We start from the raw sequence: 47186 nt of genomic DNA on the forward strand, positions 1-47186 counted from the left end.
CCCCAGCCTCCCCAACCACCACCCGGGGGGGGGGGGGTCCTTCCTAATCCTCGGGGGTGTCCCCGCATTGCGCCCGGCGGCCGCGCAAACACCGGGCCGACGGCTTTCTCGCGTCATCCAGGCGGCAGCACCGATCGATGAACCCACACGACAAGGACGTGACATGCGCATCAGGGTGATCAACCCCAACACCTCGGAATCCATGACGGAGACCATCAGGGCATCCGCCCAGGCCGCCGCCGCACCGGACACCGTGATCGAAGCGGTCACGCCCGCCATGGGGCCGGTCAGCATCGAAGGCCACTACGACGAGGCACTCGCGGTGCCCGGTGTGCTCACCGAGGTGGCACGGGGTGTTGAGGAGGGCGCAGATGGTTTCGTGCTCGCCTGCTTCGGTGACCCCGGCATGGACGCCGCCAGGGAACTGGCCCAAGGACGCCCGGTGATCGGTATCGCCCAGGCGGGGATGCATGTCGCAGCACTCGCCGCTCGAGGATTCGCTGTGGTGACGACCCTTTCGCGCACCGCTGGGCGGGCATGGGATCTGGCCCGCGGCTATGGCTTCGGCGATCGCTGCGTCGAGGTGCTGGCCTGCGAGGTACCGGTGCTGGCGGTCGATTCCGCGGACGAGCAGGTGGCTGCACTCGCCAAGCAGGCCCTCACCCACGAGGGCGTCGAGGCGATCGTGCTCGGCTGCGCGGGCATGGCCGAGATGGCGGCCAGGGTGACCGCCGAGGTGCATGCCCCGGTGATCGACGGCGTGAGTGCCGGGGTGGGCCTGGTGGAAACCATGGTGCGCATCGGGGTGGGCGGCTGCGCGAGGGCGGAGTACGCCCGTCCATTGCCCAAGCGATACACCGGCCTGCTGGAGGGGTTCAGCATTCCGGGTGCCTGAGTGAGGCTTGGTCATCCAGGCAGAGTCACATCTCTTCGGGGTGTGCTCGCGTTTCGAGTGGCCATATGTGTCTGGTGCGCACGGGGGTGGTCTCCGACGATATTCGAGAATTCTGGGATGATGACGGTGAATTACTCGGAAATCCTTGTGGTGAGCGAGAAAATGTACCCACAACTCTTATTGTGACGCGAAATTCCATCGCAGACATATGGTTGGGGGGCCTGCGAAAGGCCTTCCGTCCTGTGGACCTGGGCTGTTGCTCATGCTCAGCCCGGGACAATGCGAGCATGAACCCACGTACCAAAGAAGTTGCAGAATCGACCGCTTGGTTGCATCTGGAGAACGACACCACGATCGGCCGCCTGGCTGTCGTCACCAATGGGGTGCCCGAGATCTTCCCGGTGAACTTTGCGGTGGACGGCCGCACGATCGTCTTCCGTACCACGGTTGGCACGAAGCTCCACGAACTGACCCTCTACAGCTCCGTCGTCTTCGAGGCTGATCGCTGGGAGGAGAAGGCCGGCTGGAGTGTCATCGTCCATGGTGAAGCGCGAGTCTTCGACGATGACGCGGAGATCCAGCGTGCCGGCGAGCTGCTGGAGATCCCCTGGCAGACCGACGTCGAGGCGGAATTCGTGCGTATCATCCCGAGCGAGATCACCTGCCGTTCCACGAACTTCGGCACGGAGCACTGGGAAGGCGAAACACCCACCTGGTGGCGCTGATCTGCAGCACGTCGATGAGCAAGGGGCGGGGAATCAGTGGATTCCCCGCCCCTTGCTCCATTCGATCAGCTGGCGCGGCCACGAGGTGTCGGGATCAGTGCTGCCTGACGGGACGCGCCGGTTCTTGTACACATGTCGTGCGAAGTCCGGGGTGGTCGATAGGCTTCCGAAGTCGCCGACCGCCATGTCAGTGTCTTTGCCCAGGCATTGGTGGTCGGTGGCGCCTCAATGATGAGGCGCCTGACCAGCCCATCAGCTCAGCGGGACTCCTTGAACTCAACATGAGCCCTGGCCATCGGGTCGTACTTGCGCAGTACCAAGCGCTCGGGAGAATGACGGCGGTTCTTGCGCGTGTAGTAGGCGTAGCCGGTGCCGGCCGCCGAGCGCATCTTCACCAACGGGCGGAGCTGCTTCGAATTGCCGGCCATCAGAGACGCTCCCCTGTGCGCAGCATGTCCTGCACCACTGCGTCGATCCCCTTGCGGTCGATGGAGCGCATCGCACGAGGTGTCAGCCGGAGGACGACCTGGCGTCCGAGGCTGGGAATCCAGTAGCGCTTAACCTGCACGTTCACATCGAACCGGCGGTGCGTCCGACGGTGCGAGTGCGAGACGTTGTTCCCGAATTGTGGGCGCCTCCCGGTCACTTGGCAGGTTCGGGACATATTGCTCCTTATATATAATGAGAACCATTAGCGATTAGGATAGCAGGGGACCATGAAACCAGACATCCATCCCGACTACCACCAGGTCGTCTTCCGCGATCGCGGCGCGGGACTGACCTTCCGCACCGGCTCGACCATCGCGTCCGAGGCCACCATCGAGTACGAAGGCCAGACTTGTCCGCTCGTCGATGTGCAGATCTCCTCTGCGAGCCATCCCTTCTGGACCGGCCGCGACAAGGTCGTCGACTCCGAGGGCCGGATCGAACGCTTCAACCGGCGCTATGGGCGCGAGGGCGCCCGAAACGCAGCCGACAATGACATGAGCAAGGATGGTCAACGATGAAGGTGCGTAACTCGCTGCGCTCGCTGAGGATGCGGCCTGGCTCGCAGATCGTCCGCAGGCGCGGTCATGTCTACGTGATCAACAAGAAGAACCCGCGTTTCACGGCACGGCAGGGCTGATGCAATTGCCTTCCGGTTCCGAGCCGTCCTCCCCGGGGCAGGGGCCCGCTGAGGACCCCACTCCAGTGGTACTGATCAGCGGTCTGTGAGAGCAGGCGATGTCGCCCGTCACCACCGTCATGCAGTGGCACGCGCCCGGTGCTGCGGTCGTGAGGCATCACTTCAATCCCACGACCGAACCTCACCAGGACGGTCTGCGACGAGAGCGGCGTGCGCGAGCGTGTCGACATCGACGTGGAGGACGCCTGCCTGGACTGCACGACCCGTGCCGATGTCCTGCAGACCCTGGAGCGGCTTGCCGCCGAGCATCGCTATGAGGCGATCATCTCCCAGCTGCCGGCCACCATCGAGGCGATGCAGATGTGCCGGGCGCTCCAGGGGGGTCGAGGATCGCCCCGCATGCCAAGCTCTCCGCGTCGGTCGTTGCGCTGGAGGGCACGACCGCCTGCGGCGACCTGGTGGGCTCTGACTACCTGTGCGAACGAAACCTGCCGGTGCGCGATGACGACGAGCGCGGCGTGGGGGAGACCGCCTCGGCCATGGTCGAATGCGCCGACACAGTGATCTGCCCGGACCGCGGCCCTCGCGAGGATGCCCTCGGCCGGGCGGATGTGGTCTGCTGGAAGAGTTGTCGCCAATCCCTCTTGCACGCGCGGAGATAGAATTGCCCGGCAGCGTCGCACAGGGGAGTGGGTCATGGCAGAACAGAGCCGTCGTCGGGCCGAGACCCGAGAGCGCCTGATCGCTGCCGCGCTTGAGCTCATCCGCGAGCGATCATTGAGCTCTGCCACGGTCGAAGCGGTCAGCGAGCGAGCGGGTTTCACCCGTGGCGCCTTCTACTCCAACTTCGCCTCGATGGACGACCTGCTCGTCGCGGTCTTCGAGAAGTATGCCGAGGAACTCATCCCGGTGGGCGAACCGGTCGTCGTGCACAGCGAGGGAGTACCCACCGAGCACCGGTTGGTGCTCGGTGTCGCCGAGCGTCTGCTGACCATTCCGGTGGATCGCGAGTGGTTTTTCATCACCCGCGAGATGGCAGCCCTGGCGGCCAGACGCCCGGATGCTCGTCGTCCGGTTCTCGCCTTCTCGGTGCAGGTCAGGGCACGGATCGTGTCGATCCTCACCGAAGAACTCGATGCCCTGGGGCTCCGTCCCACGCTCGATCTCGACTCCCTGGCCACTGCGGTGGTGGCGATCTTCGAGGCCTGGCAGGAGCGGGAGTACCTCGACAATGTTCCCCACGAGACCGCGTCGCAGGCCTGTGCGACCTCCGTCGCAGCGCTGCTCGTCGGTGCCACCCAGCCACTCGAGGCTTCCACCGTAGCGGGCTGAAAGTCCGGTTGACCTCGGATGATGTCCCCGAGGTGGGCTTGAACGGGCCGTCCGGACGACGTTCCTGTGCCCAGGATGTGTCAGTGGAGCGGCAGTTTTCGACGGTTGCATACACTTTGTATCGAATACGAGATGTATCGGATGAGCCGTGCACCATGACCTGCTGAGGTTGCCCAATGTCTGTTTCCGTGATCACGAGCACTGACGCACAACAGCACGAAGCGCCCGGCGAAGTCGCGGAGAGGCTCGAGGAGGGCGAAGATTCGCAGACTCCGCAGCCACCTCGCCGCGGTGTGCTCCCCGCATCCGGCGCTCGGAAGAGTTCTGCCCGCAGTGGCCAGCCCGAAGAGGGCGAGTCGGCCGAACCCGAAGGGTTCAAGACGACACGCCATGCACCGGGCAATGGCGCCATCGAACTCGTCGATGTGAGCCTCAGTCAGCACAAGAAGGCGATTTTCGGGCCCGTCAGCATCAAGACGGCGCCGGGAAGCCTGCTGGTGATCGACGGCCCGGTCGGCAGTGGACGCACCTGCCTGCTGCTGACCATCGGCGGCCGTATGAAACCGACCACCGGATCGGGGGCGGTGTCCGGCTTCGACCTACGGGCTCAGATGAAGCAGATCCGTCGGCACGTGGCGCTCGGCTCGTTTCCCGGTCTGAACGACCTCGACCCGGCGTTGAGCGTCAATCAGCATGTCGCCGAGCAGATTCTGCTGCACAAGTTCGGGCTGAGTGTGGGTCGGGCGCGGGTGCGTGAGACCCTCGACACCCTCAACCAGTACGTCAAGGCCGCCGAGCCACTGGCCCGGGACGCGCATGCGGTGATCACCGGTGAATCGGCGAACTGCGACAAGGAATTCCTGCCGCGACTGCGCGGCAACCAGCTCGTCGCTGATCTCACCCCGCTGGAGAAGTTCACGCTGAGCACACTGCTTTCCCTGCTCGACGAGCCCGATGTGCTGCTCGTCGACGATGTCGACGAATTGCGTGCCGTGGATGATCGCGCGCGGGCGTGGGCCCTGCTCATCGGGCTTCGCACCGCTGGGCGCGAGCGCCCACTCACCATCGTCGCCAGCTGCGAGCACGACGGGCTCGACCCCACCGCGCTGGCTGACCTCTCCCAGGTCGCCGGCGGCGACCACCTCATCTACGACCTGCCCGGATGCCGCCTCGAAGTGGGCGTCACCTCCCCGGCCGCTCCCACAGCACTCTGATCGGAGCAGCACCAGTGCGTTACTTCCTCACCTCATTCGAGCTTGCCCGATTCCGGCACTCCCACCTCACCCGGCTCGCCGTGGTCATCATCCTGGTGCTGCCGACGATCTATGCGCTCACCTATCTGGCGGCGAACTGGAACCCTCAGGGCAACCTGCACAAGGTGCCGGCCGCCGTGGTCAACGAGGACGTCCCGGCGAGCACCACCATGAACGGTCAGACCACCAGTATCGATGCGGGGCAGCAGCTGGGCGCCGAGCTCACCGGTGACCAGAAGGACAACTTCAACTGGACCCTCACCAATCGCTCCGCAGCTGACCAGGGCCTCGAGTCCGGCAAGTACACCGCTGAGCTCGTGATTCCCTCGAACTTCTCCTCGACCCTGGCCACCGTGAGCAGCACCTCACCGCAGCCGGCCCAGCTCACCGTGCGCACCAATGACGCCACGAACTTCATCTCCGGCAACGTGGCCACCGAAATCGCGACCACGATCCAGCAGAATCTCTCGCGCTCGCTCACCACGAGCTATCTCAACCAGGTGTACCTGAGCTTCGACGGTGTGCACACCCAACTCGGTCAGGCGGCCTCGGGCGCTGGCAGTCTCAGCGATGGGACGGGACAGGCGCTGTCCGGGGCCCAGGATCTCACCAACGGATCCGCCTCACTGGCCGCAGGCGCCGACCAGGCGCAGTCGGGCGCCAAGGATCTGTCAGGCGGCGTGAGTTCCCTCGCCAACGGCGCACGCAGCGCTGCCTCCGGGGTGGACACCTACACCACAGGGGTGGACCAGGCTTCCGCCGGGGCGGTCAAGCTCAACTCCGGCATCACCAGCTACACCAACGGCGTGGACGCCATCTGGGCCAAGGCGCCGCAACTGCAGGAGGCAACGCAGTCGCTGAACCAGGGTGCGCAGGCGGTCTCCTCGGGAGCCAGCCAGCTCTCCCAGGGGCTCGGCGCTCCCGATGCCGCCGCTGACGGCTCGTCTGGCCAGCTGGTGCCCGGCGCTGGTGCGGTGTCGCAGGGTCTCACCTCGCTGGACTCGGCCATGAACTCCGAGGACTCCAAGGCGCAGGTCAACCAACTGGTCACCGGTTCCCAGCAGCTGTCCCAGGGTGTCTCGACCTACACCCAGGGCGTCGACCAGGTCGCCGCGAAGTGCCAGGCTGTGCACGGCGCGTCCGATCCGATCTGCCAGGCTCTCGCCGGAATCACGTCCCAGGACAGTGGAAAGCTCGCGTCGTCGTCCGCCCAGGTGTCCACGGGCACCGAACAGGTCGCGACTTCGATGAGTCAGGCCGGGCAGAGCGTGACCCAGCTCGACGCGGGCGCCAAGAAGGTGCTCTCCGGGGCCCAGCAGGCGGCCACCGGAGCCCAGAAGCTGGCCGATCCCAGCAGCGGTGCGGGTGCCCTTGCTGCCGGAGCCGCCAAGCTCCAGGCGAGCGTGGGAACCACCTCTGACCAGGCCTCCCAGCAGAACGGCTCGCCGTCGCTGCTCGGCGGACTGCACGATCTGGCTTCATCCTCGGACAGTCTGAAGCAGGGCTCCGGATCGCTGGCCCAAGGCCTCTCGCAGTTGTCGTCGAACTCGGCCGCCCTTCGTTCCGGGGCGTCCCAGCTGGCCACCGGGTCCAGCCAATTGGCCAACGGCGCATCGGCCCTCGATGACGGCTTGGGCGCACTCAGCCAGGGCGCCCATGAACTCACCAATGGCTCGGGCAGCCTGGCCAGCGGCCTCACCACCGTGCAGAACGGTATGAAGGAACTCGCCTCCAAGCTCACCGGAGGTGCTCAGGCCGTTCCGGCCAGCAGTGCTCAGCAGAGCCAGGACAGGGCCACCGCGACTGCTGATCAGGTGACCGCCGACGCCCAGCGGGACAATGCGGTCGGTGGCTACGGCGCTGGACTGGCGCCCTACTTCCTGTGCATCGGGCTGTGGGTGGGCGGCATGGTCTGCTATCTGCTGGTGCGGCCGGTCTCACTGCGAGGCATGGTGTCCACCGCGCCGTCATGGCGCTCGGCCGTCACCGGCTGGTTCCCCGGCATGCTCGTCGGCACCCTCGGTGCGCTGTTCATGTGGGGAGTGCTGCACTTCGCTCTGGGCCTGGACGCCGCCCATCCCCTCGCCGCGATCCTGTTCACCGCACTGGTCGGAGTGGTCTTCGCCGGCGTGCACCAGGCCCTGGTCGCGGCCTTCCACACCCCTGGTCGGCTGTTCGGCCTGATCCTGTTGGTGCTCCAGCTCGGCGCCGCCGGTGCGATCTATCCGGTGCAGACAGCCGGGCCGTTCTTCCAGGTGATCCACCATGTGCTGCCGATGAGCTATGGCGTCGACGGCCTGCGGCGCCTCATCGCCGGTGGGCCGACCGGTCAGGTCTGGATGGATGCCCTGATCCTGGTCGGATTCGGCGCGCTCACCATGCTGCTCACTCTGCGCGCCTGCCACCGCCAGAGGGTGTGGACGCTGTCGCGGCTGCATGCCTCGCTGGACCTGTGAGCGACTGAAACTCCTTGTCCAGGCATCGTCGGTGGTGTCCGGACTGTGGCCGTACGGCAGCGGAGCGGAGCCGCAGCAGGGGCTCGTCCCACCCGCTCACGCATCGTGCGGGGCGTGCTCGGCCGCGCGCTGGTCCCCGACGTCTGACATCCGACACGCCTGGCAAATCCAGCTTGACTCCTAGATACGGTAGCGTAACCTACGGTCCGGTAACTATCGCAGACTTGTGCGCATCCACCTGCTGGCACCCCTTCTGAATTGACGGTCACCGGTGGACGCGAGGAAGTGAGTTGGGCATTCATGCGGCTCAAAATCGAGGGCACAACTGATCGGCTCGTCGGGCAACTCGACGTGCCGGTCTCGAAATATCACGCACACCGGGCCCTCATGCTGGCCGCCCTGGCGCCGGGCGTGAGCCGCATCTCCGGTCGCTCCCGAACCCGCCAGGTGGACTGGACCGTCCAGGCGCTGCGCCATCTCGGGGTGCAGGTCGACGTGCACGAGGACGGATATGTCGTGCACGGTGTGGGCGGGCACTTCGCCGTCAGCGGCTCCGCGCGCACCGGCGCGCACCCGGGTGTCATCGACATCGGGTCGTCCGGCACCACCTTGTACTTCCTCGCCGGGCTGGTCTGCCTGGCCGAGACCCCGACCACGGTCACCGGCATGAAATATGTGCAGAACCGGCCGATCAGGGCGCTGCTGCAGGCCCTGCTCGACATGGGCGTCGACCTGCACTCCGAACGCGGTGACTGGTGCATCCCCGTGCAGGTGCAGCCCGGCCGCCCGGCAGGCGGAGATGTTTCCATCAAGGGGACGCTCTCGCAGTGGGTGAGCGGGCTGCTCATCCTGGCCCCCTTCGCGCAGCACGACACCACGGTTCACATCGTCGATGGCCCGCTCAACGAGCGCACCTATGTCGACCTGACCATCCGGATGATGCGGCACTGGGGTTTCACCGTGGAGGCCGACGAGGACTACCGCACCTTCCATGTCCCCGCTGGCCAGCAGGGACATGCCGCCGACTACACGATTCCCGCGGACATCGGGGCATCGGCCTTCGGCATCGCAGTGGCCGCCATCCACCCCTCCGATGTGCTCTTCCGCGGCCAAACCGCCATCACCGCAGCCGAGGCCGATCATCCCGAGGCCGACTTCCTCGACATCGCGGCATCCATGGGCATCGACATGCGCCGCGACGAGAAGACCGGTTTCCTGCGCGTGCGCAGCGAGGGCTCGCCGCTGGCACCCTTCGAGGCCAACTGCCGCGACACTCCCGACCTGCTGCCGGTGCTCGCCACCATGGCGTCCTTCGCCGAGGGCACCTCCAAGCTCACCGATGTGGGACATGTGCGGCTCAAGGAATGCGACCGGGTGGCTGCCATGCTCCAGCTCAACCGGCTCGGCGGCAATCTCGAGCAGGACGCCGACGAGCTGCGCATCACCGGGACCAGCAGGGCCCCGCTGCACGGCGCCGAGCTCTCATCTTTCAACGACCACCGGGTGCTCATGTCGCTGGCCGTCGCTGCCACCTGTGCCGATTCCCCGAGCACGCTCACCTATCCGCGCGCCTACCGCATCTCCTATCCGGCCTTCCTGGAGCAGATGAATGGCATCGGGCTGAACATGTCGGTCATCCCGTCCAGTTCGGTGCACGGCACCGAGGACGAGCCCACCCCCATTCCGGCAGCGGCGCCCGCCGCTCACCGGGTGGCACGGCACATCTCGGCGGAAGAGATGCTGGTGCTGCCCAACCGAGTGCGTTCGCTGGCACGCGCCCACGCGAACGAGTCCGCGGTCATCGAGGTGGGCGGGGGCACACCTGTCAGCACCTCCTGGTCGCAGCTGCAGGCGCAGGCCGACAAGGTCTCCTCACTGCTGCTCGAACTGGGCGTGCGCCCCGGGGAGTCGGTGGCGCTGCAGCTGCCGAACTGGGTGGAGTTCGTGGCGGTCACCCTCGGCATCATCCAGATCGGGGCGGTCGTCACCCCGATCATGCCGGTCTTCGGCGCGCACGAGATCGCCAAGATCCTCACCCGTTCCCGCGCCCGGATCGTGTTCATCCCCAGCGCCTTCCGGCACCAGGACAATCCCGGCGATCTGCTGGCCGCAGCAAAGGAGCCCGAGGCGGACCTGCACGTGAAGCACGTCATCGTGGTGCGCGCCGACACCCGCACCGGACGGGGCGCCGCGACGAAGACCTCGCCCGTCCCCGCGGAGGCGATGGCCGATACCCGCACCCGGCACTGGACCTGGCGCTACTACCGCGAGGCGCTGGCCACCCAGGAACCTCCGATGGACGACATCCTCGACCGCGTGCCCGATCCTGATGATCCCTGCCAGCTGCTGTTCACCTCCGGTACCACCGGTGAGCCCAAGGGCGTGCTGATGGCGCATCGTCCTTTGTCAACTGCGGTCTCGATGGAGATCGAGCACCTCGGTCTGGACTCCGACGACCGCATCTACGTGCCCACCCCGATGGCTCACCAGACAGGTTTCCTGTACGGCTTGCTGCTGAGTTGGCGGCTCGGTGTGGCCTCGGTGATCCAGCCCGTCTGGGACGCCACGATCGCCTTGGACCAGGCATTCGCGCTGGCCGACGCCACCTTCGTGCAGGCGGCCACGCCGTTCCTCGCCGACACGGTCGCCGCGGTCAAGGGCGGCAAGGTCGGCCCGGACTCGCTGCGCATCTTCGTCGCCACCGGAGCAGCAGTACCCCGGGTGTTGGCCAAGGAGGCCACCGACGTGCTGCGGGCCTCGGTGCTCGGAGCCTTCGGCACCACCGAATCCTGCCTCGGTGCGCTGGCCACCCCCACCGACCCGCCCGAGGACGCCTGGGGCTCCGACGGCAGGGCACTGCCCGGTATCGAGCTGCGCATTCGTGACGACGAGGGCCATGAGCTCCCGGCCGGCCAGGAGGGAAACTTCGAGATCCACACCCCGACGCTGTTCGAGGGCTATCTGGACCGTCCCGAGTTGACCACGCAGGTCTACACCGAGGACGGCTGGTTCCGCACCGGAGATCTTGCCATCCTCGACGAGCACGGCTTCCTGCACATCACCGGACGGGTCAAGGACGTCATCAACCGTGGTGGCGAGAAGATCCCGGTGGTCGAGATCGAGAATCTGCTGTTCCAGCACCCCATGGTGGCCGACGCGGCCATCGTCGCGATGCCGGACCCGCGGCTCGGCGAACGCGCCTGCGCCTTCGTCGTCGCCTCGGGGCAGGACAAGCTCGGATTCGAGCAGATGAAGGACTACCTCGGCGAGCGAGGACTGTCGAAGTACTACTGGCCGGAAAGGCTGGAGTACATCGACGCGCTGCCGCGCAATGCCGTCGGAAAAGTACAGAAGAACGTGCTCAGAGAGCAAGCAAAGCACCTGACCGTGGAACGGAGTAAATGAGCATGATGGACGACGCGTCGTTCGCGACCCTCAAGAACGAGGTGGCAGCCTGGGTGGCCGGCCCCGGCGAGGAGTGGTCGGAGCGCATCGAGCAGGAGGGCGCCGTTCCCGAGGCGCTGGTCGACGAGCTGCGCGAGCGCGGCTATCTGTCGCTGGCTGCGCCGGAGGAACTGGGCGGGCGGGGCGTCGGTTTCCCGCGCTTCCTGCAGCTCATGGAGCATTTCAGCCGGCTGCATGCCTCGATTCGCATGCTCGTGCACGTGAACAACGGCATCTGGCGCGCTGTCGAGCGCTACGCCACCCCCGAACAGCTGCAGGAGATCGTCATTCCGACGATCAAGGGGGAGAAGCGCATCGCGTTCACCCTCACCGAGGCCGATGCGGGCACCGGTGCCGACATCCGCACCACGGTGCGCCGCGAGGGCGACACCTACGTCATGAACGGCGAGAAGCACCTCATCACCTTCGGCGTGAGCTGCGACTGGTGGCTGCTCACCGCCCGGCTGGAGGGCACCACCGGCCACGAGGGCACCGTGGCGCTGCTGGTTCCCAACACCGACCTGCCCGGCGCCGAGGTGATCGACGATTCCCTGACCATGGGCATCACCGGCACCGACCACGCGATCCTGCACTTCCACGACACCCCCGTCCCGGTGTCCGCCCTCATCGGCGAAGAGGGCCAGGGCCTCGAAGTGGCGCTCGGCGGGTTCCTGCTGCCCAGCCGCATCTCCGTGGCGATGAGCTGCGTCGGCCTGGCCGAGCGGGCCCAGCAGCTGGCGGTCGACTTCTCCAAGGAGCGCGTCACCTTCGGCAAGCCCCTGGCAAAGCGTCAGGCCATCCAGTTCATGCTGGCCCGTAATCACGCCAAGATCCTCGCTGCCCGCGAGCTCGTCTACGCGGCAGCACGCGCCTTCGGCGAGGGCCGTCCGGACGCCGGTGCGATGTCCAGCGCCTGCAAGATGGTGGCGGTCGACATGCTCGCCGAGGTCACCGACAATGCGCTGCAGGTCTTCGGCGGCCGCGGCTACTTCAAGCGCGAGCCCATCGAGCGCGTCTACCGCGACGCCCGTGCCCAGCGCTTCGAGGAGGGCTCCAACGAGATCCAGTCCCTCATCGTCGCCCGCGCCGTCCTCGACGGCACCGCCAACTACGCGTGATCCACCGCATGACAGGAGAAGGTAATCAGATGAGCACACCCAAGGTCGCCGTCATCACAGGCAGCTCGCGCGGAATCGGCAAGGTGCTGGCCCTGCGGCTGGCCCGTCAGGGCGTGAACGTGGTGGTCAACTACAAGAAGAGCGCCGACCTCGCGGCGCAGACCCTGCAGGAGATCAGGGACGCTGGCGCCGACGGCATCACCGTGCAGGCCGACATCGAGACGGCCGAGGGTGTCAACGCGCTCTTCGACGCCGTCATCGAGCACTACCCGCGGATCGACGCCTTCGTCTCCAATGCCGCCGCATCGGCCTTCAAGGCGATCGACGACATCAAGCCGCATCACCTGGAACGCTGCATCAACATGAATGTGCGTCCCTTCGTGCTGGGTGCCCAGCGGGCCGCGCACCTGATGTCCGAGGGCGGCCGGATCGTCGTGGTGACCAGCTACGGTTCGCAGCGGGCCTTCCCCACCTATGCCCTGCTCGGTGCGGCCAAGGCTGCCGATGAGGCGCTGGTGCGCTACATGGCTGCCGAGTACGGCCCCCGCAACATCACGGTGAATGCCGTGAACGGCGGTCTCATCGACACCGACTCGCTGGACTTCTTCTACCACAAGGTGCCCGGCATGGCTCCGATGCAGACCGTGCTCGAGAAGATCCCACTGCGCCGTCCCGGCACCGCCGATGACATGGCCGCTGCAGTGGACTTCCTGCTGTCCGAGAACGCCGGATACATCTCCGGCCAGGTGCTCTCGGTGGACGGCGGGCTCACCATTGTTGCGCCGCCCTACTGGGCCGACACCACGGCGCCGCTGCGCGATGCCGTGGAGCGTCCGCACCATGACACTGAGAAATAGGGGTGCTGGGAAGTAGCGGCCCGGCACGTGGCGGACACGCGAAACAGCAATCACGGAAATTGACGGGGGAATGATGGCAGCACGCTCCACTGCCGGTGTGCCTGGATCCGGGCGACCGAGCAGCGCCGGACCTGGCGCCAGGGCAACGGCCGGGGGACTGGTCTGCACGCCATGGCAGTTCGGCACACTCGAGGTGCCCGGCCGGATCCTGATGGGCTCCATGCACACCGGCTTCGAGCGGGACGGGCGCCGGCTCGGCGCCTTCTACCGCGAGCGGGTGGTCGGCGGCGCAGCGATGATCATCACCGGCGGCTATGCGGTGGAGCTGCGCGGCCGGTCGGTGGCCGACGACATCGTGATCGGCCTGCCGGAGTTCGATGGGCCGCTCTCCGAGTCGGTGCGCTGCGTCCACGAGGCCGGCGGTCTCATCTCGGCGCAGCTGTTCCACGCGGGCCGCTATTCGCGCGGCCCGGGTGGGCCGTCCGAGCGGCCGCTGGCGCCCACTGCCATTCCCTGGCGCCCGGCGCGCGGGGTGGAGCCGGTGGAGATGACCGAGCAGGACATCGCCGACACCATCGCCGCGTTCGCGGGCGCCGCCAAGCACTCCGCGGAACTCGGATACGACGCCGTGGAGATCTCGGCATCCGAGGGATATCTCATCAATGAGTTCTGCTCGCCCCGCACGAACAAGCGCACCGATGCCTGGGGAGGCGACTCCTTCAGGCGTCGGCATTTCGCCCGTGAGGTGGTCGCAGCGGTGCGCACGGCGATCGATCTGCCGATCTCGGTGCGGCTGTCCGGCGATGATCTGATGCCCGGGTCGTCCACCCCAGAGGAGGTCGACGAACTGGCGAGAGTGCTCGTCGAAGCGGGTGCGGATGCGCTGAGCGTCGGTGTGGGCTGGCACGAGTCCACCACGCCCACAGTGCAGTTCTCGGTGCCGCACGGCGCCTGGCTCCCCGTGGACGACCGGGTGGCCCGGGCAGTTCCCGGCACGCCGGTGATCGGCTCCAACCGGGTGGTCAGCCACGACGAAGCCGAACAGGCATTGGCCGGCACATCTCTTGCAGCGGTGGCCATCGCGCGGCCCTTCCTGGCCGATCCCGATGTTGCGCTGGGCGGCGGCCACGTGGCCATCGCCTGCATCGGCTGCGATGAGGCGTGCATCGACCATTCGCTGTGGGGCAAGCCGATCTCCTGCCTGGTCAATCCGCGGGCGGGCTTCGAGACGGAGTTCCCGCTGGACGCCGTTGACCACGCGAAGAGCCTTGCCGTGGTCGGTTCTGGCCCGGCCGGTCTGGCGGCGGCCCTCGACGCGGCCACGCGTGGACACCGGGTGACCGTCTTCGAGCGGGACGCGCACTTCGGTGGCCAGCTGCGACTGGCATCTCTGGTCACGGACAAGCAGGACTATGCCCTCGCGATCGACGCCTGGGTGACGCGGCTGCGCGCGCTCGGAGCCAATCTGGTTGCCGGGGCGCAGCCGTCAGTGGAGGAGCTCTCGGGCTTCGATGCGGTGCTGGTCACCACCGGAGTGGAGGCCCGCACTGCTGACATCGACACCGATGGTTCGGTGCGCATCATGAGCTACGAGCAGGCGCTGGAGGATGCTGCCGCGACCCCGGCCGGGGAAGCCGATCTCGGCCGGCTCCTCGTGCTCGGCGGTGGGGGAGTGGCCGTCGACGTCGGCGCAACCCTGCTCTCGAGGTGCACAGCCGTGACACTCGTCCGCCGTGGCTCCAAGCGTTTCGCGGCAGGCACCAGCCCGACCACCCGGTGGATTCCGCTGGGCGAGCTGTACGCGGCCGGGGCCCAGTTCCTGCAACCGGCGAACCTCGTCAGGGTGCGCACCAACGTGGCCGAGCTGATGGTGGACGGCGAGCCGAAGAGCGTTCCGGTGGACACCCTCGTGGTGGCGACGGGGTCGGTTCCTGCGGATACCGTCGACCTGAAGGCCCTGGACCGTGCCGGTACGCCCTACCGCGTGGCAGGAGGCGCCCGGAATGCCGATCAGCTGAATGGCGTGCGCTCCACCAGCGAAAGCCTGCGGGCCGTGCGCGAGTTGCTGGCAGAGGTCGTGTCGGAGCCGCAGCCGGTTCGCTGAGCCCAGTCGGCGGGGCGGCTCCGGCAAGCCTTCGGGCCACAGCTGGCGGCACCATCAGCCGATGGCCGCCACCACGAGGGCGAGGGCTTCGTCCAGCAGTTCTGGCGGGATGACCAGCGAGGGCAGGAAGCGGATGCAGTTGCCGTTGATGCCGCAGCTCAGCGCGAAGACGCCGTGGTGCAGCAGATCCTCGACAACCTGGGCGGTCTTCGACGCGTCGGGGGTGCGGGTGCCCGGACGCACGAATTCCACAGCCATCATCGCTCCTCGTCCGCGCACATCCCCGACGCACGATGACGACCCGATCAGGGGTTCGAGCCTGGCGCGGATCTGCTTCTCGATGGCCAACGCCCGGGCGCAGAGGTCCAAGTCGCGCATTGTTTCCAGGGCGCCCAGGGCTGCGGCGCACGAGACCGGATTACCCGCATAGGTGCCACCGAGCCCGCCGGGCTGTGCAGTGTCCATGATCTCGGCGCGCCCGGTGACCGCAGAGATCGGCAGACCACCACCCAATGCCTTGGCGGTGGTCACGATGTCGGGCACGACGTCCTCGTACTGGCAGGCGAACCACTTGCCCGAACGACACATACCGGACTGGATCTCATCCACGATGAACACGATGCCGTGCTCGTGACACCAGGACTGCAGGACCGCAAGATAGCCGGGCGCCGGCACGATGAATCCACCCTCACCCTGGATCGGCTCCACCAGCAGACAGGCCAGCCGTTCGGCAGTGACCCGGGTCTCCAGGTAACCGATGGCACGTTGGGCGGCCTGTTCACCGGTGATCTCCACCGGCTCCTGGAAGGGGTAGGAGCTCGGGAAGTGGTGGATCTCGGGGGCGAAGGGCCCGAACCCGGCCTTGTAGGGCATCGCCTTGGACGTGAGCCCCATGGTCAGATTCGTGCGTCCGTGGAAGGCGTTCTCGGCCACCGCAACAGCGCTGCGGCCGGTGGCGTGGCGCGCGATCTTGACGGCATTCTCGACCGCCTCGGCGCCGGAGTTCAGCAGCACGCTCTTCTTGTCGAAGTCTCCAGGAGCCAGCTCGGCGAGCTGCTCGCACACCTCGACATAGCTCTCATAGGGGGAAGCACCGAAGGCCGTGTGGGTGAAACGGGTGACCGCCTCCTGTACGTTGTGCACCACCTTCGGGGCGGAGGCGCCCACGCTGGTCACCGCGATGCCGGCGCCGAGGTCGATCAGCGAGTTGCCGTCCGCATCCACGAGCACCCCGCCATCGCCGGCGGTGATGTACACAGGTGAGGACGACGACGCGCCGCGTGCGACCACCTTGTTCCTGCGTTCCGCGAGCTCGAGGGATGCCGGCCCGGGCAACGCGGTGACCAGCTTTCGTTGCTGGGGCAGGTGGTAGGTGGGTTCGGACATCGGCAATCCTCTTTCAGCTGTGCGGGCGGTGCGCAGGCAGCTCATCGCAGGTGCCTGCGCTGGGTTCAGCCTGCCACGAGATGGACCGTGCATCACGGGAAGAAAGCGTTCATCCCTGCGGACATTCCTGGCACCGGGGGGGGCATGACGCGCAGTCAGGTCAGCGGCTCTGCCTCTCGCGACCCGGCCGAGTCCTTCGGGGCGTCGACGCGGCCCGGCCGGGTTCGCTGGGCATCGACCAGCATGCAGGTGACACGTGCGGTGCTGATGAGGCGGTCGTCCTCACCTGTGACGGTGACGGTGTAGGTGGCAACGGAGCGTCCCAGATGGATGGCGTCCGCCACGGCGGTGACATGCCCATGGGTGGCACCGGAATGGTGGGTGGTGTTCACTTCGAGCCCGAGGGCGATCTTGCCCAGCGTCTTGGCGTGCGAGGCTGCGGCCCGGGAGGCGATGCCTTCGCACAACAGAATCGTCGCGCCGCCGGCCAACCGCCCGTAGGGCTGGGTGTTGGGGGCCACCGGCATGGTTGCCACCGCATGGGCAGGGCTGACCTCCACCGTCTCGATGCCCATGTAGCGGCTCAGCGGCGTGGGATCGGTCAAGGTGTCGAAGGGTGGCAGGTTCACCGGGCTCCGTTCGTCGTGCGATGTCACGTGTACCCACGGTAGTGGGCTCCTGAGCCCGGGCAGGCCCTTGGGACCGGGCGGCAACCCGCCCGGGATCCCTCGCTCGTGGGGTCGGGTGGGCGAAACCGTTCCGAATCGGCCAGCGGAGCTGGATTCCGCACGGTTCCGCGAGGAGAGGTCTGCATCCGACCCCGCCCATGGCCCTCCTGAACAGTGTTCAGTATCGAGGCCTACACTTTCACGGTCGACAGAGGAGGCGTGCCGTGACAGCTGTCGCGTCGGACCGTGAGAAGCACGAGCAGGCAGCGGTACCGTCGAAACGGCCCGCGGTCCGCAATGCGGCTGCGGCATTCGTCGACCTCGGCACACTTGAGGTGCTCACCACCAGGCCCGATGCTGTCGCCCAGTTCTGGCAGGCGCACCGCGACCACCGGCTGGTCGGGCTCCGTACCTCGGGTACGACCACCGGGACGAGCAAGACCATCGTGAGGACCACGGATTCCTGGGTCGACAGCTTCGATGCGATTGCGCGCCGATGCGATCTCGGGCCCGAGGATCGCATCTGGATTCCCGGGCCGATGTCCGCCACGATGAATCTCTTCGCCGCCTGCATTGCCGACCACATATCGGCGTCCTGGACGGTGAGTGATCCCGGTTCGGCCACGGTGGCCCAGCTCACCCCAGCACGTCTGGTTCGTCTGCTCGACCAGGGCTTGGCGCGGTACCCGCGGTTGCAGTCCGCGATCATCGCCGGCGACGGGCTGTCCCCGGTGGTCGCTGAACGGGCCCATGACCAGGGGCTTCACCTTTCGCACTATTACGGCACCGCGGAATTCTCGATGATCGCGATGGGCACCAGTGCAGCCGACCTCGCACTCTTCGACCAGGTCGATGTCCAGATCCGGCAGGGACACATCTGGGTGCGCTCGCCCTGGATGTGCGAGGGCGTGGTCAAGGACGGCGCCTACACGCCCCTGCCCCGCCAGCAGAGCGGATTCTCGACGGTCAACGACTTCGGCCGGCTCGAGGGAACGCACCTGCTCGTCGACGGCCGGGAGGGTGCCATCACCACCGCCGGAGCCACGGTTCCGCTGGCGCCGCTGCTGGCCCGCATGCGCCCCGTGGTCACGCACGGCGAGCTGTACCTGTTGGGCTGCCCCGATGCGCATGTCGGGCAGGTGCTCACCGCGGTGGTGACCGATCAGGACGATCTCGACCCGCTGCGTGCCTGGGCCAAGCAGGAGTTGTCCGGAGCACTGCGCCCGCGCCACTGGGCGTGGGTGCCCAAGCCTCCGCTCACCCCGGCCGGGAAGGTCGACACCCGGGCATTGACAGAACAACTCTCAGAACCCCGAGCCGAATCGGGTAGCTGCCGATGAGTCCCGAGTCCGGAGAATCGACGAGCTCCGCACCTGGTGCAGCCCGGGGAGCAGGACTGGGCACTGCTCCGGCCGATGGTGCTCGGGTGACTGGTGCGGAACCACCAGCGAATGGCCCCACCACCAGTGCGACGCCCCGATTCGCGCTGCGATCAGCTGCCCTCGAGCAGCCGGGGCACAACGGTGGCAGCGCAGATCGACACGGCAACGCACCGGTGATCATCGGCGCCCTGCGCACCGCCATCGGCAACCGGGGCGGCTGCTTCCGCGACCTCGACACCACACAGCTGGCGGCGCCGGTGCTGTCCGCACTGGACGACCGGCTGCCCGAGGGTCTCGACGTCTCGCAGGTGATCCTCGGCAATGTCCGGGGGCCCGGTGGCAACCCTGCCCGCCTGGCCGCGTTGGCCGCGGGCATCAACACGAGAGTGCCGGCCGTGACGGTCGACCAGCAGTGCGGCTCGGGGATGGCGGCCCTCGAATGCGCGTGGCACCGCTGCCGCAGCGTGCGGGGAGTGGTGCTCGCCGGGGGCGTGCAGGCCGTCTCGACCCAGCCTCTCACCTTGTGGCCGCCCACGGGAAAGGAGCCGGCTCGGCCCTTCGAGCGGGCGCCCTTCGCTCCCGCGCCCTGGCAGGACCCGGACATGGGCATCGCCGCCGATCTGCTGGCCGAAGAACATGGCATCACCCGCGAGCGTCAGGACCGTTATGCGCTGCGCTCGCACATGCTCGCCGTGACCACTCGCGATGCCGGTGGATACGACGAGGAGATCGTCACGGTGGCAGGGCAGTTGCGCGATGAGCGGCCCCGCCCGGGGTTCACCGCGGCACGACTGGCGCATTTCCGGCCGCAGTTCCGCCCCGAGGGCACGGTGACGGCGGCGAGCTCCTGCGGAATCAGCGATGGCGCGGCGGCAGTCACCATGGTCGACGCCGAGACTCACCGCGCCCTGGGTGTGCCTGGCTTGAGGATTGTCGGCTGCGCATCGGCCGGATGCGATCCGGACCGGCCAGGATGGGGGATCGTGCCGGCCGTCGAGGCTGCGCGGGACCAGGCGCACGTCGGTCTGGACCAGATGGCGGCCATCGAGTTCAATGAGGCCTTCGCCGCCCAGGTGCTGGCCTGCGCCGATGGGCTGGGCATCGACGAGACGCGGATCTGCCCGCAGGGCGGCGCGATCGGGCTGGGGCATCCCTGGGCGGCCTCCGGTGCGATCCTCCTCGTGCGCCTGTTCAGCGAGCTGGTCCGCAGCGGACATGGCGGGTACGGGCTGGCTGCCATCGCGATCGGCGGCGGCCAGGGTGCCGCGATGATTGTCCAATCCTGTTGATGGTGGGCATGCTGATGGCCGGAGAATGGCGCAGCGTCGATCTCCTCGGACACACCTGCTCCGGGCCGATTCCGGAATTCAGCGTCCTCTCGACTGCGGTCGCGCGCTCATGGACATCGGGATTTCTCTGGTGAGGAAGGCTCCATCTCGCCTCGCGTACCCGTCCAGTGACCCCATCCCGGCTCGTGTAGCGTGACTTCGGGCTTGGTGACCGCGGGCGTGGCGTGGAGTCTGATCTGTTGGCTCGTGATCCAAGCGAGGTGCTCACGTTGAGTGCCTCAGCTCGGTCGGAGCCCTTGCGGCCAATGCGCCGCACAGTCGGCATCGAATGACCGAGAGACAACAGTCCATGACCTATGGAGATGAAAGAATGAGTGAATCGACATCCGCACCGGCGCCTGTCCTTCCGCTGCGTCCCGCCAGTGAATGCCGTTTTGATGCGGTGTCCCTGGGCGAGGTGATGCTGCGGCTGGATCCCGGCCCGAAGCGCGTCCGCGCCACACGAGCATTTGACGTCTGGGAGGGCGGCGGCGAGTACAACGTCATCCGTGGCCTGTCCCGCGTGTTCAACCAGCGCACCGCTGTGGCAACAGCCTTCGCCGACAACGAGGTGGGTCACCTGCTGGAGGGCCTGATCCTCACCGGTGGCGTGAACACCAGCCTGATCAAGTGGGTACCCTACGACGGCATCGGCGCCACCGTGCGCAACGGCCTCAACTTCACCGAGCGCGGCTTCGGCGTGCGCGGCGCCCTCGGCGTGTCCGATCGCGGCAACAGCGCGGCCAGCCAGCTCGGCAAGGACGACATCGACTTCGACGAGCTCTTCGGCACGCTGGGTGTGCGCTGGCTGCACACCGGCGGCATCTTCGCCGGTCTGTCCGCCAAGACCACTGAGACGACCATCGCGGCTGTCGAGGCGGCTCACCGCAACGGCACCATCGTGTCCTACGACGTCAACTACCGCCCGAGCATCTGGATGAACAACGGTGGCCAGGAGCATGCCATCAAGACCAACCGCGCCATCGCGCCGCTGGTCGACGTGATGATCGGCAGCGAGGAAGACTTCAGCTCCGGCCTCGGCTTCCCGGTCGAGGGCATGGACGCAGGCCTGACCGATCAGACCGTGGCCAGCTTCGAGTCGATGATCAACCGAGTGGCTGATGCCTACCCGAACCTGAAGGTCATCGCCACCACCATCAGCACCGTGGCGAGCGCCACCACCAACAACTGGGGTGCGCTGGCCTGGTCTCCCGAGACCGGTCTGCTCAAGTCCACCTTCCGCAACGGCCTGGAGGTCTTCGACCGGGTCGGCGGCGGCGACGCCTTCGGTGCCGGCTTCGTCTTCGGCCTGCTGGCCGGCCAGAATTTGGCCACCTGCGTGGAGTACGGCGCAGCCAACGGCGCGCTCGAAATGACCACTCCTGGCGACTCCTCGCTCGCCACCAAGGACGAGGTTGTCAGCCTGGCCACCGGCGGCACCGCCCGACTGGTTCGCTGAACCACCGGCCTGTTGATTCGGACGGCACGGCTGTCCGCTCCTCCTGGGGTGGGCGCCGTGCCGTTCTGCGTCCCTGCAGCATTGGCTTGTGCGTCCCCGTGATGAGCCGGGTTGGTCTTCGGCACTGTTGATTTTCAGGATTTCGGGTCACACTCGGTAGATATCCATGTGGTTGAGGGGGCGACGATGGCTGAGAAGAAACCCGTCAAGAAGAGTGCGAGGGCTGGCCGGGAAGCGGACAATCCGTCCATCAAGGATCCGGAGATGTACGAGGCCCTTCGCGATCAAGGTGCCAGTCAGGAGAAGGCCGCCCGTATTTCCAATGCCGCAGCGGCGACCTCTCGCAAGGCGGTCGGGCGCAAGGGCGGCGAGGCCGAGGACTATCCCGACCGCACCAAGGACGAACTGCTGCAGCGCGCCAGGGAACTGGATGTCGAAGGCCGGTCGAAGATGACCAAGGACGAACTCATCAAGGCCCTGCGGGATCACTGAGAGGCGAGACCACTGACACGAGGGACGTCGAACTGCGGGATCAGCGAGGTTCCCGTCGGTACGGGGTCGTTGGGGAGCTGCGCACGAGCAGCGTGGGCAGCACGCCCCACAGCAGCACGAATCCGAGCAGACAGCAGATGCCCGTGATGATTCCTACCCTGAGATCGATCGTGAACCCGAAGACCACTGTGACAACCAGGGCCACGGTCAGACCGAGGCAGCCGAGGCCGGCTTTTGCGAGGAAGTTCCCGAATCGCACCAGATCGTCCTTCGCATGGTGGCGGAATCGCAGCCGGTGCGCCATCACCGGGGCCATGATCAGAGCGGTGGACAGCGTCGCCATCAGGGCGGCGGCGAGGTAAATCCCCAGCAGAGCCCCGTGAAGATCGATGAAACGCGCCTGGAAGGGCAGCGTGAGCAGGAAACCCGAGAGGATCTGGATTCCCGTCTGGCTCACCCGCAACTCCTGCAGCAGCTCGCTCCAGTTCCGGTCCAGGCTTTCGGCCACCGTCTCGTTGCGTTCGGCTGGCGGCTTGTGGGCCACCGGATCGTCCGGGTCCTGACTCATCTCGATCTCCTCGTCGGTTCGCGGACGACGTCCGGTGGTCGCCGGCAATGGCACGTACCGTGTGAAGGCCCCGTTGGCGACACCGGATGCTGCATCAAGTCCAGCGCTTCTCCATTCCCAGCGCGTTGGTGGTTGAGGCTATTCCGTCGGCGGTGCATGCGGAATAGGGACGATCAATTGAATGTTGAACGATCCATGCGGCGTTTCGGAACTTTGTCCTTCGGGCACTACGGACCTCTTGGCGGGGGTGAGCAGCTCACAGCTGCCGATTCGATGTTCCAGGCCATCGACCTGGCCCAGGGAATGGATGAGCTCGGGGTCAACGGCGCGTACTTCCGGGTGCATCACTTCGCCCGGCAGCAGTCCTCCCCGATGACCTTGCTGGCGGCCATTGCGGTGCGCACCGAGCACATCGAGGTGGGGACCGGCGTCATCGACATGCGCTATGAGAACCCGCTGCACCTTGCGGAGGATGCCGCGGCAGTGGATCTGCTCAGTGGCGGACGACTTGCACTCGGCGTGAGCCGGGGATCGCCAGAGACCGTGGTGAGGGGGTACGAGGCCTTCGGCTACACAGGATCCAAGGACCCGCGTGGCGCCGACATCGCGCACAGTCACTTCGACCTGTTCATGCGGGCGATTCGCGGCGAGGGCCTTGCCGAGCGCGACCCCGAGAGCCCGATGGGCGGTGGCCGCGGGATGCAGCGCATCGAGCCCCACTCTGACAGCCTGGCCTCCCACGTCTGGTGGGGTGCAGGGTCGGTCGAGAGCGCCCAATGGGCGGCGAGGACGGGCGTGAATCTGATGTCCTCCACGCTGCTCACCGAGGACCGCGGCATACCCTTCGACGAGTTGCAGGCCCAGCAGATCGAGGCCTACCGGGAGGCCTGGCGCAAGGCCGGGCATGAGGGCACGCCACGCACTTCGGTGTCCCGCACGGTGTTCCCGATCCTGGACGACAAGGACCGGGCGCTCTTCGGGGCCAGCGCGGAGGGGGAGGGCGTCGGCTACATCGACGGCTACCGGGCCACCTTCGGCAAGACCTATGTGGGCGAGCCCGACGCGCTCATCATGGAGCTTGCCGATGATGCGGCCGTGGCCACTGCGGACACCCTGATGCTCACCATCCCGAGCCATCTCGGTGTGGCCTTCAACCTGCGTCTGGTGGAGGCCTTCGCCGAGCATGTCGCGCCCTCACTGGGCTGGAAGCCGGCTGCGTGAGATCGGTGGAAATGCGGCAGGGCACGGCTCACAGCATGTCGGTCAGTGCGTGAACCGTGACCTCAGTGCCGTGGTCCTTGAATCGCAGTGCGTGGCGGGCTGACTTTGCATAGCCCAAGAAGGAGATCCCACGGGCGGCCGCGGCTTCGTCATCGGTCAGGGAGTCCCCGATGAAGCAGCACGTGCACGGAGAGGGTGAGCCGGCCAGCGCGAGGGCGCGGTCGAGGAGATCCGGATCAGGTTTCATCAACTCCGGGTGCTGAGGATCCCGGCCGACGATGCCGTCGACGAATTCGGCGAGCCCCTGTGCCGCCAGGAATGCGGAAATGCATGCAGGGCAGTTGTTGCTGACGATGACCACGGTCTTCCCGTGCTGGCGCGCGGCATCCAGGAGATCCGAGACGCCTGGTGTGGGAGTGGAGACCAGGGCCGCGTCAGTCTCCGCCCGGGTGCATGTCCGTTCCACCGCAGCAAGTGCGGCCGAGCTTCCCGAGCGGCCGGCAGCTTTGATGATTGCGATGTGATCAGTGGTGTCAGTGAATTCGGGCGGCAGGAACCCCAGCGACTGCCGGAACGCCGCCTTCGCGGTCTCGGCCAGCTGGCTGTTGAGCGGTGGAGGCAGAAGGCCCACAACCGGGCCGTCGAAGTCCAGCAGGATGGTGGAGGCAGCGTGGAACAGCTCACGGGCCGTCGTCATGGCCGAATTTCCCTTGCGATGATGGTTTGGCAAGGGATTCCGCACATGGAGCGGGCGACGGGAATCGAACCCGCATGTCCAGCTTGGGAAGCTGGCGCTCTACCACTGAGCTACGCCCGCACGGCCTGGAGCCTCGCTGAGTCTAGCGCATCGGCTCGAGCTCCCAGAACCGTCGGGGAGCGAACCCGAACCGTGCAGAACCTGTCGCGCACTGGTCCCGACGGCACAAAACCGCCTCCTGCGCGATCGAGGGATGGATTCCGCACGGTTTGCCGGTGTTGCTCGCGCGAGCACTTTCGGCGGGGGCACATGAGCCCGGCTCGTCACTGGAAACGCGGCAGCCGCCCGTAGAAGACATCGCCTGGCTCCGGTGCAGGTGCAGGCTCGGGCGGTGTGCGCAGCCGCTGCCACTGGGCGAAATAACGGCCGGCGGCACGTTGCCACAGGATCCCGACCCCTGTTGCCGTGAGAGGGATCGACAGGCAGGCAATGGGGTTGAACAGTATTCCCAGCAGCGAGACGCCGATGGCCGTCCAGCCGAAGACGCGCGTCGCGCGCAGCCCCGTCCAGGCCTGGTAGGCCACCACGAAAGGCGCGCTGAGCATGGCTGCGACGCATGCCGCCAGCCCGATCACCAGCAGCACCGACGCGGCGCCACCGGGGCGAGGCTGCAACCAGCCCACCACCCAGGCCGAGTCGAAGAACCGCGAGACATGCATGGCCACCCACCAGTAATGGGCGTAGCCAGCGCCTGCTGCAGCGGCGGCGGCGTAGAGCAGGCACTGCGACACCACGATCACGCCAGTTCGTCGCGGTTCACCCGTCCGCGGTGACAGCCTGACACCCCTGTGGGTGGGCTCGATCGGAGGAAGAGTCGCAATGGGCATCGCCGGCGGCACACCGATGCCCTCGGACGCAGTGCTGACAGCTGCAGTGTCCTCAGCTGCAGGGCCGACAGTCATGGGATCGACTTCTGCTTTCACTGAGGGAGTCGTTCCGGCGGTGCCCCTGTCCGACGCCGACCGGGCGACGCCGTCGGGCATCTCGTCCATGCTTCCCGGATCCATCGACGCCTCCCACCGATCGCGCTGTGACCTGCACCAGACTAGCTGGCGCACCCTGTGAGGCCTCGGGCGTCATCCTCTGCTGGGCGACGATGCCATAGTCTTGGGTTCCGTGAGCCCTACTCGACTGCGTTGGAAGCTGGCCCTCTTCGACCTCGACGGGACGCTCGTCAATTCCCTCGACCTCATCGTCGACGGCTTCACGCACGCCTTCCACGAGGTGCTCGGCGTCGACCTGCCGCGGGAAAAGGTGCTCACCTTCATCGGCCTGCCGTCCCCGGACGTGATGACCGCCGAAGCTCCTGACAGGGCCGCAGAACTGCAGGACAGCTACCGCAGCTGGGTCGACGCCCACCACGACGACATGGTGCGCGCCTATGACGGGATGCCAGAGCTGGCCAGGGAGCTGGCGGCGCACGGCATGAAGACCGCGGTCGCCACCGCGAAGCGCACTCCGCTCGCTGCGCAGGGTCTGCACGTCACCGGCTTCCCGGACACGATCTCGGTGGTGTGCGGCATGGAGGACACCGTGAAGCACAAGCCCGAGCCGGAGCCGCTGCTTCTGGGTCTGAAGAATGTGGGCATCGCCCCGCAGGACGCCGTCTACATCGGCGATGCGATCTACGATCTTCAGGCCGCCGCCGCAGTGCCCATGGACGGTATCGGCGTCACCTGGGGAGCCGGCGACAATGCCGAACTCGCGGAGCAGAAGTCCATTGCCCTGGTGGACACCAGCTCGGAGCTGCGCGACATCCTGCTCGGCTGAAGGAAGCGCTTCCGGGCCGGCCTCCAGCATCATCGGATGCATCGGCCACCGTCGGTCGTGTGTCCATGAAGGGCAAGGTCAACCAGTCGTTGTGGGGATGCCATCCTCGACCGGAGAGGCCAGCCATTGACGGCGGGCGGTGCAGGCGAGGCACGCTTCACCGTGATCCGGAGCCGGCGAAGACCTCTCGTCCGGCACACGAACGACACGAACGACACGAACGACACGAACGACACGAACAAAAAGGCTGAGGACGGGCCCGCATCTGCGGACCCGCCCTCAGCCACTCACCAGCTCCTCACGGAACCGGCGTGATGCCGGAGTCAGCCTTCACTCACGCTGAGGCCAGCGATGACTCCTTGCGCATCGAACCGGTCTCGTTGAACCTCTGGTGCCAGCTGAGCGCCTCCTCGAGGATGTGCGGGGTCTGCTGGAACTTGCTCGTGGCGCAGGCGCGCTCGTAGTAGTCCTTGAGTTGTTCCCTGTAGTCGGGGTGTACGCACTTCTCGATGATCACCTTGGCGCGCTGACGCGGGGCCAGGCCGCGCAGATCGGCGAGGCCCTGCTCGGTGATGATCACGTGCACATCGTGCTCTGTGTGGTCCACGTGGGAGACCATCGGCACGATCGCAGAGATCTTGCCGCCCTTGGCGGTGGACGGGCTCACGAAGCAGCTGATGAAGGCATTGCGGGTGAAGTCGCCGGAACCGCCGATGCCGTTCATCATGCGGGTGCCCATGACATGCGTGGAGTTCACATTGCCGTACATGTCGGCCTCGATCATGCCGTTCGAGCTGATCACACCGAGGCGGCGGATCACCTCTCCGTTGTTCGAGATGTCCTGGGGACGCAGGATGATGTGCTTGCGATAGAAGGACGCGTTCTCATTCATCTTGTGCGCGACCTCCGGGCTCAACGAGAAAGCCGTCGCGGAGGCGACCTCCAGCTTGCCGGCGTCGATCAGGTCGATCATGCCGTCCTGGATCACCTCGGTGTAGGAGGTGAGGCCCTCCAGATCGGAGTGCAGCAGGCCGTCGAGCACAGCATTGGGGATATTGCCCACGCCGGACTGCAGGGGCAGCAGATTCTTCGGGATGAGCCCGGTCTTCACCTGGTAGTCGAGGAAGTCGAGCAGGTAGTTGGCGATGGCGCGGGAGGCCTCATCGATCGGCTTGAAGGCCGAGTTGCGATCCGGGTCGTTGGTCTTGACGACGGCGACGACCTTGGAAGGATCGACGGTCATGGTCTCCTGGCCGACGCGGTCACCGACATGGGTGATCGGGATCGGGATGCGGTTCGGGGGCAGCGCACCGGCGGGGTAGTAGATGTCGTGCATGCCGCGCAGATCTTCGGACTGCCACTCGTTGACCTCGAGGATCACCTTGTCGGCGAGCTCAAGCCAGGTGCGGTTGTTGCCGACCGAGGACGACGGCACGAGCTCACCCTCGGGCGTGACCGCGGAAACCTCGACGACGGCGAAGTCGGGCTTGGGAAAGAAACCGGCCGCAACCTGTCCGGCCATGAAGGACAGGTGCACGTCGGAGTAGTAGGTGGTGCCGTCGTTGATCGCCTTGCGCATCTTCGGGTCGGACTGGTACGGCGAACGCAGCTGCACGCCACCGGTCTCGGCCAGCGCGCCATCCAGCTCCGGTGCGGTCGATGCACCGGTGTAGAGGCTCACCTTGAAATCTTCGCCCTTGCTCCGGGCGTCCTTGATGCGCTCGGCCAGGGCCGGCGGGAATTCCTTGGGGTAACCGGAACCGGTGAACCCGCTGAATCCGATCACTGCACCGTTGTGAACGAGTGCCGCGGCGTCTGAGGCGCTCATCACCTTGCTTGCGAACTGAGCGTTCGCAATCCGCTCTGCCATCAATCCTCCTGGTCCGTGGACGCAGCCTGGCCAGCGCGGTCGGCTGTCGTCATGACGGGCCAAGAATATCGTGCGAGCCCGTGGCGGCTGGCAGCAGGTCGGGCCAACCGTGGGTACAGTGGACAGCTCGCCCGCAGGGCCTGGAGATTCACCTGTGAGCGGCGGCGAGGCCTGTGAGGCGCAGGTTCAGGCGGCACCGGGGCACTCGCCCGGGTGCGGCGTCACAGCTTCGCGGTACGGCGCATCACGAATCCGGTGCGCAGTTTCGGGGTGAAGAATGTCGACTTCGGCGGCATCAACAGGCCCTCGCGCGCGGTGCGCATGATCTCGTCCAGGCTGGTCGGGCGGATGAGGATGCCGGCGCTGTGCGAGCCGACCGCCTGGTTCATCCCGGTGAGCCCGTGCTGATAGGTGAGAACCGCATCGGTGTCGTCGAAGACCTTCTCCAGCCAGGCGCCGTCCAGCGCGCGCACATCGTCGAAGAGGCCTGGACGGGGGATGAGCCAACTCGCCTGGCTGTCGGGATACAGCAGCACCAGGCGTGCCTGGTCGACCATCTGCGTCAGGGTGCCGGGCTCCACCGGGGCATCCATCGGCTGGATCTCGAAGTAGGGCTCGAGGGCTGCCACCAGATCCTCGGTCGGCAGGCCGTCCACCAGGCGATGGATCGCCTCGATCGAGAGCTGATGCTCGACCAGTTCGTTGACGAAGCCCAGCGTGTACTCGGCGTCGGTGTCATGGCGGCCCGTCGCGGCGCGCACCTCGTCGCGGTAGAGCACCGAGATGTGGTAGCGGTGGTGCCCATCTGCCAGCAGCACATCATCGGCGCCGATGATCTGCTGGATCGCGGCGATCCTGGCCGGATCGGTGACGCGTTCCACCGAGTGATGCACACCGTCCACGGTCACAGCGCCGATCGGTTCGCCCGGCGGGGTGAGGATGCCGGTGAGCCCGCTCGCCAGTGACAGCCCCCAGACCGGCGACACATTGGTGCCGGTGGCGCGGGTGAGGTCCAGGCGATCGTTCACCGCCTTCCTGGTGGTGTGTTCGTGGGGGAGCACCCCGCCGGAGCCCTCGTCGACCACCTCCAGACCGCCCAGCACGCCCGAGATGATCCGATCCTTGCCTGCGGCATCGGTGAAGGCCATCCGGTAGATGGTGAAGCTCGGCCGGTCGTCCTGCACGAGCACGCCCTCGGCCAACCAGTCATCAAGCCTTCGCGCCGCTGTGCGGTAGCGATCCTCGCCGCCCTTCGGATCGTCGATCCAGGAGATGTTGTGCTCGTCGAGGGACTCCAGCGCCGCGATGTCGGAATCGCTGATCACGTCATAGGGCGGTGCGATCACCTTGTCCAGGTCGACCGTCGGGGCATAGCGCAACGCTGCGAAGGGCTCGAATCGAGGCATGGGACCCAGGCTAGCGAGTCGGGACGAAAGCGACAGCTGCCACGATGGTGCGAGGACGCATGGGAAATCCGCGAAGTCTTCACTGCAGAGCGAGGACATTCGATCCACGATGCATTCAACGCGGCGTGAGGGCTCTCACGCCGTGGCAGAGTGGGGCCGCAGAGTTCTCCCAATCACCGAGGTGCATTCATGGCGTCGAGCACTGAACTGAAGCTGATCCACCGCAGGCAGTTCTGGATTCCCCGCCTGCGTGCTGGCGGGTTCCTTGACGATGTGCTGTTCATCGTCGCCACCGTGCTGTCGCTGCTGCTCGCCGTGGTGGTGCTGCGGAAGGGCATCGGTCACTGGGTCGATCCGCTCTACATGCTCGCCTTCTACCTCGTACTGGCCTATCTGGCGCTGCCGCGAATCCACCACATGCTCACCATGCTCTATGTGCCCGGCTACTTCATCGGGCGTTCCCGCACCGGTGATGGGCTGCTCGGCGATCCGGTGAACCTGGCACTGGTGGGCGAAGCCGACCAGATTCACGAAGTGATGGAGCAGGCGGGGTGGACCGAGGCGGACCCGGTGAGCCTGGCTTCCGCCTTGCGGATCGTCTCCTCCTCGTTGCTGCACCGCAGCTATGCACATGCCCCGGTCAGCCCGCTGTTCCTCTTCGGGCGCCAGCAGGATTTCGCATACCAGCAGGAGGTGGCCGGCAACCCTTCCCAGCGTCACCACGTGCGTTTCTGGCACTGCCCGCCCGACTGGCCGCTACCAGGGGGCCGACGGGTGGAATGGCTTGCCGCGGGCACATACGACAAGTCGGTAGGCCTTTCGCTCTTCACTCTGCAGGTCACCCACAAGGTCGCTGCCGACATTGACATGGAGCGCGATCACATCATCTCCACGATGAAGGACAGCTCCGCCGACATCTCAGTGGACGTGATTGAGAATTTCTCCACCGGTTACCACGCACGCAACGGCGGCGGCGACGCGGTGCACACCGATGGCAACCTCCCGGTGATCGACGTGAGCGGAGTGGACGTTCCGTGGTCGGGCCAGCGCCCCGCGCCGATGCCTGTCCTGGAGGACGTCGGGCGTCGTCCGCTGCCGGTTGCACTGGCATGCCTCATCGTCGCGGTCTCGACGGCGGCTCAGATCTGCGCGGCGCTGATCACCATGTCACAAGACTTCTCCGAAATGGTGGTCACTTCGGGAAACTCGCGGACCACTGTCATCGTCCTCATCACGGTCGTGCTGACCCTGTGGGCACTGGCGACGGCGGGGCTGACCTGGCTGGTTTTCCAGGGGAAGAACACGGCGCGGTTGATATTGCTCGTCATGATGACCGTCAGCCTGGTCATCGGTCTGTGGAATGCTCTGTTCAGCAACATGCCTGGCGTCTTGTTGCTGCTGCGGTTGATCGGCGATGTCCTGGTGGTCTATGCCCTCACCAGCGTCTCGGCCCGTGACTGGACGATGCACAGAGTGAGCAATCGGAAGGCTGCCCGACACCGCAACCGAGGTCAACTCAGCAACAGCTGAGGACCAGGCCAAGGCATGGGCGGGGCCCCAGGTCCAGGCCCGTTCGGACCAGGACTCAGACCCAGGACATCTCGTCCCAGGATTCCAGCGCGCGCACCAGCGGCTGGTAGTGACTCAGCACAGCATCCCGGTAGGCGTCGAGGTCGCCTGCCTCAGCAGCGCACAGCATGGCTTCATGGGCCGCGAGGGTCTCGTGGAACTCCTCGTCAGCGGGCACGTCCAGCTCGTGGAGCAGCGTGGTGTGGACATCGAAGAAGGCCTGCATCAGATCGTTGATGAGGTGCCCCGCGGTGCGCGGCACGATGCGGCCGTGGAAATCCCTGTCTTGGATTTCGAAGTTTTCACCCCGGTTGCCGAGCTCTTCGATTTCGTTGGCGAGCCGGTGGAGCGTCTTGTCGTGGGTGCCGGTGAGGGATGCGACGACGTTCTCGGCCTGCCCGAGGTCGAGGGTCAGCCTCACGTCCACCACCTCACGCAAGCTGCTCACCGCATCCCCGGGACGCACCTCGCTGCGGAACAGCAGATTCTGCACCATGGGGGTGAGATCCAGATTGCCCACTCGGGTGCCGGTGCCGTGGTGGACCTCGACGATGTCGAGGGCAGCGAGGGAACGGATGGCCTCCCGCACCGAGGATCGGCTGACGCCCAGATGGGCACCGAGTTCTGTCTCCGGGGGGATCATGTCTCCGGGGGCCAGGCCCTCCTCCAGGATGAACTGCTTGATGCGATCCGCTAGGGTCGTCGTGATTTCCCCGTCGTCCAGCTTGCCCAGATCGACGCTTTCAGTGCTTGTCATGAGCACCACCTGTCGTGTGCGCGCAGCCTCCGTCCATGGCTTCGGTGCCGTGATGTCTGCGCGGGACGGTCGTTGTCCACAGAGAATCCTATCGGCGGCCTGTGCCCGGCTGTTGGCGGTCTGACGGAGAGGCCCGGATGAATCCGTGCGGGCCGGCGAGGGGGCACGGGCAACCCGTGCCGGAACCAATGTTCGATGGCGTTCTTGGCGGATTTTGCCCGGTGGGAGGATCGTCGGGTCAGATGTCGCGCACCGGGGTGCTGAGCCCTGATTCCTCAGCGGTCTTCGTCGGGGATGGCGGCCATCCTGCGCCAGGCGATGAACAGCCAGACGACACCGGCGACGAGACCCCCGAGCATCACGGCGAAGTTCATCCAGTGCGGCAGATTCCAGGTGGGACCCAGCGCATAGATGCTCAGCGCGATGGCGAGATAGAGCGAGAAGAAACCGGCCAGCCATCCTGCCAGCACCCAGAGCCGCTGCCGCATGAGCGGCCAATGATCCGGATGGCTCCAGTAGGCCAGATTCTCCTGATTGCGGAGGTGGAAGGTCTTCGGAGCGATGCTCATCACTATGCCGCCGACCAGGATCAGCAGCGCGAAGAAGATCGTCATGCCCAGGGTGAAGGCCAGCCATGAAGCGCGCGGCCACCAGACGTCCGGCACGCCGCCGGCGCCGAGATGACGAGGCACCATGTTCGGCAGCTGCCCAAAGGCAAGCAGCTCTGCGACCAGAGCCAGGGCCACCATGACGAAAGCCGGCATGCTGCACGCCACCCACGCCTGACGGAGGTTGGACGTGCCGATCGAGTTGGAGTCGTCGTGCCGGTCCACGGGCGTGCGTGCCGCATCCGCGTTTCCCTTGCTGCCCGGATTGGTGCCGGCTGGGTTGTTGCGGTTGGCGTCGATGCGCCCAGCCGGGCGAGGAGACGCGTCGGAACGGTTGCGGTTGTGCTGTGCGGGACGTTTGCGCTTGCCCGCGCTTCCGCCGTACCTGCGGCCCGAATGCTGTGCCATGGTTCCCCATTCTCCCAGCTCGGACGAACTCGGCTGATTGCCGACCTGATGGGCGAAGGGTCAGGTGACCAACTGGACCTTGTAGGTGCCGAAACCGAATTGCGGAATCCCGACCGGCTCGGCACTGATATCCCGACTGAGCTGAAGGACCGGTGTCGGCAGGGCATTCATGAGGCCACTGTGCCACGGGTGCAGAGCGATCAGGGGCCGGCGGGGCCATGGCCTGCTGGGTATTCAGTTTCGGCCGGGACCGGATGCGACGCAGCGGATGGACGCGCTGTCCGAGGCTGTCAGCGGGCCACCGAGCGGGTCAGCGTGTAGAAGGGGTTCTGCGTCTCCACAGAGGTGGGTCCCACCGCATCGTTGAGCCGCGCCTTCCACGGCAGGTGCGAGTTGTACACGCACCACAACTCGCCGCCCGGACGAAGCACGCGACCGGTCTCGGCGAACATCTCCAGGGCCGGCTCGGAATCCTTCGCGATGCCGCGGTGGAAAGGCGGGTTCATCACCACCACATCCACCGAATCGTCGCCCAGACCGGTGAGGGCCTCGGCCCAGTGCACATCGACCCGCTGCCCGTTGGCCTCGGCGGTGATGCGCGTGGAGTCCACTGCCGCCCAGCTGGTGTCCACGGCGTGCACCTCGGCCTCGCGATTCGCGCGGGCCAGAAGCGTTGCCAGGATGCCCGAGCCACAGCCGAAGTCGACCAGCACCTCACCGTGCAGGTCGGGGCACCGGGCGGCCAGCAGGACAGTGCCGTCGTCCACCTTGTTCGTGGCGAAGACCATGCCGTGCGCGATCACGCCGATTCCGAGGTCAGGGTGCAGACGCTCGCGCGGCCAGCTCAGCTCCTTCGGCTTGGCATCGGCGGCGCGCAGCGCCCGGCACTTGTTCTTGCCCAGCGACGCCGAGACTCCCTCGAAATGTTTCGCCAGCACGTCATTCATGGAGCGGGTCAGATTCTTGGTGCGGGCCGCGGCGATCACCTGCACCTGGGGATCGGCGAATGCCGCGATCAGCTCCGCATACTCGTCCAGCGCGCTCAGCGCCTTCGGCAGGCGCATCCACACCATGTCGACGCCCGCCAGCGACTCCTCGTCGAGGCTGTCCACCAGCAATTCCGGCGCCACCAGATCCGCATCGCGGCAGTCATCGCACCACAGACTCACCCGCCCGGCAACCTCTTGGGCGGCCTCGGCGAGGCCTGGATCGTCGATCACGAGCAGATGACGCGCGGAGTCAGGGGACTGCTCGGCGATGATGCGTTCGATGGGATCCATGCCCACGATTGTTGCGGTGGCGGGCCCTGCTGTCACATGGCGGGTCGAGGCTTGGCGGCTTCTGGTGCGGACTCCCCGGACACATGCAGTGCATGGAACAGTGCAGAACCGGTGATCGCCGAGCGGCCGTCGAGATCCGGCCGGTAGGTCCGTCGGGCACCTCGGGGAGTGCGGGCGCCCAGGCGTGCTGGGCCGCCTGCTCCCAGTCCACCTGGCAGGGGCCAGGCTGGCTCCGGCCCGCGCGATGTTAGCGTCGCCTCCCGTGCAACTGTGGACGAATACCGACCGGGAACTACTGGCGCTGGCCGTCCCCACGTTCGCCACACTCATCTCCGAACCACTGCTGGTACTCGCTGACACCGCGTTCATCGGGCACGTCGGCTCAACCTCGCTGGCCGGCCTTGGCCTCGGTGGCAATGTGCTGGGCGTCATCACCGGCCTGTGCGTCTTCCTGGCCTATTCCACGACATCGGTCGTGGCGCGAAAGATCGGCGCCGGCGACGGAGCGGGGGCTTTCAGGGCCGGCCGGGATGGCATGGCTCTCGGCCTGGTGGTCGGTCTGGTGCTGGCGGGGCTGGTGGTCTGGCTGGCTCCCACCATCATCGGCTGGTATCACCCGACGCCCGAGGTCTCGGTCCAAGCGGTGACCTATCTGCGCATCGTCGTGCTCGGGTTGCCTTTTCAGCTGGTCGTGCTCGCATCCACCGGACTGCTCCGGGGCATGCAGGACGCCCGCACACCGCTGTATGTGGCCATCGGCGTCAATCTGGCGAACATCGCCCTGGATGCTGTGCTCATCTACGGTCTCGGCCTTGGCATCAGAGGTTCCGCCACCGCCACCGCCACGGCACAGGTGTGTTCCTGTCTGGTGCTCGTCGCCGTGATTGCCCGCCGCGCATCGGGCGACGCGATACCCCTGCTGCCACAGCTGCACGGCATGGTTGAGGCGATGGCCCACGGTGGATGGCTCGTGGTGCGCAGCGCGGGCCTGTGGATCTCGCTCACCGCGATGACCGTTGTTGCGACGCATCTCGGCCCCCAGGTGCTCGCTGCGAATCAGGTGGTCAACTCGGTGTGGGCCTTCATCGTGTTCACCTTGGACGCCCTCGCCATCGCCTGCCAGGCACTCATCGGCCGTCAGCTGGGGGCCGGCGATGTCCAGGGTGCCAAGACCGTGATGTACCGGGCGCTCGGCTGGGGATGCGTTCAGGCAGTGATCGTCGGTGCCGCACTCATCGTGGCCCGGTCGCTGATCATCGGGTTGTTCACCACCGATCCGGAACTGATGGCGCTCCTGACAGATGCCCTGGTCGTGCTGGCCTTCCTGCAACCTCTCGGTTCGGCCGTCTTCGTGCTCGATGGCGTGCTCATCGGTGCTGGCGACACCCGTTACCTTGCTCTGGCCGGGCTGATCGTGGTGTGCGCCCACCTTCCGATGCTCGGCCTCGTGGACCACTACAACGCTGGACTGGTCTGGTTGTGGATCGCCTATGGCGGATTCCTGCTGGCCCGAGGTGTCACACTGGCGCTGCGCACCCGCTCGGGAGGCTGGCTGAAGGTCGGGGCGTGATCGTTTCGGACTGGTCCTGCGCCGTCCTGTCCGCCGGCCCGAGTAGTTTTCGGCGCCTGGTGGTTTCAGGAGCAGGGTTCGCGTCTGTGGGGCCAGCCTGCGTCGAGGAGCATTCGCTGTTGTCCTGCCGTTCCCCGGCTGCGCCACCCCGGCCCCGGAATCATCCCAGGTCACGTTCGGCGCCGCGTTCCCAACCCAACGCTCACGTCCGCCGGTGAAGCTGGATACATTCGGGGAATGGCAGTCCATTCATTGGAAATTCACGTCATTGCCGACTCCTCCGGCGAGACCGCCGCGCGTCTGGCCCGGGCTGCACGGGTGCAGTTCCCGGGCAAGAGATTCGCCATCGTGCGGCACGCCCGGGTGAGGAACTCCGAGCAGTTGCTGCGCGTCTTCGACGCGCTCAACGAATCGGCTGATCCCATGGTCGGGCAGGCCGGCCGGGTAATCTTCTTCACCCTGGTCAACGCCCAGATGCGGGGGATGATGCACCGCTACTGCAAGGACAAGGACATTCCCTGCGCCGACCTCATGGGCGATGCGCTGACCGCACTCGGAGAAGTGGCCGGTATCAGCGCCGACGAGGTCCCGATGCGGCCTGTCGGAGTCGAGGCGGACTACTTCGACAGGATCTCCGCAATGGAATTCGCGGTGCGCAACGACGACGGCGTGATGCCCGACTCGCTGCGCGAGTGCGACATCTGCCTGGTCGGCGCCTCACGTTCCGGGAAGACACCCCTGTCGATCTACCTGGGCTATGCCGGCTACAAGACGGTCAACGTGCCCATCGTGCCGGGCATCGAGCCGCCGCAACAGCTCCGGCAGATCGATCGCTGGCGCATCGTCGGTCTCACCATCGATGCGGAACGCCTCCTCAAGATCCGTACCAGGCGCCTCAAGAGCCTCGGGGGTTTCGGTAACAGGGACGGCTATTCCGATCTCGCGAAGATCTATGACGAATTGGACGAGGTCTCTGCGGTCCAGCGCAGCCTCGGGTGCCCGATCATCGACACCACCGGCCTGGCTCTGGAGGAGGCGGCTGCCAGGGTCATCGAGATCGTCGAGGAGCGGGCTCACCGGGTGGGAGCCCATCTGCGGCGCCCGGCTGGAAGCATGAAGATCACGCCGTAGTGCCTCGGCTGTCCGGCAATCCCATGGGGTGGTCAGGGGCCACGGACGCCTGCCTGGCCTCGTGCGCTTCTAGGGGGAGGCGCCCGCGAGTTGATGGGGAAAAGTCCGGCTGCTTGTACATGTCCGTTCTCACCGAGCGCCAGCTCGTGGACGAACGGATTTCGCGGAGGATCGATGCCGCGATCAACGCCTGGGCCGGGGTAAATCAACTGATCCGGGGCGCCATCGGTGACGTCCCCGAGCTGGACGTGGACGCGCTCGCGGACCACTTGTTCGTCACCCTCGAGGGTCCCTTCCTGCTGGCACGGGCGACCGGAGACCCGAGCTGCATGCGCCGCCAGCCGGGGGCTTTCCGGCAACTGCTCGCCGCACTGCTCGTCAGCTGATCGGCCCGGTGCTGGAAATCGCCGGTGTACAACCCCAAAATTGTCCGGAATGCCCGCCGGACTTGAGGAGATGCAACGATAGGGCCATCATCAGTGGTGCGTGACACAGTGGTTGCGTGCTGGTGGCCCCACAGCCCGAAACGGCTGGATGGCGGTCCCGGCAATGTCGGCCTTGTCACCATCGCTAAACCGGGTGGGTTCACCCCCCGCCCGCCCGATCTGCCCGTCAAAGGAGAGTGCAGAAGTGAGCGAAAAGTACACATACGATCTGTCGGAGGGCGACGCCACCATGAAGCCGCTGCTCGGCGGCAAGGGGGCCGGTGTCGCCGAGATGATGCGCCTCGGAGTTCCCGTCCCCGACGGCTTCACCGTCACCACCGAGGCCTGCATCGAGACGATGCGCAACAACGGCGAATGGCCGGACGGCTTGCGTGCCCAGATCGACGAAGCGCTCACCCACTTCGAGGAGCGCACCGGCCGCAAGCTGGGTGCCGCCAAAGATCCGCTGCTCGTCTCGGTGCGATCCGGCGCCGTGGTCTCGATGCCCGGAATGATGGACACCATCCTCAACCTCGGCATCTCGGACGAGTCGGTGCCAGCCATTGCCGAGGAAGCCGGCAACGAGCGTTTCGCCTGGGACTGCTACCGGCGCTTCATCCAGATGTACGGCGAGGTCGTCGAGGGCCTGTCCTCACATGCCTACGAGGACGCCCTGACCGCCATGAAGAACCGCAAGGGTGTCGCCCAGGACACCGAACTGAGCGCCGAGGACCTCAAGGATCTCACCGCCGAGTTCAAGAAGATCAGCGACGAGGCGCTGGGTGGCGAGTGGCCGTCTGATCCGCGCGAACAGTTGATCCGCGCCGTCGAGGCCGTCTTCCGCAGCTGGCAGAACCCGCGCGCCAAGGTTTACCGCAAGGCCAATCACATCCCCGATGACCTCGGCACCGCCGTGAACGTCATGCAGATGGTCTTCGGCAACCGCGGCGACACCTCAGCCACCGGCGTCTGCTTCACCCGCAACCCCTCCACAGGTGAGAAGGCCCTTTACGGCGAATTCCTCACCAATGCCCAGGGCGAGGACGTGGTGGCCGGCATTCGTACCCCGCGTCCGCTCGAAGAGATGGAGCAGGTGCTTCCGGATGCCTACCACCAGCTGGTGGACACCATGCACAAGATGGAGAACCACTATCGCGACATGCAGGACATGGAGTTCACCATCGAGAATGGTCAGCTCTACATGCTGCAGACCCGCAACGGCAAGCGCACCGCCGCAGCCGCCCTCAAGGTGGTCGCAGATCTCGTGGACGAGGGCCTGATCGACAAGGAGGAGGCAGTCCGCCGCATCGAGCCCGAGCAGCTCGACCAGCTGCTGCACCCCGCCATCGATCCGAGCAACACCGCCATCCCGATCGCCAAGGGCCTGCCTGCCTCACCCGGTGCAGGTGTGGGCGCAGCGGTCTTCGACGCCGATGTGGCAGCCGAGAGGGGCGCTGCCGGCGAGGCCGTCGTGCTGATCCGCTTCGAAACCACCCCTGACGACATCCATGGTGTGCTGCAGTCCCAGGGCGTCATCACCGCCCATGGCGGCATGACCTCCCACGCCGCCGTCGTCGCCCGTGGCTTCGGCAAGCCCTGTGTCGCCGGTGCCACCGCCATCAAGATCGACCCCGAGGCGAAGACCCTCACGGTCGGCGGCAAGGTGGTTCACGAGGGCGACATCGTCACCCTCAACGGCTCCACCGGCGAGTTCTTCGACCAGGCCCTCACCCTCATCCCGGCACGGATGAACGAGGACTTCCTCAAGGTGGTCGGCTGGGCCGACGAGATCCGCGACCTGGGTGTCGAGGCCAACGCCGACAACGGCCCGGATGCTGCGAAGGCCCGCGAGCTGGGCGCCGAGGGCATCGGGCTCTGCCGCACCGAGCACATGTTCTTCGGCGACGAGCGGCTGCCAGCCATGCACGAGATGATCCTGGCCGCAAATGATGAGGAGCGGCAGACGGCCCTGGACAAGATCCTGGTCATGCAGCAGTCCGATTTCGAGGCCATCTTCACCGCCATGAAGGGCCTGCCGGTCACCGTCCGGTTGCTCGACCCGCCGCTGCACGAGTTCATGCCCGACCTGGTCACCCAGGCGCTGAAGGTGCAGGAGATGGAGATCAGGGGCGCCGACGAGAAGGACCTGGCCGAGGAACGTCAGCTGCTGGCCCAGGTCAAGAAGCTGCACGAGCAGAACCCGATGCTCGGCACCCGCGGTTGCCGTCTCGGCATGCTCTACCCGCAGATCCCCGACATGCAGGCCCGCGCCATCGTGCGTGCCGCACTCGCCGTGCTGGAGCGCGAGGGCGAGACGGTCGAATTGCAGATCATGATCCCGCTGGTGCACCTGCAGCAGGAGCTGGCAACCCAGCGCGAAATCGTGGTCAACGCCGTCGATGACGAGCTGGACAAGGCCGGTAAGGCGCTGGAGTACAAGGTGGGCACCATGATCGAGCTGCCGCGTGCGGCGTTGGTGGCCGACCAGATCGCCGAGTACGCCGACTTCTTCAGTTTCGGCACCAATGACCTCACCCAGACCACCCTCGGCATCTCCCGCGATGACGCCGAGAACGGCTTCCTGGGCTGGTACGAGGCCGAGGGCATCGTCAAGCGCGATCCCTTCCAGAGCATCGACGTGGACGGTGTCGGCCAGCTGGTGAGGATGGGCGTCGAGAAGGGGCGGGCCACCAATCCGGACATCAGTATGGGCGTCTGCGGTGAGCACGGCGGTGATCCGGATTCGATCAGCTTCTTCCAGACGGTCGGCCTGGACTACGTGTCCTGCTCGCCGTACCGGGTGCCGATCGCCCGGTTCGCGGCAGCCAAGGCCAAGCTCGCGCAGGCCGAGTGACGCCGGCGCCCTGACTCGTAGTGGGAGTCGGGGGGCTCTGGCCCGTTCTGCCGACCCGGTATCGTCAGGCAGCCACCGGAAAACAGGTGATGGCCCGCCGCAAGGATTCTGCGGCGGGCCATCACCATGCCCGCAGGATTGGGTGGCCGGACCATGTGCCGTGAGCCGTTGCTGCGAGGCAGCCGGGTGACCACGGACGGTCGGAGCCGCCCGGTTGCACCAGATCTGGATGGCTCGATGGCGTGGCGTGCTGTCTCTCATCGACACGGGAGACAATGGTGCGTGTTGCCGCCCAGCGGCACAGGGGAGAATGCTGGGCGTGCTGCCAACCCACAGGAGGACAAGGCATGACCGATCATCTGAGCGTGCAGAGCCGCGAATCATCGCGGAGCTCCGTGCCCAGAGGATGGGTTCTGGACTACGCCCCGGGGGAGTGGCTGGTGTTCGCGGCGGCGCAGACGCTTGTGGCAATGCGTCCTAGCGCCGAGTTCACATCCCAGCTCGTCGCCACGCTGTGGTCCGAACTCGAACAGGGTGCGAACCAGGACGAGGTGCGGAACGCGCTGAGCCGGCACGGCGTGGACGGGCACGTCGGCCTGGTGGTCCTCACCGCCGACGGACAGGGAGCCCATTGCCTGGTCAGGGGCGAGGTGCAGGTTCGCCAGCAGGGCCGGACCGGGCTGCTGGCCGACGGAGCCAGGCACATCGGCGTGGGGGAAGCCCACGCCTCGGGTGGCACGCTTCTTCTGCACTTCGGGCCTGATCCGCTGTCGGACTATGACACTGCCCCTCCCACTGATTCCGGCTGGGGCGGTGGAGCGGTTCCCCACCTGCCCCTGGAAGCAGGTGTGGCGCTGTGCTCGTCCCTCATGGTGCAGCTGAGCGAGCTGACCGCCTCAGCGCTTGCCCCCGGCGCATTGCCAGGCCAAGGCCCAGAGGCTGCCGGCCACGGCCTCGAATCTGGGCGCGCTGCTGCTCCGCCGGTGACCGACCATTCCTTCTACGACGCACCTCCGGTCGTTTCGGCAGGCGTGATGGATGCCGTGATTCCGGCGGAGGCTGCTGAAACAGTTGCGGCCATCGGCGAGACAGCAGAGAGTTTGAGCGACTCAGCCGGGGCCGGGACAGTCCTTGACACCGACTCTGTGGGAGAGCTCCCCGTCGATTCTGCCGGTGCGACGGTTCCGTCCCCGGACAGCGCTGCCGGCAGTGTTGCCGGCGAGGCCGCAGCCGAGGGCCCGGCGGGCGTGCCCCCGGCCCATCACCGCGACTGGAGTTCCGCATCCCCTGATGTGCTGCGCAGAATCGCCACGCCGGTGGTGCCTCCCTTGACTCCGGCGGTGGTTCCGGCCACCGAGGCGCCGAGCCGGACCTTGGCTGACGGCGAACTACCCGCGCTGGGGGGTTCACCATCGGACCCCGCATCTGGCGGCCACCCCGAGGACGAAGCGTCGTATACGGTCCAGTTGCCAGTCGATGACACTGGAGCGGCCACGACTGCCGGGGAACCGGAAGCAGCCCAGCTGAAACTCGGCGAGCCGGTACCCGACGAGCCGGCACAGGCCTGGTCGTCGGGTGCCGCGGCCGATCCCGGCAACCGGCCCCCCGAGCCCGGCAGCTCGCTGGAGCATTTGCTGAGTTTCTTCTCGCCGGACTCCGAGCAACAGGATGAACCCGAGACGTCCGGAGACGAGCAGCCTCAGAGCTCCGATGACGGGGTTTCAGATGAAAGGGCTCCCGGGAGCAGGGCCTTCGATGACAGGATCGCAGCCGGCAAGGAGCCGGAAGGGCTTCCTGGCGGTGCGCCTGGTCGCGGCGACGACGCACCCCGGTCCGAGGCGCGGGAATCGGCACCGACTCCACTCGATCAGGTGGTCGAATGGTCGCCGCGCGGATGGACTGACGAATCCTCCCGGGTCATTTTCGACCAGCCGGTGGCGCGCGACGCGTTCATGTACGAGAAAACCGAGGTGCTCGCCCCACGGCAGGAGGCCCCAACTTCCACCGACGAACAGCAGCCGGTCGATGAACAGTCCCTGGTCGGCCAGCAGCCGGCCGTTCCGGAGGCATCCCAAGGACCGGAGGCACCCCAGCCACCGGAGACATCCGCAGCCCCGGATGTGCGGGAGGGAATGCCGATGGGACAGCCGGTTGAACCGGCCGCCGGCTCGGCGCCCAGCCAGCCCGAGCAGCCCGTATCGGCGCCTGAACCGCAGAATTCCGTAGCGGAATCGTCGCTGTGGTCCGAGCCTGCGCCACAGGACACGCCCAGCCTTGAGAATCTTGCCCAGGGTCTCGCGCAGCCCACGGCTTCCCCCGTCCAGGCGGACTCTGCCGTCCAGGCGGACTCTGCCGTCCAGGCGGACTCTGCCGATGTCGAGCCCATCGTGCCACCGGCTGCCGATCAGCCTGATCTCTCGAGTGAGGACAACCCTGGCGGCGGTCTTCCGGTGGTCAGCGGTGAACCGGTGTCTGGTGGTGAATCGGAGACGCCTGCGCAGGAAGCACCGCTGGCAATCCTGGTGACCACGAATGGAGAGGTCTACCGGCTGGATGGCGCGATTCTCATCGGCCGTGCGCCCCGCCCCGAGCCCGGTGACGACGCCACGATCCTGCGGGTGCCCTCCCCCCACCATGACATCAGCCGTACCCATGTGAGGGTTGCACCCCACGAGTGGGACATCGCGGTCACCGACATGAATTCCACGAACGGCACCATCGTCTTCGAGGTGGGCAATGATCCGATCCGGCTGGGCGCGGGCGAGACCTTGCTCGTCGGGCCGGGCACGGTCATCGACCTCGGTGATGGCCAGCAGATCAGCATCGAGCGTGCGCGCTGACACACCAGCCACCCAGGCCGGCACAGGTCGCCGTTGGTCGCTCCGCAGCAGATGCCCGGGGCATGGTGCATGTGAGGCACCACGAGCGGGGTTGTCCAGCAGTTCGGCCATTTCGGTGCACGCCCAGATATCGGTGCAGACATTGGGCCAAGATGTGCTCATGCCCAGCACTCGTCTCGAAGCGTTCAGCGACGGCGTCCTTGCCATCATCATCACGATCATGGTCTTGGAGTTGCACCCTCCTGAGGGAGCCTCGTGGCAGGACCTGGTGCACACCTCGGGGCTTTCGCTGCTCACCTATGTCGTGAGCTTCGCCTATGTGGGGATCTACTGGGTCAATCACCATCACCTCTTCCAGCTCGTCGAGAAGATCGACGGCAAGGTGTTGTGGGCGAACCTCTTCCTGCTGTTCTGGCTTTCGCTGTTCCCCTTCACCACGGCATGGATGGACGACACCCGGCTGGCCCGGATCCCGGTCCTGGTCTACGGCGTGGACCTGCTGCTGGCAGCAGCTGCCTACGCCCTGCTCGAGCATGTCCTGATGACCCGCCACGGAAGCGACTCGGTGTTCCACCAGACCCTGAATCGTGATGTCAAGACGATCATCTCGCCTGTCCTCTACGGGGTGGGCATTCTTGCCGCGCTGTGCGCGTCCTCCCTGCCGCCCCGGGCCGGCGTCATCATCGCGCTCGGCTGCTATGTCCTCGTCGCCCTCATGTGGATCGTTCCCAATCCGAGAGTGGAGCGCTCCCTGAGGTGAGCCTCCCGGCGCGGCGGCAAGCGGCCTTGGTCTCGCGGACGATGACCGTCGCGGACTAGGCTCGATCGGGTCGGCGCCAGTCCCGGTGCCGCAGAACCGGTGCGAGAACGGAGCAGACATGAGTGAAGTCATCGTGACGAAGAATCCCGCCAAGCTGCGCTATGAGGCTCACATCGACGGGGCACTGGCCGGCTTCGCGGAATATTCCCTGGCGGAACCGGGAATCATCGACTTCCACCACACCGAGGTCGACCCCGAATTCGGCGGCCAGGGAGTCGGCGGTGAGATCGCCCGGTTCGCTCTCGATGATGTAAGGGCCGGTGGAGGTCGGGAAGTCGTGCCAAGCTGTCCATTCATCAAGGGTTGGATCGGGAAGCACAGGGAGTACCAAGACCTTCTCCACCAGGGCGATGCACCGCAAGCCGACCGCTGAATGCCGCGCAAGATCCTGCTCGACTGCGACCCGGGCCACGACGACGCGGTGGCGATGGTGCTGGCGCACGGCGACCCGCGCGTCGAGGTTGTCGGTGTCACAACAGTCGGGGGCAACCAGACCCTGGAAAAGGTGACACGCAATGCCCTGGCTGTCGCCACGGCCATCGGAATGACAGAAGCGCCGATCGCTGCTGGCTGCGGCCGTCCTCTGGTGCGCACGCCGGAGCTCGCCGCGCAGGTGCACGGCGAATCCGGGCTCGGCGGCGTGGTGCTGCCCGAACCTGTGGTGGCGCTCGATCCACGCCACGGTGTGCAGCTGATCATCGACACGATCATGGCCGCCGATCCCGGCGAGATCACCCTGGTGCCCACCGGCCCGCTCACCAACATCGCGCTGGCCGCGCGGCTGGAGCCGCGCATCGTGGAGCGGGTCCGCGAGGTGGTGCTGATGGGTGGCGGCCAGCACATCGGCAATGTCACACCGGTCGCCGAGTTCAACGTGCACACCGACCCCGAAGCAGCGCATGTCGTCTTCAACGAGCCATGGCCGATCACGATGGTCGGGCTCGACCTGACCCACCAGGCACTTGCCACCCCCGAGGTCGTCGCCGACCTGGGTGCCGTGCCCGGTCCTGTCACCGACCTGCTGTTGAGCATCATCGGTTTCTACGCCAGTGCCTATCGTGACGTGCGCGGGTTCGCGGCGCCCCCGCTGCACGATCCCTGCGCCGTTGCCTACTGCATCGACCCATCCATCGTGGCCGCCGAGCCGGTGCCGCTGGATGTCGAACTCGGTGGGCACCTCACCACCGGCATGACCGTCGCCGACTTCCGCCGTCCGGCTCCGGAGGGCTGCCACACCAAGGTGGCGACAGTACTCGATGCGGGCGCCTTCTGGGCCGCAGTCAAGGGTGCGCTCGTGCGCCTGCAGAACCCCAGCACGACTCGAGCCGGAGAACCACGATGAGTGTGATCGCCCCGCGACCGGGTTTCGGGTGCAGCACCGGAGCGATCGCTGGATCGGGGCAGGCGTGATTTCGAGGAGCCAACCGAATGATTCCGGCGCTGACGAGCTGAAACAGGAAGCGTTGGATGTTCTCGATCGTCTGCAGAAGACCACTCCGCAGGGCTCTCCGTCCGCCGCGAGTCGGAGCAGAGTGGTCGTGGTGGGTTCGCTCAATGCTGATCTCACCGTCACCACTGCGCGGCTTCCCGGCCCGGGTGAGACCGTTCCCGGCGGCCCGCTGAGGACACTGCCCGGTGGCAAGTCCGCGAACCAGGCGGTCATGTCGGGCCTGCTGGGGGTGCCCACCGCGATGATCGGTGCGGTCGGCGCCGACGAGCACGGAACGATGCTCATGAATTCGCTGAACCGTGCCGGTGTGGACACCCGTCACGTGCAACGCTGTGGCGCGGCCACCGGCACTGCGGTCATCACGGTGGACGCGCAGGGCGAGAACACCATCGTGGTGTCACCCAGCGCGAATGGCAACCTCGGGGCGGCCGAGGTCCAGGCCGGTGAAGCCCTGTTCCGGGACGCGGGAAGCCTGGGTTTGTGCTTGGAAGTGGGCGACGAGGCCCTGCTGGCAGCAGCCAGCATCGCGCACGAGGAGGGCGTCATCACGGTGCTCAACCCTTCACCATTGCGTGACCTGCCCGATGACCTGGTGGACCTGACCGACGTGCTGGTGGTCAACGAGCACGAGCTGGCGGTGTTCACCAGAGTGGAATCCGGTACTTCAGTGCAGGGCGGGGTGAACCCGGAACAGGCCACCAGGTGGGCCCGGGCCCTTGCTGACAGAGGCATCGATCGTGCGGTGCTGACCCTGGGATCCCAGGGATCGGTGGTGATGGACCACGGCGAGGTACGCGTGCTGCCGGCCTTCACGGTTCATACCGTGGACACCACAGGCTGCGGGGACGCCTGTACCGGTTCCGTCCTGGCGGCGCTCGCCGCCCGGATACCACTGGCGGAGGGTGCGGTCCTGGCAGGCGCCGTGTCCGCACTTGCGGCTACCCGCGAGGGGGCTCAGCTCTCATATCCGGGTGCCGCAGAGGTCCGTGACTTCCTGGTCGGTCGTTGAGAAAGAATTCAGGAGCGGATTGACACTCCGAAATCTCGTGAACATTATCGCAGGATTGCATGGACCTGCCGCCGAGGATAAATACTCACGCCCGCATATGCGGTTCCACGGGTCGTGTAATGCCTAGCCAGTGACTATTGATTGGCCGAATCGTCTGGTAGTCTAGTTCTTGTTGAGTTCATCAAGAACAGTCATGTGTGAACTAATATCAACAAGGAGTTATAAATGAAGCTTTCCACCCGGAATCAGTTCGCCGGAACCGTTACCGCCATCACCGAGGGTGAGGCCATGGCGATTGTGAAGATCGCTCTTGACGGCACTGACGTCACGGTCACCTCCGCCATCACCATTGATGGTGTGAAGTCTCTCGGTCTCAAGGTCGGGGATAAGGCATATGCCCTCGTCAAGTCCACCGAAGTTCAGGTCGCCGTCGACTGACCTGCGGGAATGAATTCCGCGTAATTCACTTCATCGGGTTTGAAGAACGCTCTTCACGCAATTCACAGGAGAAACAGATGAGACTTTCCACACGTAATCAGCTGCACGGCGAAATCACCTCGATCAAGAAGGGCGAGGCGATGACCATCGTCGAAATCGCCCTCGACGGCAGCAGCGTATCGGTCACCGCCGCGATCACCACGGATGCCGTAAAGTCGCTCGGCCTGAACATCGGCGACCCCGCCTATGCGCTGATCAAGGCCACTGAAGTTCAGATTGCTGTCGACTGATCTTCGTCAACAGCTGATTGGGGCCCCCGGCCCCCTGCGGGTGGGGGGGGGCCCGCGTTGTTGGGTTGCGGGGGGCCCCCCCGGGACCCGGGGGCGGGCGGGGCCCGCCCCCCGTGGGGG

Annotated in this window: 43 protein-coding genes and 1 tRNA gene; 30 read left to right on the forward strand and 14 right to left on the reverse strand. The window is 66.4% G+C overall.

All coding sequences use genetic code 11. The features are described 5' to 3' along the window. The first annotated feature begins 163 nt into the window (after positions 1-163). Both ABF648_RS04055 and ABF648_RS04060 read left to right on the forward strand, forming a co-directional pair. Positions 164-895 carry an aspartate/glutamate racemase family protein gene (locus ABF648_RS04055; protein ID WP_415631011.1) on the forward strand — a complete coding sequence of 244 codons (732 nt, stop codon included), beginning with the start codon at positions 164-166 and terminating at the stop codon, positions 893-895. A 287-nt stretch (positions 896-1182) separates the two neighbouring features. Further along, positions 1183-1620 (forward strand): pyridoxamine 5'-phosphate oxidase family protein, encoded by a 438-nt coding sequence (locus ABF648_RS04060; protein WP_415631012.1) that lies wholly within the window; start codon positions 1183-1185, stop codon positions 1618-1620. 257 nt (positions 1621-1877) lie between these two features. On the opposite strand, the gene rpmG is transcribed toward ABF648_RS04060, so the two are convergent. Then, entirely contained in the window at positions 1878-2048 is a 171-nt protein-coding gene (gene rpmG / locus ABF648_RS04065) for a 50S ribosomal protein L33 (RefSeq protein WP_415631013.1), read from the reverse strand. Then, the gene (gene rpmB, locus ABF648_RS04070; protein ID WP_415631014.1) at positions 2048-2284 is read right to left on the reverse strand and encodes a 50S ribosomal protein L28; all 237 of its coding nucleotides are present in this window, start codon (positions 2282-2284) and stop codon (positions 2048-2050) included. Before rpmB ends, rpmG begins: the two co-directional genes overlap by 1 nt. A 52-nt stretch (positions 2285-2336) precedes the next feature. On the opposite strand from rpmB, the gene ABF648_RS04075 reads away from it, so the two are divergent. Both ABF648_RS04075 and ykgO read left to right on the forward strand, forming a co-directional pair. Beyond that, the gene (locus tag ABF648_RS04075) at positions 2337-2627 is read left to right on the forward strand and encodes a type B 50S ribosomal protein L31 (protein WP_415631015.1); all 291 of its coding nucleotides are present in this window, start codon (positions 2337-2339) and stop codon (positions 2625-2627) included. After that, entirely contained in the window at positions 2624-2746 is a 123-nt protein-coding gene (gene ykgO, locus ABF648_RS04080; protein ID WP_415631016.1) for a type B 50S ribosomal protein L36, read from the forward strand. The genes ABF648_RS04075 and ykgO overlap by 4 nt, the downstream gene beginning before the upstream one ends. 162 nt (positions 2747-2908) lie before the next feature. Here ykgO and ABF648_RS04085 read toward each other — a convergent pair whose 3' ends face one another. Next, entirely contained in the window at positions 2909-3055 is a 147-nt protein-coding gene (locus ABF648_RS04085; RefSeq protein ID WP_415631017.1) for a hypothetical protein, read from the reverse strand. A gap of 53 nt (positions 3056-3108) precedes the next feature. Here ABF648_RS04085 and ABF648_RS04090 point away from each other — a divergent pair, with 53 nt between their 5' ends. From ABF648_RS04090 to ABF648_RS04125, 8 genes are all read left to right on the forward strand, one after another. Continuing rightward, complete coding sequence (locus tag ABF648_RS04090) at positions 3109-3408, forward strand: hypothetical protein (RefSeq protein WP_415631018.1); 300 nt, start codon at positions 3109-3111, stop codon at positions 3406-3408. Between the two features lie 34 nt (positions 3409-3442). Further along, positions 3443-4078: a TetR/AcrR family transcriptional regulator gene (locus ABF648_RS04095; RefSeq protein WP_415631019.1), complete on the forward strand. Its 636-nt coding sequence runs from the start codon at positions 3443-3445 to the stop codon at positions 4076-4078. A gap of 176 nt (positions 4079-4254) precedes the next feature. Further along, positions 4255-5292 (forward strand): ATP-binding cassette domain-containing protein, encoded by a 1038-nt coding sequence (locus ABF648_RS04100; protein WP_415631020.1) that lies wholly within the window; start codon positions 4255-4257, stop codon positions 5290-5292. A gap of 14 nt (positions 5293-5306) precedes the next feature. Continuing rightward, positions 5307-7787: a YhgE/Pip family protein gene (locus ABF648_RS04105; protein ID WP_415631021.1), complete on the forward strand. Its 2481-nt coding sequence runs from the start codon at positions 5307-5309 to the stop codon at positions 7785-7787. 300 nt (positions 7788-8087) lie between these two features. After that, a complete protein-coding gene (aroA, locus tag ABF648_RS04110) occupies positions 8088-11192 on the forward strand; it encodes a 3-phosphoshikimate 1-carboxyvinyltransferase (protein ID WP_415631022.1) in 3105 nt (1034 codons plus the stop codon). Continuing rightward, the gene (locus tag ABF648_RS04115; protein ID WP_415631023.1) at positions 11189-12349 is read left to right on the forward strand and encodes an acyl-CoA dehydrogenase family protein; all 1161 of its coding nucleotides are present in this window, start codon (positions 11189-11191) and stop codon (positions 12347-12349) included. Before aroA ends, ABF648_RS04115 begins: the two co-directional genes overlap by 4 nt. 29 nt (positions 12350-12378) lie before the next feature. Continuing rightward, complete coding sequence (locus ABF648_RS04120; protein WP_415631024.1) at positions 12379-13206, forward strand: SDR family oxidoreductase; 828 nt, start codon at positions 12379-12381, stop codon at positions 13204-13206. 70 nt (positions 13207-13276) lie between these two features. Next, positions 13277-15310 (forward strand): FAD-dependent oxidoreductase, encoded by a 2034-nt coding sequence (locus ABF648_RS04125; RefSeq protein WP_415631025.1) that lies wholly within the window; start codon positions 13277-13279, stop codon positions 15308-15310. Between the two features lie 54 nt (positions 15311-15364). Here the strand turns inward: ABF648_RS04125 and gabT are convergent, their stop codons facing one another. Together gabT and ABF648_RS04135 are read right to left on the reverse strand one after the other, a co-directional pair. Next, positions 15365-16696, reverse strand: a complete 1332-nt coding sequence (gabT, locus tag ABF648_RS04130) for a 4-aminobutyrate--2-oxoglutarate transaminase (protein ID WP_415631026.1) — start codon at positions 16694-16696, stop codon at positions 15365-15367. Between the two features lie 155 nt (positions 16697-16851). After that, positions 16852-17352: a PaaI family thioesterase gene (locus ABF648_RS04135; protein WP_415631027.1), complete on the reverse strand. Its 501-nt coding sequence runs from the start codon at positions 17350-17352 to the stop codon at positions 16852-16854. Between the two features lie 236 nt (positions 17353-17588). Here ABF648_RS04135 and ABF648_RS04140 point away from each other — a divergent pair, with 236 nt between their 5' ends. From ABF648_RS04140 to ABF648_RS04155, 4 genes are all read left to right on the forward strand, one after another. After that, positions 17589-18704 carry an o-succinylbenzoate--CoA ligase gene (locus ABF648_RS04140; protein ID WP_415631028.1) on the forward strand — a complete coding sequence of 372 codons (1116 nt, stop codon included), beginning with the start codon at positions 17589-17591 and terminating at the stop codon, positions 18702-18704. Between the two features lie 86 nt (positions 18705-18790). Beyond that, positions 18791-20035, forward strand: a complete 1245-nt coding sequence (locus tag ABF648_RS04145) for a thiolase family protein (RefSeq protein ID WP_415631029.1) — start codon at positions 18791-18793, stop codon at positions 20033-20035. Positions 20036-20405: 370 nt separating this feature from the next. Beyond that, positions 20406-21533, forward strand: a complete 1128-nt coding sequence (locus tag ABF648_RS04150) for a sugar kinase (protein WP_415631030.1) — start codon at positions 20406-20408, stop codon at positions 21531-21533. A 186-nt stretch (positions 21534-21719) separates the two neighbouring features. After that, positions 21720-22025 (forward strand): Rho termination factor N-terminal domain-containing protein, encoded by a 306-nt coding sequence (locus tag ABF648_RS04155; protein ID WP_415631031.1) that lies wholly within the window; start codon positions 21720-21722, stop codon positions 22023-22025. A 40-nt stretch (positions 22026-22065) separates the two neighbouring features. Here ABF648_RS04155 and ABF648_RS04160 read toward each other — a convergent pair whose 3' ends face one another. Further along, positions 22066-22593, reverse strand: a complete 528-nt coding sequence (locus ABF648_RS04160; RefSeq protein ID WP_415631032.1) for a DUF6328 family protein — start codon at positions 22591-22593, stop codon at positions 22066-22068. Between the two features lie 195 nt (positions 22594-22788). Between ABF648_RS04160 and ABF648_RS04165 the strand changes: the two genes are divergently transcribed. After that, positions 22789-23814 carry an LLM class flavin-dependent oxidoreductase gene (locus ABF648_RS04165; protein WP_415631033.1) on the forward strand — a complete coding sequence of 342 codons (1026 nt, stop codon included), beginning with the start codon at positions 22789-22791 and terminating at the stop codon, positions 23812-23814. Positions 23815-23842: 28 nt separating this feature from the next. Here ABF648_RS04165 and ABF648_RS04170 read toward each other — a convergent pair whose 3' ends face one another. The 3 genes from ABF648_RS04170 to ABF648_RS04180 all read right to left on the reverse strand — a co-directional run bounded on the left by ABF648_RS04170 (position 23843) and on the right by ABF648_RS04180 (position 25578). Continuing rightward, a complete protein-coding gene (locus ABF648_RS04170; protein WP_415631034.1) occupies positions 23843-24511 on the reverse strand; it encodes an HAD family hydrolase in 669 nt (222 codons plus the stop codon). Between the two features lie 46 nt (positions 24512-24557). Then, positions 24558-24631 (reverse strand) — tRNA-Gly (locus ABF648_RS04175). Between the two features lie 203 nt (positions 24632-24834). Continuing rightward, a complete protein-coding gene (locus ABF648_RS04180; RefSeq protein WP_415631035.1) occupies positions 24835-25578 on the reverse strand; it encodes a hypothetical protein in 744 nt (247 codons plus the stop codon). Positions 25579-25687: 109 nt separating this feature from the next. Between ABF648_RS04180 and ABF648_RS04185 the strand changes: the two genes are divergently transcribed. Beyond that, positions 25688-26341 (forward strand): HAD family hydrolase, encoded by a 654-nt coding sequence (locus ABF648_RS04185; RefSeq protein ID WP_415631036.1) that lies wholly within the window; start codon positions 25688-25690, stop codon positions 26339-26341. 334 nt (positions 26342-26675) lie between these two features. Here the strand turns inward: ABF648_RS04185 and ABF648_RS04190 are convergent, their stop codons facing one another. Both ABF648_RS04190 and ABF648_RS04195 read right to left on the reverse strand, forming a co-directional pair. Then, a complete protein-coding gene (locus ABF648_RS04190; protein WP_415631037.1) occupies positions 26676-28211 on the reverse strand; it encodes an acetyl-CoA hydrolase/transferase family protein in 1536 nt (511 codons plus the stop codon). 221 nt (positions 28212-28432) lie between these two features. Next, positions 28433-29617 (reverse strand): DUF1015 family protein, encoded by a 1185-nt coding sequence (locus ABF648_RS04195; RefSeq protein WP_415631038.1) that lies wholly within the window; start codon positions 29615-29617, stop codon positions 28433-28435. Positions 29618-29806: 189 nt separating this feature from the next. Between ABF648_RS04195 and ABF648_RS04200 the strand changes: the two genes are divergently transcribed. After that, complete coding sequence (locus ABF648_RS04200; protein ID WP_415631039.1) at positions 29807-31147, forward strand: LssY C-terminal domain-containing protein; 1341 nt, start codon at positions 29807-29809, stop codon at positions 31145-31147. 55 nt (positions 31148-31202) lie between these two features. Here the strand turns inward: ABF648_RS04200 and ABF648_RS04205 are convergent, their stop codons facing one another. The 3 genes from ABF648_RS04205 to ABF648_RS04215 form a co-directional block, all read right to left on the reverse strand. Next, positions 31203-31943, reverse strand: a complete 741-nt coding sequence (locus ABF648_RS04205; RefSeq protein ID WP_415631040.1) for a FadR/GntR family transcriptional regulator — start codon at positions 31941-31943, stop codon at positions 31203-31205. 275 nt (positions 31944-32218) lie between these two features. Further along, positions 32219-32959: a DUF1648 domain-containing protein gene (locus tag ABF648_RS04210; RefSeq protein ID WP_415631041.1), complete on the reverse strand. Its 741-nt coding sequence runs from the start codon at positions 32957-32959 to the stop codon at positions 32219-32221. Positions 32960-33249: 290 nt separating this feature from the next. Next, a complete protein-coding gene (locus ABF648_RS04215; protein ID WP_415631042.1) occupies positions 33250-34239 on the reverse strand; it encodes a class I SAM-dependent methyltransferase in 990 nt (329 codons plus the stop codon). A 262-nt stretch (positions 34240-34501) separates the two neighbouring features. On the opposite strand from ABF648_RS04215, the gene ABF648_RS04220 reads away from it, so the two are divergent. From ABF648_RS04220 to ABF648_RS04270, 11 genes are all read left to right on the forward strand, one after another. Next, entirely contained in the window at positions 34502-35809 is a 1308-nt protein-coding gene (locus tag ABF648_RS04220) for an MATE family efflux transporter (protein ID WP_415631043.1), read from the forward strand. A gap of 237 nt (positions 35810-36046) precedes the next feature. Beyond that, positions 36047-36940, forward strand: a complete 894-nt coding sequence (locus ABF648_RS04225; protein ID WP_415631044.1) for a pyruvate, water dikinase regulatory protein — start codon at positions 36047-36049, stop codon at positions 36938-36940. A gap of 119 nt (positions 36941-37059) precedes the next feature. Next, a complete protein-coding gene (locus ABF648_RS04230) occupies positions 37060-37326 on the forward strand; it encodes a hypothetical protein (RefSeq protein ID WP_415631045.1) in 267 nt (88 codons plus the stop codon). Between the two features lie 244 nt (positions 37327-37570). Continuing rightward, positions 37571-40219 carry a pyruvate, phosphate dikinase gene (ppdK, locus tag ABF648_RS04235; protein WP_415631046.1) on the forward strand — a complete coding sequence of 883 codons (2649 nt, stop codon included), beginning with the start codon at positions 37571-37573 and terminating at the stop codon, positions 40217-40219. Between the two features lie 347 nt (positions 40220-40566). Further along, positions 40567-43059: an FHA domain-containing protein gene (locus ABF648_RS04240; RefSeq protein ID WP_415631047.1), complete on the forward strand. Its 2493-nt coding sequence runs from the start codon at positions 40567-40569 to the stop codon at positions 43057-43059. A 160-nt stretch (positions 43060-43219) separates the two neighbouring features. After that, complete coding sequence (locus tag ABF648_RS04245) at positions 43220-43819, forward strand: TMEM175 family protein (protein WP_415631048.1); 600 nt, start codon at positions 43220-43222, stop codon at positions 43817-43819. Positions 43820-43937: 118 nt separating this feature from the next. Further along, positions 43938-44252, forward strand: coding sequence for a GNAT family N-acetyltransferase (locus ABF648_RS04250; RefSeq protein ID WP_415631049.1), 315 nt, complete (start codon positions 43938-43940; stop codon positions 44250-44252). Then, on the forward strand, positions 44253-45221 hold the full coding sequence (locus ABF648_RS04255) for a nucleoside hydrolase (protein ID WP_415631050.1): 969 nt from the start codon (positions 44253-44255) through the stop codon (positions 45219-45221). A gap of 121 nt (positions 45222-45342) precedes the next feature. Next, positions 45343-46338, forward strand: a complete 996-nt coding sequence (locus tag ABF648_RS04260; protein WP_415631051.1) for a ribokinase — start codon at positions 45343-45345, stop codon at positions 46336-46338. A gap of 225 nt (positions 46339-46563) precedes the next feature. Further along, on the forward strand, positions 46564-46776 hold the full coding sequence (locus ABF648_RS04265) for a TOBE domain-containing protein (protein WP_415631052.1): 213 nt from the start codon (positions 46564-46566) through the stop codon (positions 46774-46776). Positions 46777-46853: 77 nt separating this feature from the next. Continuing rightward, positions 46854-47066, forward strand: a complete 213-nt coding sequence (locus ABF648_RS04270) for a TOBE domain-containing protein (protein ID WP_415631053.1) — start codon at positions 46854-46856, stop codon at positions 47064-47066. Positions 47067-47186 lie beyond the last annotated feature (120 nt).

Source organism: Propionibacterium sp. (assembly GCF_047719395.1).
Taxonomy (GTDB): Bacteria; Actinomycetota; Actinomycetes; order Propionibacteriales; family Propionibacteriaceae; genus Propionibacterium.

Coding starts and splice junctions, on each gene's coding strand:
- ABF648_RS04060 (WP_415631012.1), top strand. CDS start 1,183: ATGAACCCACGTACCAAAGAAGTTGCAGAATCGACCGCTTGGTTGCAT.
- ABF648_RS04085 (WP_415631017.1), bottom strand. CDS start 3,055: ATGCTCGGCGGCAAGCCGCTCCAGGGTCTGCAGGACATCGGCACGGGT.
- ABF648_RS04205 (WP_415631040.1), bottom strand. CDS start 31,943: ATGACAAGCACTGAAAGCGTCGATCTGGGCAAGCTGGACGACGGGGAA.
- ABF648_RS04055 (WP_415631011.1), top strand. CDS start 164: ATGCGCATCAGGGTGATCAACCCCAACACCTCGGAATCCATGACGGAG.
- rpmB (WP_415631014.1), bottom strand. CDS start 2,284: ATGTCCCGAACCTGCCAAGTGACCGGGAGGCGCCCACAATTCGGGAAC.
- rpmG (WP_415631013.1), bottom strand. CDS start 2,048: ATGGCCGGCAATTCGAAGCAGCTCCGCCCGTTGGTGAAGATGCGCTCG.
- ABF648_RS04095 (WP_415631019.1), top strand. CDS start 3,443: ATGGCAGAACAGAGCCGTCGTCGGGCCGAGACCCGAGAGCGCCTGATC.
- ABF648_RS04150 (WP_415631030.1), top strand. CDS start 20,406: ATGAGTGAATCGACATCCGCACCGGCGCCTGTCCTTCCGCTGCGTCCC.
- ABF648_RS04265 (WP_415631052.1), top strand. CDS start 46,564: ATGAAGCTTTCCACCCGGAATCAGTTCGCCGGAACCGTTACCGCCATC.
- ABF648_RS04225 (WP_415631044.1), top strand. CDS start 36,047: ATGGCAGTCCATTCATTGGAAATTCACGTCATTGCCGACTCCTCCGGC.
- ABF648_RS04240 (WP_415631047.1), top strand. CDS start 40,567: ATGACCGATCATCTGAGCGTGCAGAGCCGCGAATCATCGCGGAGCTCC.
- ABF648_RS04230 (WP_415631045.1), top strand. CDS start 37,060: ATGTCCGTTCTCACCGAGCGCCAGCTCGTGGACGAACGGATTTCGCGG.
- ABF648_RS04195 (WP_415631038.1), bottom strand. CDS start 29,617: ATGCCTCGATTCGAGCCCTTCGCAGCGTTGCGCTATGCCCCGACGGTC.
- ABF648_RS04100 (WP_415631020.1), top strand. CDS start 4,255: ATGTCTGTTTCCGTGATCACGAGCACTGACGCACAACAGCACGAAGCG.
- ABF648_RS04210 (WP_415631041.1), bottom strand. CDS start 32,959: ATGGCACAGCATTCGGGCCGCAGGTACGGCGGAAGCGCGGGCAAGCGC.
- ABF648_RS04215 (WP_415631042.1), bottom strand. CDS start 34,239: ATGGATCCCATCGAACGCATCATCGCCGAGCAGTCCCCTGACTCCGCG.
- ABF648_RS04180 (WP_415631035.1), bottom strand. CDS start 25,578: ATGGATCCGGGAAGCATGGACGAGATGCCCGACGGCGTCGCCCGGTCG.
- ABF648_RS04250 (WP_415631049.1), top strand. CDS start 43,938: ATGAGTGAAGTCATCGTGACGAAGAATCCCGCCAAGCTGCGCTATGAG.
- ABF648_RS04120 (WP_415631024.1), top strand. CDS start 12,379: ATGAGCACACCCAAGGTCGCCGTCATCACAGGCAGCTCGCGCGGAATC.
- ABF648_RS04075 (WP_415631015.1), top strand. CDS start 2,337: ATGAAACCAGACATCCATCCCGACTACCACCAGGTCGTCTTCCGCGAT.
- ABF648_RS04165 (WP_415631033.1), top strand. CDS start 22,789: ATGCGGCGTTTCGGAACTTTGTCCTTCGGGCACTACGGACCTCTTGGC.
- aroA (WP_415631022.1), top strand. CDS start 8,088: ATGCGGCTCAAAATCGAGGGCACAACTGATCGGCTCGTCGGGCAACTC.
- ABF648_RS04155 (WP_415631031.1), top strand. CDS start 21,720: ATGGCTGAGAAGAAACCCGTCAAGAAGAGTGCGAGGGCTGGCCGGGAA.
- ABF648_RS04245 (WP_415631048.1), top strand. CDS start 43,220: ATGCCCAGCACTCGTCTCGAAGCGTTCAGCGACGGCGTCCTTGCCATC.
- ABF648_RS04160 (WP_415631032.1), bottom strand. CDS start 22,593: ATGAGTCAGGACCCGGACGATCCGGTGGCCCACAAGCCGCCAGCCGAA.
- ykgO (WP_415631016.1), top strand. CDS start 2,624: ATGAAGGTGCGTAACTCGCTGCGCTCGCTGAGGATGCGGCCTGGCTCG.
- ABF648_RS04255 (WP_415631050.1), top strand. CDS start 44,253: ATGCCGCGCAAGATCCTGCTCGACTGCGACCCGGGCCACGACGACGCG.
- ABF648_RS04115 (WP_415631023.1), top strand. CDS start 11,189: ATGAGCATGATGGACGACGCGTCGTTCGCGACCCTCAAGAACGAGGTG.
- ABF648_RS04125 (WP_415631025.1), top strand. CDS start 13,277: ATGATGGCAGCACGCTCCACTGCCGGTGTGCCTGGATCCGGGCGACCG.
- ABF648_RS04170 (WP_415631034.1), bottom strand. CDS start 24,511: ATGACGACGGCCCGTGAGCTGTTCCACGCTGCCTCCACCATCCTGCTG.
- ABF648_RS04270 (WP_415631053.1), top strand. CDS start 46,854: ATGAGACTTTCCACACGTAATCAGCTGCACGGCGAAATCACCTCGATC.
- ABF648_RS04200 (WP_415631039.1), top strand. CDS start 29,807: ATGGCGTCGAGCACTGAACTGAAGCTGATCCACCGCAGGCAGTTCTGG.
- ABF648_RS04190 (WP_415631037.1), bottom strand. CDS start 28,211: ATGGCAGAGCGGATTGCGAACGCTCAGTTCGCAAGCAAGGTGATGAGC.
- gabT (WP_415631026.1), bottom strand. CDS start 16,696: ATGTCCGAACCCACCTACCACCTGCCCCAGCAACGAAAGCTGGTCACC.